Annotated in this window: 50 protein-coding genes (1 of these 50 running past the window's edge); 22 read left to right on the top strand and 28 right to left on the bottom strand. The window is 70.6% G+C overall.

Annotated elements, in window-relative coordinates; translation table 11 throughout:
* Both P1K89_RS29880 and P1K89_RS29875 read right to left on the bottom strand, forming a co-directional pair.
* Window positions 1-2,959, bottom strand: the 5' portion of a protein-coding gene (locus P1K89_RS29880; protein ID WP_284620201.1) for a PAS domain S-box protein. 680 nt of this gene lie to the left of the window's left edge; 2,959 of the gene's 3,639 nt are visible here — the first part of the coding sequence; its start codon is at window positions 2,957-2,959; its stop codon lies beyond the left edge, outside the window.
* A 155-nt stretch (window positions 2,960-3,114) separates the two neighbouring features.
* Window positions 3,115-4,185: a PEP-CTERM sorting domain-containing protein gene (locus P1K89_RS29875; protein ID WP_284620200.1), complete on the bottom strand. Its 1,071-nt coding sequence runs from the start codon at window positions 4,183-4,185 to the stop codon at window positions 3,115-3,117.
* Between the two features lie 173 nt (window positions 4,186-4,358).
* Between P1K89_RS29875 and P1K89_RS29870 the strand changes: the two genes are divergently transcribed.
* Window positions 4,359-4,808, top strand: a complete 450-nt coding sequence (locus tag P1K89_RS29870) for a CAP domain-containing protein (protein ID WP_284620199.1) — start codon at window positions 4,359-4,361, stop codon at window positions 4,806-4,808.
* 73 nt (window positions 4,809-4,881) lie between these two features.
* Here P1K89_RS29870 and P1K89_RS29865 read toward each other — a convergent pair whose 3' ends face one another.
* The 12 genes from P1K89_RS29865 to flgB all read right to left on the bottom strand — a co-directional run bounded on the left by P1K89_RS29865 (window position 4,882) and on the right by flgB (window position 16,563).
* Window positions 4,882-6,072 (bottom strand): EAL and HDOD domain-containing protein, encoded by a 1,191-nt coding sequence (locus tag P1K89_RS29865; protein ID WP_284620198.1) that lies wholly within the window; start codon window positions 6,070-6,072, stop codon window positions 4,882-4,884.
* Window positions 6,073-6,197: 125 nt separating this feature from the next.
* Window positions 6,198-7,415, bottom strand: coding sequence for a flagellar hook-associated protein FlgL (flgL, locus tag P1K89_RS29860; RefSeq protein ID WP_284620197.1), 1,218 nt, complete (start codon window positions 7,413-7,415; stop codon window positions 6,198-6,200).
* A gap of 24 nt (window positions 7,416-7,439) precedes the next feature.
* On the bottom strand, window positions 7,440-9,359 hold the full coding sequence (gene flgK, locus P1K89_RS29855; RefSeq protein ID WP_284620196.1) for a flagellar hook-associated protein FlgK: 1,920 nt from the start codon (window positions 9,357-9,359) through the stop codon (window positions 7,440-7,442).
* A gap of 12 nt (window positions 9,360-9,371) precedes the next feature.
* Window positions 9,372-10,241 carry a flagellar assembly peptidoglycan hydrolase FlgJ gene (gene flgJ / locus P1K89_RS29850; protein WP_284620195.1) on the bottom strand — a complete coding sequence of 290 codons (870 nt, stop codon included), beginning with the start codon at window positions 10,239-10,241 and terminating at the stop codon, window positions 9,372-9,374.
* A gap of 17 nt (window positions 10,242-10,258) precedes the next feature.
* A complete protein-coding gene (locus P1K89_RS29845; RefSeq protein ID WP_284620194.1) occupies window positions 10,259-11,389 on the bottom strand; it encodes a flagellar basal body P-ring protein FlgI in 1,131 nt (376 codons plus the stop codon).
* 7 nt (window positions 11,390-11,396) lie between these two features.
* Window positions 11,397-12,077, bottom strand: a complete 681-nt coding sequence (locus tag P1K89_RS29840) for a flagellar basal body L-ring protein FlgH (protein WP_284620193.1) — start codon at window positions 12,075-12,077, stop codon at window positions 11,397-11,399.
* A gap of 23 nt (window positions 12,078-12,100) precedes the next feature.
* Window positions 12,101-12,883 carry a flagellar basal-body rod protein FlgG gene (flgG, locus tag P1K89_RS29835; protein WP_284620192.1) on the bottom strand — a complete coding sequence of 261 codons (783 nt, stop codon included), beginning with the start codon at window positions 12,881-12,883 and terminating at the stop codon, window positions 12,101-12,103.
* A gap of 111 nt (window positions 12,884-12,994) precedes the next feature.
* Window positions 12,995-13,717, bottom strand: a complete 723-nt coding sequence (gene flgF / locus P1K89_RS29830; RefSeq protein ID WP_284620191.1) for a flagellar basal-body rod protein FlgF — start codon at window positions 13,715-13,717, stop codon at window positions 12,995-12,997.
* Window positions 13,718-13,749: 32 nt separating this feature from the next.
* On the bottom strand, window positions 13,750-14,991 hold the full coding sequence (gene flgE / locus P1K89_RS29825) for a flagellar hook protein FlgE (RefSeq protein WP_284620190.1): 1,242 nt from the start codon (window positions 14,989-14,991) through the stop codon (window positions 13,750-13,752).
* Window positions 14,992-15,043: 52 nt separating this feature from the next.
* Window positions 15,044-15,697: a flagellar hook assembly protein FlgD gene (locus tag P1K89_RS29820; RefSeq protein ID WP_284620189.1), complete on the bottom strand. Its 654-nt coding sequence runs from the start codon at window positions 15,695-15,697 to the stop codon at window positions 15,044-15,046.
* A 14-nt stretch (window positions 15,698-15,711) separates the two neighbouring features.
* On the bottom strand, window positions 15,712-16,137 hold the full coding sequence (flgC, locus tag P1K89_RS29815) for a flagellar basal body rod protein FlgC (protein ID WP_284620188.1): 426 nt from the start codon (window positions 16,135-16,137) through the stop codon (window positions 15,712-15,714).
* A 12-nt stretch (window positions 16,138-16,149) separates the two neighbouring features.
* Window positions 16,150-16,563, bottom strand: coding sequence for a flagellar basal body rod protein FlgB (gene flgB / locus P1K89_RS29810; RefSeq protein ID WP_284620187.1), 414 nt, complete (start codon window positions 16,561-16,563; stop codon window positions 16,150-16,152).
* Between the two features lie 126 nt (window positions 16,564-16,689).
* Here flgB and flgA point away from each other — a divergent pair, with 126 nt between their 5' ends.
* The 5 genes from flgA (at window position 16,690) to P1K89_RS29785 (ending at window position 21,316) form a co-directional block, all read left to right on the top strand.
* Window positions 16,690-17,415, top strand: a complete 726-nt coding sequence (gene flgA, locus P1K89_RS29805) for a flagellar basal body P-ring formation chaperone FlgA (RefSeq protein WP_284620186.1) — start codon at window positions 16,690-16,692, stop codon at window positions 17,413-17,415.
* Window positions 17,416-17,602: 187 nt separating this feature from the next.
* The gene (gene flgM / locus P1K89_RS29800; RefSeq protein ID WP_284620185.1) at window positions 17,603-17,890 is read left to right on the top strand and encodes a flagellar biosynthesis anti-sigma factor FlgM; all 288 of its coding nucleotides are present in this window, start codon (window positions 17,603-17,605) and stop codon (window positions 17,888-17,890) included.
* A 74-nt stretch (window positions 17,891-17,964) separates the two neighbouring features.
* Entirely contained in the window at window positions 17,965-18,375 is a 411-nt protein-coding gene (locus tag P1K89_RS29795) for a hypothetical protein (protein WP_284620184.1), read from the top strand.
* Window positions 18,376-18,605: 230 nt separating this feature from the next.
* Window positions 18,606-19,061 (top strand): hypothetical protein, encoded by a 456-nt coding sequence (locus P1K89_RS29790; protein ID WP_284620183.1) that lies wholly within the window; start codon window positions 18,606-18,608, stop codon window positions 19,059-19,061.
* A 206-nt stretch (window positions 19,062-19,267) separates the two neighbouring features.
* Window positions 19,268-21,316: a sensor histidine kinase gene (locus P1K89_RS29785; protein WP_284620182.1), complete on the top strand. Its 2,049-nt coding sequence runs from the start codon at window positions 19,268-19,270 to the stop codon at window positions 21,314-21,316.
* Here the strand turns inward: P1K89_RS29785 and P1K89_RS29780 are convergent.
* Complete coding sequence (locus P1K89_RS29780) at window positions 21,279-22,835, bottom strand: DUF4331 family protein (protein WP_284620181.1); 1,557 nt, start codon at window positions 22,833-22,835, stop codon at window positions 21,279-21,281. The two genes, P1K89_RS29785 and P1K89_RS29780, sit on opposite strands and share 38 nt — an antisense overlap.
* 299 nt (window positions 22,836-23,134) lie before the next feature.
* On the opposite strand from P1K89_RS29780, the gene P1K89_RS29775 reads away from it, so the two are divergent.
* Window positions 23,135-23,776, top strand: coding sequence for a DVUA0089 family protein (locus P1K89_RS29775; protein ID WP_284620180.1), 642 nt, complete (start codon window positions 23,135-23,137; stop codon window positions 23,774-23,776).
* A gap of 266 nt (window positions 23,777-24,042) precedes the next feature.
* Complete coding sequence (locus P1K89_RS29770) at window positions 24,043-25,212, top strand: PEP-CTERM sorting domain-containing protein (protein ID WP_284620179.1); 1,170 nt, start codon at window positions 24,043-24,045, stop codon at window positions 25,210-25,212.
* 32 nt (window positions 25,213-25,244) lie between these two features.
* On the opposite strand, the gene P1K89_RS29765 is transcribed toward P1K89_RS29770, so the two are convergent.
* From P1K89_RS29765 to P1K89_RS29740, 6 genes are all read right to left on the bottom strand, one after another.
* Window positions 25,245-25,958: an RNA polymerase sigma factor FliA gene (locus tag P1K89_RS29765; RefSeq protein ID WP_284620178.1), complete on the bottom strand. Its 714-nt coding sequence runs from the start codon at window positions 25,956-25,958 to the stop codon at window positions 25,245-25,247.
* Between the two features lie 19 nt (window positions 25,959-25,977).
* Window positions 25,978-26,796, bottom strand: a complete 819-nt coding sequence (locus P1K89_RS29760; RefSeq protein ID WP_284620177.1) for a P-loop NTPase family protein — start codon at window positions 26,794-26,796, stop codon at window positions 25,978-25,980.
* A gap of 50 nt (window positions 26,797-26,846) precedes the next feature.
* On the bottom strand, window positions 26,847-28,457 hold the full coding sequence (flhF, locus tag P1K89_RS29755; RefSeq protein WP_284620176.1) for a flagellar biosynthesis GTPase FlhF: 1,611 nt from the start codon (window positions 28,455-28,457) through the stop codon (window positions 26,847-26,849).
* Between the two features lie 113 nt (window positions 28,458-28,570).
* On the bottom strand, window positions 28,571-30,658 hold the full coding sequence (gene flhA / locus P1K89_RS29750; RefSeq protein ID WP_284620175.1) for a flagellar biosynthesis protein FlhA: 2,088 nt from the start codon (window positions 30,656-30,658) through the stop codon (window positions 28,571-28,573).
* Window positions 30,659-30,748: 90 nt separating this feature from the next.
* Window positions 30,749-32,170 (bottom strand): flagellar assembly protein A, encoded by a 1,422-nt coding sequence (locus tag P1K89_RS29745; protein WP_284620174.1) that lies wholly within the window; start codon window positions 32,168-32,170, stop codon window positions 30,749-30,751.
* Between the two features lies 1 nt (window position 32,171).
* Window positions 32,172-33,263 (bottom strand): EscU/YscU/HrcU family type III secretion system export apparatus switch protein, encoded by a 1,092-nt coding sequence (locus P1K89_RS29740; RefSeq protein WP_439898056.1) that lies wholly within the window; start codon window positions 33,261-33,263, stop codon window positions 32,172-32,174.
* 391 nt (window positions 33,264-33,654) lie between these two features.
* On the opposite strand from P1K89_RS29740, the gene P1K89_RS29735 reads away from it, so the two are divergent.
* The 5 genes from P1K89_RS29735 (at window position 33,655) to P1K89_RS29715 (ending at window position 45,345) form a co-directional block, all read left to right on the top strand.
* Complete coding sequence (locus P1K89_RS29735) at window positions 33,655-40,035, top strand: SPM autocatalytic domain-containing protein (protein ID WP_284620172.1); 6,381 nt, start codon at window positions 33,655-33,657, stop codon at window positions 40,033-40,035.
* 123 nt (window positions 40,036-40,158) lie between these two features.
* Window positions 40,159-40,998, top strand: coding sequence for a hypothetical protein (locus P1K89_RS29730; protein ID WP_284620171.1), 840 nt, complete (start codon window positions 40,159-40,161; stop codon window positions 40,996-40,998).
* A 330-nt stretch (window positions 40,999-41,328) separates the two neighbouring features.
* Window positions 41,329-43,128, top strand: coding sequence for a S8 family serine peptidase (locus P1K89_RS29725; protein ID WP_284620170.1), 1,800 nt, complete (start codon window positions 41,329-41,331; stop codon window positions 43,126-43,128).
* Between the two features lie 249 nt (window positions 43,129-43,377).
* On the top strand, window positions 43,378-44,130 hold the full coding sequence (locus tag P1K89_RS29720) for a PEP-CTERM sorting domain-containing protein (RefSeq protein ID WP_284620169.1): 753 nt from the start codon (window positions 43,378-43,380) through the stop codon (window positions 44,128-44,130).
* A 198-nt stretch (window positions 44,131-44,328) separates the two neighbouring features.
* Complete coding sequence (locus tag P1K89_RS29715) at window positions 44,329-45,345, top strand: methyltransferase family protein (RefSeq protein ID WP_284620168.1); 1,017 nt, start codon at window positions 44,329-44,331, stop codon at window positions 45,343-45,345.
* Between the two features lie 39 nt (window positions 45,346-45,384).
* Here P1K89_RS29715 and P1K89_RS29710 read toward each other — a convergent pair whose 3' ends face one another.
* From P1K89_RS29710 to P1K89_RS29700, 3 genes are all read right to left on the bottom strand, one after another.
* Window positions 45,385-46,515, bottom strand: coding sequence for a transglutaminase-like domain-containing protein (locus P1K89_RS29710; protein WP_284620167.1), 1,131 nt, complete (start codon window positions 46,513-46,515; stop codon window positions 45,385-45,387).
* A 31-nt stretch (window positions 46,516-46,546) separates the two neighbouring features.
* On the bottom strand, window positions 46,547-47,071 hold the full coding sequence (locus tag P1K89_RS29705; RefSeq protein ID WP_284620166.1) for a TlpA family protein disulfide reductase: 525 nt from the start codon (window positions 47,069-47,071) through the stop codon (window positions 46,547-46,549).
* 120 nt (window positions 47,072-47,191) lie between these two features.
* Window positions 47,192-47,830 (bottom strand): DsbA family oxidoreductase, encoded by a 639-nt coding sequence (locus tag P1K89_RS29700; protein ID WP_284620165.1) that lies wholly within the window; start codon window positions 47,828-47,830, stop codon window positions 47,192-47,194.
* Between the two features lie 134 nt (window positions 47,831-47,964).
* On the opposite strand from P1K89_RS29700, the gene P1K89_RS29695 reads away from it, so the two are divergent.
* Window positions 47,965-48,573, top strand: coding sequence for an energy transducer TonB (locus P1K89_RS29695; RefSeq protein WP_284620164.1), 609 nt, complete (start codon window positions 47,965-47,967; stop codon window positions 48,571-48,573).
* A gap of 21 nt (window positions 48,574-48,594) precedes the next feature.
* On the opposite strand, the gene P1K89_RS29690 is transcribed toward P1K89_RS29695, so the two are convergent.
* The gene (locus tag P1K89_RS29690; protein WP_284620163.1) at window positions 48,595-48,972 is read right to left on the bottom strand and encodes a VOC family protein; all 378 of its coding nucleotides are present in this window, start codon (window positions 48,970-48,972) and stop codon (window positions 48,595-48,597) included.
* A gap of 31 nt (window positions 48,973-49,003) precedes the next feature.
* Window positions 49,004-49,999 (bottom strand): threonine ammonia-lyase, encoded by a 996-nt coding sequence (locus P1K89_RS29685; protein ID WP_284620162.1) that lies wholly within the window; start codon window positions 49,997-49,999, stop codon window positions 49,004-49,006.
* A 118-nt stretch (window positions 50,000-50,117) separates the two neighbouring features.
* Between P1K89_RS29685 and P1K89_RS29680 the strand changes: the two genes are divergently transcribed.
* The 3 genes from P1K89_RS29680 to P1K89_RS33405 are packed head-to-tail and all read left to right on the top strand — an operon-like array spanning window position 50,118 to window position 51,323.
* Window positions 50,118-50,585, top strand: a complete 468-nt coding sequence (locus tag P1K89_RS29680; RefSeq protein WP_284620161.1) for an Lrp/AsnC family transcriptional regulator — start codon at window positions 50,118-50,120, stop codon at window positions 50,583-50,585.
* Between the two features lie 56 nt (window positions 50,586-50,641).
* Window positions 50,642-51,136, top strand: a complete 495-nt coding sequence (locus tag P1K89_RS29675; protein WP_284620160.1) for a hypothetical protein — start codon at window positions 50,642-50,644, stop codon at window positions 51,134-51,136.
* Between the two features lie 34 nt (window positions 51,137-51,170).
* Entirely contained in the window at window positions 51,171-51,323 is a 153-nt protein-coding gene (locus P1K89_RS33405; RefSeq protein ID WP_439898055.1) for a GFA family protein, read from the top strand.
* 319 nt (window positions 51,324-51,642) lie between these two features.
* Here the strand turns inward: P1K89_RS33405 and P1K89_RS29670 are convergent, their stop codons facing one another.
* Window positions 51,643-52,077, bottom strand: coding sequence for a DoxX family protein (locus P1K89_RS29670; protein WP_284620159.1), 435 nt, complete (start codon window positions 52,075-52,077; stop codon window positions 51,643-51,645).
* Window positions 52,074-52,367, bottom strand: a complete 294-nt coding sequence (locus P1K89_RS29665; protein ID WP_284620158.1) for a DUF4287 domain-containing protein — start codon at window positions 52,365-52,367, stop codon at window positions 52,074-52,076. The genes P1K89_RS29670 and P1K89_RS29665 overlap by 4 nt, the downstream gene beginning before the upstream one ends.
* A gap of 40 nt (window positions 52,368-52,407) precedes the next feature.
* On the opposite strand from P1K89_RS29665, the gene P1K89_RS29660 reads away from it, so the two are divergent.
* The 5 genes from P1K89_RS29660 to P1K89_RS29640 all read left to right on the top strand — a co-directional run bounded on the left by P1K89_RS29660 (window position 52,408) and on the right by P1K89_RS29640 (window position 56,463).
* A complete protein-coding gene (locus P1K89_RS29660; protein ID WP_284620157.1) occupies window positions 52,408-53,037 on the top strand; it encodes a TetR/AcrR family transcriptional regulator in 630 nt (209 codons plus the stop codon).
* A 62-nt stretch (window positions 53,038-53,099) separates the two neighbouring features.
* Window positions 53,100-53,774 carry a response regulator transcription factor gene (locus tag P1K89_RS29655; protein WP_284620156.1) on the top strand — a complete coding sequence of 225 codons (675 nt, stop codon included), beginning with the start codon at window positions 53,100-53,102 and terminating at the stop codon, window positions 53,772-53,774.
* On the top strand, window positions 53,761-55,170 hold the full coding sequence (locus P1K89_RS29650) for a sensor histidine kinase (protein WP_284620155.1): 1,410 nt from the start codon (window positions 53,761-53,763) through the stop codon (window positions 55,168-55,170). Before P1K89_RS29655 ends, P1K89_RS29650 begins: the two co-directional genes overlap by 14 nt.
* Window positions 55,171-55,319: 149 nt before the next feature.
* Window positions 55,320-56,024: a TerC family protein gene (locus P1K89_RS29645; protein WP_284620154.1), complete on the top strand. Its 705-nt coding sequence runs from the start codon at window positions 55,320-55,322 to the stop codon at window positions 56,022-56,024.
* 10 nt (window positions 56,025-56,034) lie between these two features.
* Window positions 56,035-56,463, top strand: coding sequence for a universal stress protein (locus P1K89_RS29640; protein ID WP_284620153.1), 429 nt, complete (start codon window positions 56,035-56,037; stop codon window positions 56,461-56,463).
* Window positions 56,464-56,467 lie beyond the last annotated feature (4 nt).

The following is a 56,467-nucleotide window of genomic DNA, read 5'->3' as shown; positions in this document are numbered from 1 at the left end:
TCTGCGGTTCGCCGGCCGATTCGAGCGACACGATGCGCACGTCCCAGATGCGGCGTTCGCCGGGCGCGCCGCCATCGCCGCCGAGGATGCGCGGCTGCTCGCGGCGCAGCCCTTCCGGCTGCGCGAAGGCCTGTGCGAGGTCCTCGCGCAGCGCGCGCGCTTCGTCCGCGCCGAACCAGTCCTCCGGCACGCGCCCGAGCACCGCCTCGACCGGCTGGCCGAAGAACATCGCCGCCATGTGGTTCAGGCGCAGCACGCGGCCGCTCGGGCCGTCGAACAGGGCGATCGCCAGCGGCGCGGTCTCGATGATCCGCTGCAGCGAGGCCTGCGCCTGCGCGATGCTGATCTCGGCCTGGCGGCGGCGCTCGATGTCCAGCAGCGCAAAGGTGATCTGGCTGCCGGTCTGCTCGCGGCCGGTGACCACCGCATTGCCGACGACCCAGAACTCGCGCCCGTCGCGCCCGCGCAGCCGGCATTCGAAGGTTTCGGCCTGGCCCTCTTCGAGCGATTTCAGGTAATGCGTCGCACGCAGCGGATGGTCGAGCTCCGCGGTCGCGACGATCGAGATCGGCTCGCCGACGAAATCGGCCAGCTCGCCGCCGAACATGCGCCGGGCCGACCGGTTCATCCATTCGATGCCGCTGTCGCCGACCGTGACGATGCCCACCAGCACCGAATCCAGGATCGCGCGCGTGCGCTCGGCCTGCAGCTGCACCACCTCGCGCGCACGGCGGCGCTCGTCGATGTCGACGAAGGAGCAGATCAGGCCCGCGTCCGGATCGTTGCCGGCGATGCAGCGCTGGCTGATCTGCACCCAGACGAGCCGGCCGTCGCGCCGGCGCAGGCGGTGCTCGCCGCGCCACAGGCCGGTGGCGAGCAGCGCGCCGCGTTGCTCGTCGAGCAGGCCGAGGTAGGCGGCCTCGGACTCGAACATCCGCGCCAGCGGCAGCTGCGACAGCGCCTCGGTGCTGTAGCCGGCCAGCCGGGCCATCGCCTCGTTGGCGCGCTCGATGCGGCCGTCGCGCAGCTGCACGATGCCGACGTCGGTCAGCGTGAACATCAGCTCGCGCTCGCGCGCCAGCGCCTCCAGCTCGGCCTGCTGCGCCTTCAGCCGGGTCACGTCGGTGAGCACCGCCACCGCCTCGGGCTCGGGGTCGGTGTCCGATTGCCCCAGCGTGCGCGACACCGAGATCGCGAACCATTCGCCGAGGTGCGCGAACTCGGTCTCGAAGCGCCCTTCCTCGGCCAGCGCGCGCTCGACCAGCGCCAGCACCGCGGGCTGCGCGGCGAAGACCTCGACCATGCCGGTGCCCGCCAGGCCCTCGGCGAGCCCCATCATCGCCTCGAAGCGGCGGTTGCAGCGCACCAGCCGGCCGCCGCGCAGGTAGGCGATGCCGGCGGACGTGCCATCGAGGATCGTCGACAGCTCGCGCAGCAGCTGCTCGTTGCGGCGGTGAGCCTCTTCCTGGTCGGTGATGTCCAGCGTGACGACCGACAGCGCGGTGCGGCCGCCGGCGAGCTCGCCCGGTTCGACGCGCGTCAGCAGCCAGCGCACGCCGAGCTCGGGCAGGCGCACCGCATAACGCACCTGCGCACGACGGCCTTCCCGCAGCGCGCGCTGCAGGCGCTCGAACTCCTCGCGCGAGCCGGGTTCGACCTGGTCGCGGCCGATCGACTGCAGGCCCGCCGGCAGGCCGGTGCCGCCTGGGCGTGCCGGCGCGCCGTCGACGGCGCCGCCACTGCGCGGCTGGCCGCGCGACTTCAGCCAGCCCTGCGAGGCCTCGTAGGTGGCGACGCCGATGCCGGCCGCATCCATCAGCGCACCGATCTCCAGTTGCGCGAGGTCGCGTTCATCCTCCAGCGTGCGGTCCTCGATCACGGCCATCACCCGGACCTGGCCGGAATCGGTGCGGTAGGCGCGCAGCCGCGACCGCAGGCGCAGCCGGCGGCCGTCCGGCAAGGCCAGCCCGCCGCGCACTTCCAGCGCCGGCTGATCCGGCCGCAGCGCCGGATTCGGGCGATCGTCCTCCCAGGCCAGCAGCTGCGCGAGCTCGCTCGGCGCTTCGCGCAGCACCATCGGCACGCTGCCGACCAGGGCCGCGAAGGCCGCGTTGCTGCGCACGATCAGGCCCGCCGGGTCGTAGACCAGCATGCCGACCGGGCTCAGATCGAACCAGTGCTCGAGCTCGTGCACGGAACGGTCGACCTGCGCCCGCGCCAGGTGCTCGAGCGTGACGTCGTGCAGGATGGCCAGCATCAGCGGCGCGCCGTTGTCGGCCGACACCCAGCGCGGCGCGAAGCGGAACCAGCGCTCGCGGCCCTGCGCATCGATCATGCGGCGCTCGATGCGCATGTCGGGCTGGCGGCCCGACTGCAGCGCCGCCAGCAGCAGCTCGCGGCCCTCGCGCATCGCGGTGCGATCGGCCTCGGGCACGAACTCCATCGCATCGTGGCCCAGCAGCTGCTGCGGGGTGCGGCCGATCGCCTCGCAGTAGGCGCGGTTGGCGGCGACGATGCGGAAGTCGGTGTCCTGAACGGTCAGCGGCTGCGGCGCGTCCCACATCAGGCGCACGATCTCGCTGGTGGCGCCCGGATCGGCCCGCGGCACCGCGGCCTGCTCGTCTTCGGGCTGCGCGCGCAGGCAGCGTCCGGCGCCGGGCGCCATCGACAGGGTCAGCCGCAGGTGGCGGCCGTCGAGCAGCTGGGCATGCCAGTGCCCTTCGCCGGCCACCGCCCCCAGCGCGGCGATCAGCTCGCTGCGTCCCGGCTCGACCAGCCGCGCCAGCGCCGGCTCGGCGTCCTGGCCCGGCTCGCAGCCGAGCGTGCGCATCGCCGCGTGGTTGCAGAAGCTGACGCGGCGGCGGTTGTCGAACAGCAGCAGCGCGTCGTCCGTGCCGTCCAGCAGCGCCGTCAGCTGGGAATGCGTGGGAAGCGCCTGGGGACGGGACAGGACCGACATCAGCGCCCGCCCGGCCGCCCCAAGGGCGCTGAGCCCCCACGGATCCCGCGAGGGATCCTTCGAATCCCCGGGGGAGCGAACGCAGTGAGCAGGGGGCGGACCATCCCTTCAGTTTACGGCCCGCCCTCGCGTGTGCCGCCGCGCCCGGACGCCGTTCAGCGCGACGTCCGGCCGCGCCGCCTGAACAGCGCGGCGGCGCCGAGCGCGCCCAGCACGCAGGCCAGCGTGGACGGCTCCGGCACGTGCCGAGCCGGCGTGGGATTCGCGGCCACCATCTGGTGCAGCAGCGGCGGCGCCGCGTGGTCGATGTCGGCCAGCACCGGCACCATCGCGACCTGCTCGGCGCCGCCCGGCTGCGCGCCGTGCACCGGCAGCGCCAGCACCTCGGCGCGGCGCTTGCGCTCCATGCGCGCGCCCAGCACCGACACGTTGCCGCAGACATCCGGCACCATCACCGCGTACAGGCGGCCGCGCTTGTCGGCGGCTTCGTACAGGCTGGCCTGCTCGACGTGGCCGGGCTTGAAGTTGACGCGGGTGTTGACGCACAAGGTCTTGCCGTAGGTCATCGCGACGTTGCCCGGCTCGAACTCGCGCTGGTCGCGCTGCGCGCGGATGCCCGCGTTGCCGATGATCAGCCGGTCGTCGATCGCACCGGCCTTGACCTTGTACGCGATGCGCTGGATGACCTCGGCCGGCAGCTTGGCGGTGACCAGCGCCTCCTCCACGGTGCCGCGGTACGGGTTGCGGCCGGGCAGCCCCCAGGCGCAGCCCTGGCGCAGCGCGAGGCGCTGCACGCCGGGGACGGCCGGCGTGTCGGCCTTCAGCAGCGGGTGCGCCGCGGCGATCTCGAGCCCGTCGTGGTACTCGCCGGGCAGCAGCGGCGCGGAGGCCACCGGACCGAGCGCCGGCGCCGAAGGGGGCCCTGCGCTGACCAACGCCAGCGCGCCGGTGGCCAGCAGCAGCGGCCAGCCGCCGCGCACCAGCTGTCGCACCCGCGGCGGCACAGCCACGCCCGCCCCCGTCACCAGCGCCCGGCTCGCCGCCGCGCGGCGCGGCTGGCGGGGCAGCAGCCCCTGCCAGGTGCAGCCGTCGGCGACACAGCCATAGCGCCGCAGGGCGCCGGCGTAGGCACCGGCGCGGTCCGTCTCGCTGCGCGGCAGGCGGCGGATCTCGCCGCCACAGGCGGGGCACGGACTGCGGGGACGGCCCTGCGGGTAGAGGTACATGGAATGTTCGCTAGGGATTGACATCGGCCATCTGAAACAAATGGCAACAAACGGATTCTCCCTGTGGTTTTCGGCCGCCCGGGGCCTGCCATTGAGGTTTTCCAAGGGCTGACGGCAGCTTCGTGAACTACGCACATCCCCGGTCGCGGGGGTGGCCTGCACACTGCGCCGCCATGACGCCGATCCGCCACCTCCACCGCGCCGCCATCGCCGGCGTGCTCATGCTGGCGGGCCTGGCCAGCAGCGGCGGCGCCGACGCGCTGGCGGCAGAGCCCCCGGACGAGTTCAGCGAGCGTGTTCTCGCCGCGTTGAACGGCTACCGGGCGAGCCGGGGCGTGCCGGCGCTGGCCCCCTCGCCGGCGCTGTCGAGCCTGGCGGCCGAGCACAGTGCGGCCATGGCCGCCCGCGCGCGGCCCAGCCACGACGGCTTCGCGCAGCGCTTCGAGCGCAGCGGCGCCGACCTCTGTGTCGAGAACGTCGCGCGCGGCTTCAAGGTGCCGGAGCAGGTGATCGTGGGCTGGCGCGGCGTGCCGACGCACCACGCCAACATGCTGGAGCCGAAAGTGCGCGTCGCCGGCGTCGCCCGCAGCGGCGCCTACGTCACCTTCTTCGCCTGCGGATGAGGTCCCCTACGGCCCTTCGGGCCGGTCGGGAGCAGTCCCCTTGGGGCGGCCCGGCGGGGACTGATCGAGCCGGTCAGTCGAGCTGGCGAGCCGCCGCGAGCGCACGCAGCACCGCGCGGTTGACTTCGGCCACCGCGAGCAGGATGTTGTCCGATGCGGCGCGGATGTCGTAGACCGATGCCGATTCGACCGCCCGCACCAGCTCCAGGTACGGGTAGTGCGGGCCGTCGTCGTCGACCAGCGCGGCGCGCACGGCCTCGGGCACGGGGATCGTGCGCAGCAGCTCGGAGAACGGCTGCTTCATCATGCGGTCGAGCAGCGAGAACACGCCGCAGATGAAGAGCTCGCCGCGGCGCTCCGGGTCGCCGGTCTCGCGCACCAGCTCTTCCATCAGCAGGCCGCGGCGCACCGCGGCGTAGATCACCGGACGCATGTTCGGGTCGCGGCTGGCCGACGCCAGCAACAACGCCAGCCAGCGCTTCAGGCGCTGGTAACCCAGCAGCATGATCGCGTGGCGGAAGGACGTGATCTCGACCGACAGCCCGAACGCCGGCGAGTTGATGTAGCGCATCAGCTTGAACGCCATCGTCGGGTCGTTCTTCATCACCGCCTCGAGCCGTTCCACCGGTTCCTGGCGGTCGACGCGGTTGATCAGCTCGACGATCGCCTGCAGGTCCGGCTGGGCCGACGACTTGCCGCTGGCGACGACGGCATCCTCGATCGGCCAGCCCAGCACGGCGATCGCGCCGCGGCTGAAGGCATCGGTCATCTGGCCGAGCGTGCGCACCTCGCCCTGCACGTGCGGGATGGTGCGCGACACACCGCCCGGCGCGGGCTGGCCGTCGCGGCGCTCATCGGACAGGTCAATGATCGAATAGGCGAAGCACGGCAGCACCTCGCGCGGCAGCGGCGCCAGCGGCCGGCCCTTGATCAGCAGCGTATTGCCGCGCGCATGCAGCGCCTGCAGCGCCTCGGTGTGGGCGATGTCGCCGGCCATGAAGGCCGGCACCTCGACCATCATGTTCAGCGGCAGCTCGGTCTGCAGCAGGTCCTGCAGCAGCGACTCGCCGACGATGTTCAGCGAGACGCGCCCGCCATCGGCCGGCCAGGTGCTGCCCAGCGCGGCCAGCAGGTCGCCCGCGCGCGGCGGCGCATCGGGCTTGTTGGGAAACACCGTGAGCCGCACGGCCGTGACCGCGCGGTGGCGGTCGATCATCGGCGAGTAGCCCAGCGCCACCTGGCCGAGCACGGGAAATTCGTTCATGTACGGACTTTACCCCCCTGGTCGTGATAGCCGTCTTCCCCAGCGGCCGCCGCGGAACCGGCTCTGCCGGGCCGCCAGCGGCCGCCCCCTCGAGGGGGAAGCGCCGAAGGCGCTCCGGGGGTGGGCTACTTCAAATAGTCGAACAGTGACATGCGCTGCACCATCGCGTAGCTCTGCAGCGCAGCCTGGTAGCTGGTCTGCTTGTTCTGGAAGTCCGACACCGCCTGCACCATGTCCAGGTCCTCGGCGTCCGACTGCACGGTCTTGGCCCACAGGTCGCGGTCCTGGTTGCGCTCGTGGATCTGGTCGAGGCGGCTCAGCGCGGCGCCCGCCGTCGAGCGGCCCGCGGAGAAATGGTTCATCACCGCGTCCATGTCGCGAAGGCCGTTGTTGACGGCCTGCTTGACCGTGCCGGCCGTGGCCGCCGGATTGCGCAGCACCGCGATCGCCTTGTCCAGCGCCTCGAACGGATCGAGGTCGTTGGTCGAGTCGGCGATCGTGAAGCTGTCGCCGTTCGCCGGCACGCCGCTGACGGTGAACTTCATGCCGTCGATGGCGATCGCCGTGCCGGGCGCATAGGCGTTGCCGGCGCTGACCGTGGCGCCGTTCATCAGCAGGTCGTAGGTCGTGCCGCCGGGGCCGACCGAGAAGACGACGTCGTAGGGCTGGCCGGTCAGCAGCGACGGGTCGGTGACCGAGCCCGGGTCGATGTAGGCGCTGCCGGTATTGCCGGCGGCCGCATCGGTGACGAACTGGCCGTTGCCGGTGCGCGCGCTCATCCAGACCTTCTCGCCGTCGGCGGACGTCGGCATCTGCTCGCTGTTCGACACCTGGCCTTCGCCCCCTGGCCCGACGTAGGCGACGGTGGGCAGGCCGGTGCCGGGATCGATCGCGTCGACGAAGGGCTCCGACGGTGCGCCCTGGCCGCCGAAGATGTAGCCGCCGGCGCCGTCGGTCTGGTTGGCCAGCGCCAGCAGCTGGCCGCGCAGCGCGACCAGATCGTTGGCCAGCGCGGCGCGCTCGGCGGCGCCATAGCTGCCGTTGCCGGCCGAGACGAGCCGCTCGCGGCCCGCCTGCAACTGTTCCATGGCCCGGCCGAGCGCCGACTCGGTCAGCGCCATCGCGTTGCGGCTGACGCCGACCGAACGCTGCGACGACTCGATGCGCTGCTGCGCGATGAACGCACGCTCCGCGCGGGCCGCGGCGGTGGGGTCGTCGCTGGGCTTGTTGACGCGCTTGCCGCTGGTCATCTGCATCTGCGCGTCGCTCATCTCGGCCTGGCGGCGCTGCAGCACCGCGAGCGCCGATTCGTAGCGGCTGGTATTCGAGACGCGGGCACTCATGGGGGTCGTCCTCTTCGGGTGTTATTAGCGCGCGCCGAGCGAGATCAGCGTGTCCATCACCTGCTGGGCGGTCTGCAGCATCTTCGCGGCGGCCTGGTAGGCCTGCTGGTACTGGATCAGGCGCGCCGCCTCCTCGTCGAGGTTGACGCCGACCTCGCTGGTCAGCGCCTCCTCGGTGCGCTGGGCGACCGCGGCGCTGGTGTCGGCCGCCCGGCTCGCCCCCTGCACGCGCACGCCGACCGACGACAGCGTCTCGGCATAGGCGTCGCCGACGGTCTGGTTGTCCAGCAGCAGGCGCGACGCGAAGCCGTCGAAGGCCAGCGCGTTGCCGTTGTCCGACTGCGGCGGGTTGGTGACCGCGATGGTCACGCTGTCGCCGGTCCTGGCCACGCCCTTCAGGCGCAACTCGAAACCGTCGTGCTGGATGAGGTTGCCGCCGGCGGCCAGGTTGCCGGTCGCCAGCAGCGCACCGCCGCTGCCGTAGAGCTCCCAGTCGCCGGCATCGGTGATGAAGTTCACGCTGTAGGGCGCGTCGTAGGGGCCCGCCGGCGCCGCGGCGATCTGGAACGACGCGACGCTGACCGTGCCCTGGTTGCCCACCGGCGTCGACGCGCGCAGCGGATTCGCCGCGGCGATGTCGCGGCCGTTGGCGATCTTGACCTCGGCCCGCGAGGCGGCAGCGCCGACCGGCTTGAGCAGGTAGGTGTCGCCCGGCTGCGGCCCGGGCACGCCGAAGGTCACCGAGAAGCCGTCGATGACCTCGCCGGCGCCGGTCAGCCCGACATGCTGGTAGCCGTCGGACAGCCGCGTGGCGATGTAGGTGCCGGGCGCGCCGGGGTCTTCCTCGAGCCGGTACTCGCTCGCCTTCAGCGCCGACGGATCGACGATTGCCAGCGCCACCGAGCCGATCGGCGAACCGGCGACCGCGGCGTTCCGGCTGTGCGGCAGCGCCACCGGCGCGCCGATGCCGAACAGCTCGATGCCCTGCTCGCCGTCGAGGTCGATGCCGTAGGACTGCTGCAGGTTCATCGCGGTGGCCAGGCCGGCAGTCAGCTGGCCGAGGCGGTTGCGCGCGTCGGTGAGGTCCTCGTTCTGGAAGCGCACCAGGCCGGCGATCGCGCCGCTGCCCAGCTGCTCGTCGGGCAGCCGCGTGACGAAGCCCGAGACCGAGATGCCGACGCTGGCGCGCGCGCGGTCGAACTCGTTCTGCATCGCGACCAGCGCGTTCGCGCGGCCGCCGAGCACCAGGTTCTGGCCGCCGCCGACGAACAGGCTGATGCTGCCGTCCGGGGCGTTGATGGTCTGGACGTCGATCTTCTCGGCGATCTGGCCGATGAGCCGGTCGCGCGCGTCCATCAGGTCGTTGGGCGTGTGGTTGGTGGCCAGCGCGCCGACGATCTTCGCGTTCAGCTCGGCCACTTGGCGCGCCATGCCGTTGACCGCATCGACCGAGTTGCGCACGTCGTTGACGACGTTGGCCTGCAGCATCTCGATCTGGTCGCTCGACGAGCGCGCGAGCGCGGCGAAATCCTCCGCGCGCGCCAGCACCGACTGGCGCGCCGACAGGTCGCCGGGCGCCGCCGCCAGGTCGGCGAAGGCATTGAACATGCGCGTGGCGGCCGAGCCGAGGCCCGCGTCGCCGAGGCCGAAGACCCGCTCGAGCTGCTGCAGCATGCCCGAGCGCGCCGCGTCGGCCGCGGCGATCGACCGCGTGTCGATCGACTGCGCGGTCAGGAACATGTTGGTCGCCCGCGTCACCGTCTGCACCGTGACGCCGCGCCCGAAGAAACCGGCGCCGGTGTACTGGCCCTCGGTGGTGCCCAGGATCACCTGCTGGCGCGAATAACCCGGCGTGCTCGCGTTGGCGATGTTCTGGCCGGTGGTCTGCAGTTGGGCGTACGCGGCGAACATCGCCCGCGTGCCGAGTTGCATCAAGCCTGACATCGCGGCGTCTCCTTAGGCCTGCTCGCGCTGCAGGCGCAGCGTCGTGTCGATCACGCGGGTCAGCTTCTGCGCGTACGCCGGATCGGTCGCGTAGCCGGCCTTCTGCAGCCCCTGCGCAAACCCCTTGGCGTCGGCGCCGGCGGCCACCACGTTCTGGTAGCGCGGGCTGTCCTTCATCAGCTTCGCGTAGTCGGCGAAGGACTCGGCGTGGCTGGCGTAGGCACGGAACTTCTGCACCACCTTCTGCGGCCGGCCGCCGATGTACTCGGTGGTGGTCACGTCGACCGTCGGGCCGGTCCAGTTCGCACCGGCCTTGATGCCGAACAGGTTGTGCGAGTTGGTGCCGTCGCGGCCGATGATCTCCTTCTTGCCCCAGCCGGTCTCGTGGGCCGACTGCGCGATCATGAACGCGGCGGGAATGCCGGTGGCCTTCTCGGCGGCTTCGGCGGCGCGGGTGTGCTGCTGCACGAAGCCGGCGGCGCTCTTCTCCGGGATCTTCGGCGTCGCGTCGGGTCGCGAGGGCACCAGCGGCAGGCTGTTGTTGGCGCGCTGCGTGCTCGGGATCGGGCCCGGCGTCAGGCCCATCTGGCGTTCGAGCTGCTTGGCGATCACGTCGGCCAGGCCGCCGGGCTGGCCGGACATCTTCGTGGCCAGCTGGCTGTCCAGCATCTGCGTGCCGAGCTTGGTGGCCTCGTTGTCCATCAGGCCGCTGTCGACGGTGGCCGCGCGCATGCTCTTGAGCAGCTCGTTCATGAACAGCGACTCGAACTGCTTGGCCGCCTCGCGCACGGCCGTCTTCGGGTCCTGCGCGGCGTTGCGGCGCAGGCCTTCCAGGCCGCGGGAATCGCTGGCCAGGGACGTGGTGCTGGGAATGGCGGCCATGACGCTTACCTTGACTGCTAGATGACTTCGAGCTCGGCCTTGAGCGCGCCGGCCGATTTCATCGCCTGCAGGATCGCGAGCAGGTCCTGCGGCGTCGCGCCGAGCGAGTTGAGCGCCTTGACGACGTCGGCCAGCTTCGCGCCCGCGGGCAGCTGCACCAGCGAGCCGCCCTGCTGCGTGATCGCGATGTCGGCCTTCTCGGTGACGACGGTCTGCCCTTGAGACAGCGGGCCCGGCTGGCTGATCACCGGCGTCGAGCTGATGGCCACCGACAGCGAGCCGTGCGCCACCGCGCATTCGCTCAGCGTGACCGCTTCGTTCATCACCACCGAGCCGGTGCGCGCATTGAGCACCACCTTGGCCGCGGGCTTGGCGAGCGTGACGTTCAGGTTCTCGATGTCGGCGATGAAGCCGACCATCTCGCCGGGCTCGGCCGGCAGCCGCACCTTGACGACGCGGCCGTCGAGCGCCTGCGCGGTGCCCGGGCCCTTGATCTCGTTGATCGACGCGGCCACGGCGCGGGCGGTGGTGAAGTCGTTGGCATTGAGGTCGAGCTGCATCACGCCACCCTGCCCCAGCGGCGTCGGCACCGCGCGCTCGACCGTCGCGCCCTCGGGAATGCGCCCGGCGGCCAGGTGGTTGATCTGCACCTTCGAGCCGCCGGCCGACGCACCGGCGCCGCCGACGATCAGGTTGCCCTGCGCCATCGCGTAGATCTGCCCGTCGGCGCCCTTCAGCGGCGTCGCGATCAGCGTGCCGCCACGCAGGCTCTTGGCATTGCCGACCGACGAGACATTGATGTCCAGCCGCTGCCCGGGCTGCGCGAAGGCCGGCAGCTCGGTGGTGATCATCACCGCGGCGACGTTGCGCGGCTGCATCGTGACGCCCGGCGGCAAGGTGACGCCCATCTGCTGCAGCATCGCGGCCAGGCTCTGCGGCGTGTACGGCGCCTGCGTCGACTGGTCGCCGGTGCCGTCGAGGCCGACGACGAGGCCGTAGCCCGTCAGCTGGTTGGCGCGCACGCCCTGCACGCTGGCGAGCTCCTTGATGCGCGCCGCCTGCGCCGGCCACCACACGGCGGCGCTGGCCAGGAACACGCTGACGGCGATGGCCGCCTTGACGATGCGTTCGGCGCGGTGGCTGTTCATCGCGGGCTCAGATCGGCAGGAGGGTGAGGAAGAAGCGCGCCAGCCAGGCCATCGACTGCGCTTCGGCCTGCTGGCCGCGGCCGCGCTGCTCGATGCGCACGTTGGCGATCTGCGTCGACTGCACCAGGTTGCCGGTGGTGATCGAGCGCGGGTCGACCGTGCCGGAGAAGCGCAGCACGTCGACATTGGCGTTGACGCCGATCTGCTTTTCGCCGGCAATCACCAGGTGGCCGTTCGGCAGCACGTTGACGACGGTGGCGGTGATGACGCCCGAGAAGTCGTTCGAGCTCTCGGTGACGCCCTTGCCGGCGAAGGTATTGCTGCTCTTGGTGCCCAGTGCCGCGCGGCCGCCGATGAAGGAGTTGGCCTTGACGCCGGGGAAGGCGCTGACCGACGCATCCATCTCGCCGCCCTTGTCGACCGAGCTGGTGGCCTTCTGCGTCGCCGAGATCTTCTCGGCGATCTGCACCGTCAGCGTGTCGCCGACGAGGCGGGCGCGGTGGTCCTCGACCAGCGGCCGGTAGCTCGCGGCCTGGAAGATCGAGCCGGTGACCGGCGCCTGCAGCGGGCGCGGCGCGGGCTGTGCGGTGGTCGGCTGCAGCACGTCGACGTCGGGCACGCGCTGCAGCGCGGTGCAGCCGCCGAACAGCGTGGCGAGGGTCAGCATCGAGAAGGCGCGGAAGCTCATGCGGATCACCGGTTCAAGGCGGTTCAGAGCTGCGCGAGGCGCTGCAGCATCTGGTCGGAGGTCTGGATGGCCTTCGAGTTGATCTCGTAGGCGCGCTGCGTCTGGATCATCGACACCAGCTCCTCGACGACGTTGACGTTGCTGGTCTCGACATGGTTCTGGGCCAGCGAGCCCAGCGCGCCCGACAGCGGCGCACCGGCCTGCGGGTTGCCGGAGGACGCGGTCTCGACGAACAGGTTCTCGCCGCGCGGCTCGAGGCCGGCCGGGTTGACGAAGGACGCCAGCTGGATCTGGCCCAGCGATTGCGGCGCGGTCTGGCCGGGCAGCGAGGCCTGCACGGTGCCGTCGGTGGTGATGGTGATGGCCTGCGCGGTCGCCGGCACGGTGATGCCGGGCTGCAGCACGTAGCCGTTGTTGGTGACGATCTGGCCCTGCGAATTGAGCTGGAACGAGCCGTCGCGGGTGTACGCGGTCGAGCCGTCGGGCATCTGGATCTGGAAGAAGCCGTGGCCCTTGATCGCCACGTCCAGCGAGTTGCCGGTGGCCTGCAGGTTGCCCTGCGTGAAGTTGCGGGCCATCGCCACCGCGCGCACGCCCAGGCCCATCTGCAGGCCGGCGGGCATCTGCGTCTGGTCGGCGCTGTTGGCGCCGGCCGGCCGCAGGTTCTGGTACATCAGGTCCTCGAACACGGCATGGCTGCGCTTGTAGCCATTGGTGCCGGTGTTGGCGAGGTTGTGCGAGATGGCGTCCAGCTGGGTCTGCTGGGCTTCCATCCCGGTCTTGGCGATGTACAGCGAACGCATCATGGCGACGCTCCTGCGGTCATTGGATGTCGCCATCTTCCGCGGAACTTGAGGGTCGCCATCCAGCGAAAAGCGCCGCGGATGCGGCGCTTTCTTCGGGCGGGGGAACCGGAATCAGGTGCTGCTGAGCAGCTTGCTCGCGGCCTGTTCCTTGTCCTGGGCCGACTGCAGCATCTTCATCTGCTGCTCGAACTGCCGCGCGGCGGCGATCATCGCCACCATGCTCTCGACGGCCGAGACGTTGCTGCCTTCGAGCGCCCCATCCTGCAGCCGCGCCGTCTGGTCGGCCGGCAGCTCTTCGGCGGCGCGGAACAGGCCGTCGGTGCCACGCGTCAGCGGCGCCTCGGGTGTCACCAGCTTCAGCCGGCCGACCACCTGCGGCCGCTGGTTGCCGGTCTTCGCCGAGATCGTGCCGTCGGCGCCGATCTTCAGCTCGCTGTTGGCGGGAATGGTGATCGGGCCGCCGTCGCCGAGCACGGTCAGGCCGCTGCTCGTGGTCAGCTGGCCTTCGGTGTTGACGTCGAGGTTGCCGGCGCGGGTGTAGGCCTCGGTGCCGTCCAGCGCCTGCACCGCGAGCCAGGCGTTGCCCTTCATCGCGACGTCGAGCGCACGGCCCGTGCTCTGCACCGGGCCCGGCGCGGCGTTGTAGCCGGGCGTCGACTCGAGCGCGAAGACGCGCGTGCTGGCGCCCTCGCCGACCACCGGCACGGCGCGGAAGGCCTGCAGCTCGGCTCGGAAGCCGGTCGTCGACGCGTTGGCCAGGTTGTGGGCGACGATGTCCTGGCGCTGCATCGTCGCTTTCGCGCCCGACATCGCCAGGTAGATCATGCGGTCCATCGTCGCTCTCCTGGTTCAGCGCTCGCTCAGGATCAGCGCAGGTTGACCAGCGTCTGCAGCACCTGGTCCTCGGTCTTGATCGACTGCGCGTTGGCCTGGTACGAACGCTGCGCGGTGATCATGCTGACCAGCTCGGCGGTCAGGTCGACGTTGGATTCTTCCAGCGCACCCGACTGCAGCAGGCCGGCATTGCCTTCGCCCGGCTTGGTGCGCAGCGGGTTGCCCGAGGCGTAGGTCTCGGCCCAGCCGTTGCCGCCCAGCGGTTGCAGGCCCTGCGGGTTGCGGAAGTTCGCCAGCAGCAGCTGGCCGGCTTCCTGCGACTCGCCGTTCGAGTAGGTGGCCTTGATGATGCCGTTCTTGTCGATGTTGACGCCGATCAGCGTGCCGTAGGCATAACCGTCCGGATTCAGGTTCGTAACGCCGAACGGCGAGCCGTACTGCGTCGCGCCGGTGAGGTCGAGGTCGATGTTGGCGATCGGCTCGGTGGAGTTGCCGTTGCCCAGCGGGATCGCGGGAATGGCGAAGCTGTTGAGCAACGCGCTGACGCCGGTGTCGATGCCGCTGCCGTCGCTGAGCATCGTCAGGTCGTCGACGATCGGCGCGCCGGCGTTGAAGTCGGTGCCGTTGGCCGTGGCGTAGACGTCCCAGACGTTCGGCGCCACGTTCACGTAGTACAGCGCCAGCGAGATCTCGCGGCCGTTCGAGTCGTAGACCGTCGTCGACGTGGCGTTGTTGTACGAGGTGGAATCGGTGAAGTCGAACGGCGTCGTCGCCGGCGGGCCGACGCGCGAATCGAGGTTCATCTCCATCTCGATGCTGGTCGTCTGCTGCGGCTGGATGCCGCCGGTGGGCAGGCGCACCGGCACCGGATCGGTACCGTTGGTATTGCCCTGCGCCAGGCCCAGCAGCTTCTGGCCCGCCGAGTTGACGATGAAGCCGGCCTCGTTGAGCTGCAGCTGGCCGTTGCGCGAGTAGACGCGGCTGCCGTTGCCGGCGTCGAGCATGAAGAAGCCGTTGCCGTTGATCGCGAGGTCCAGGCCGCTCTCGGTCGTGGTGATGTTGCCCTGCGTGAAGCGCTGGGTCACCGACGCCAGGTTCACGCCGATGCCGATCGGCGAGCCGCCGGCGCCGTTGATGGCGTTCGCGTACATGTCGGCGAACTCCGCCCGCGAGGCCTTCGCACCGTAGGTGTTCGCATTGGCGATGTTGTTGCCGATGATGCTCAGGTTCTTGCTGGTCGCGTTGAGGCCGGACAGGCCTTGCTGGAATGCCATGGAGGGCTCCTTCGGGGGTTCGGTGGGGACTGGCGGGATCGGGGCGGCGGCGTCAGGAAATTCCCTTGACGTCGCGGAACGGCATCACGCCGGCCCCCTGGAGTTCGACATTGAGCTGGCCGCCGTCGTTGTAGACGGCACGCACGGTATCGACGACGAGCGGCGTGGCGGTCACGGGGACGCCTGCGGCCTTCGCGTTGACGGTGAAGGTCAGGCCGCTGGCATTGGCCGGCGCCTTCCAGTTGAAGTTCAGCCGGCCGGCGTCCTGCGGGCCGAGCGAGATGGTGTCCAGCACCAGGCCGTTGGCGTTCTTGACCTGCACCGTCACCGCATCGGCGCCCTCGGCCAGCTCGAAGGCGCCGCGCGCGTTGCCCGAGGCATCGACGGCCAGCTTGTTGCCCGGCACCAGCACGTTCTTGCCGATCAGCGAGGCCGCCTGCAACTGCTGCGTCTGCATCAGCATCGCGCTCATCGAGACGATCGACTTGTTCAGCTCGTCGATGCCGCTGACGGTGGAGATCTGCGCCATCTGCGTGGTGATCTGCGCGTTGTCCATCGGATTCAGCGGATCCTGGTTCTGCATCTGCGTGACCAGCAGCTTCAGGAAACGGTCGCTCTGCTCGCTGGCCGACTGCGTCTTGCCGGTCGGGCTGGTGGCGGCGCCGAGCGCCGCGCTGGTGCTGTTGCTGGTGTCGACAGTGCTCATCGCTCAGGCCCGGTTCACGACTGGCCGAGCTGAAGCGTCTTCAGCAGCAGGCTCTTCGCGGTGTTCATCACTTCGATGTTGTTCTGGTACGAGCGCGAGGCCGAGATCATGTTGACCATCTCCTCGACTGGATTGACGTTGCTGTAGGTCACGTAGCCGTTGGCGTCGGCGCCTGGGTGCTTGGGATCGTGCACGCGGCGGCCGGGCGTCGCGTCCTCGATCACGTTGGCCACCCGCACGCCGGCCCCCTGCTGGCCCCCGAGCCCGTCCACCGCGCCCATCAGCGCGGTCTGGAACACGACCTGGCGCGCCTTGTAGGCCTGGCCGTCCGGGCCGGCGACGGTGTCGGCGTTGGCCAGGTTCGAGGCGACGGTGTTCAGGCGCTGCGACTGCGCGCTGACCGCGCTGCCGGAGACGTCGAAGATCTGGAACATGCTCATCGATCAGCTCCTTCAGCCACCGTTGTGGTTCTTCATCGCTTCGGTCAGCGTGCGCATGTGACCGTTGATGAAGCGCAGCGTCGCCTCGTACTTCACGGCGTTCTCGGCGAAGGCCGCGCGCTCGCGGTCGAGGTCGACGGTGTTGCGGTCCAGGCTGTCCTGCGGACCGGTGGCATAGAGCAGTTCGTTCTCGCTGCGCGCGCCGGCGGCGACGTCCATGTGGCCGGCGCTCGTCACGGCCATCTGGCCGGGCACCGATTGAGCGCCGCCCGTCGCTTCGCGCAGCGCCTTGGCGAAATCCATGTCGCGGGCGATGTAGCCCGGCGTGTCGGCGTTGGCGATGTTGCCGGCGATCAGGCGCTGACGCTCCGCCCGCAGCGTCAGCGCCTGGGCGTGGAAATCGAGCGTGGAGGTCAGGCGTTGCATGGCAAGGGGTCTTCCGATGCCACGGCATTGTGGGCAAGGCCCTGGTGAACATGAGCCCGATCAGCGGGCCCTTTCCCGTCCAATTCCAGCCACTGCGCGGCCCCCGGGTCGGCGAGCATCCGGCCGATGAAGAAGATCGCCCTCGCCCTGTCCGTCGCGTGCGTGCTCGCGGGCGCCGCCCCGCTGGCGCGGGCGGCGGCCAATGCTGGCGCACAGCTGGATCCGGCCTTCGCGCAGCAGCTGCAGCGCCTGGCCAGCGACTCCGCCAACGCCTCGCTCGCGGCCGGCACGCCGCCGGTGCGGGTGGAAGTGGAGCTCGGCCAGCTCGATCCGCGCCTGCAGCTCGCGCCGTGCGAACAGATCCAGCCCCACCTGCCCGCCGGCACCCGCCCGCTGGGCCGCACTCGCATCGGCCTGCGCTGCCTGCAGGGGGCGGTGAAATGGAACGTCTACCTGCCGATCACCGTGAAGCTGTTCGGCCAGGCGCTGGTCGCCACCGGCCCGCTGCCGGCCGGCGCGGCGATCGAGGCCCACCACTTCACGCTGGCCGAGGTCGACCTGGCCGAAAGTGCGTCGCCCGCCTACACGGCCACCGTGCCGCTCGGCCGCACGCTGGCGCGGCCGATGGCCGCCGGCGAGACGCTGCGACGCGGCGACCTGAAGGCGCGCCAGTATTTCCAGGCCGGCGACACCGTGCGCATCGTCGCGGTGGGCAGCGGCTACGCCGTCACGGCGGAAGCGCAGGCGCTGAACAACGGCATCGAGGGCCAGCCGGTGCGCGTGCGCACCGAATCCGGCCGCATCCTGACCGGGATTCCGACCGCCGACCGGCGTGTCGAGATGTCACTTTGAAGAAAATGATAGGACGTACGACAATCGCAGCGCAGGTCGCCCGGACAGTCGCACCGATCCCCATCCCCCGCGACTGGGGGATCGAACGAAAAGAATGTGCGAAAGCCCTAAAGTTCGGGCAATCGCGGGCCGATACCCCGAGCATGTCTCGGGGCCCAGTCAGGTGACCGCCCCGCAGGAGTCCACCATGAAAATCGGTTCCCTCGAAAACAAGGCGGCCCTCTCGCCGACCCTCACCGAACGCAAGAGCAACGGCGCGGCCGGCACGGCCTCGCCCGAGCCGAGCGCGAAGGTCGAGCTTTCGGCCGGCGCGCTGGTCGGCGCCGGCGGCAACGAAGCGGTCTTCGACGCCGAGAAGGTGCGCCGCATCGCCGAGGCGATCCGCGACGGCAAGTTCGAGGTCAATGCCGAGGCCATCGCCGACAAGCTGATCGCCAACGCGCACGAGTTGCTGACCCCGCGCACCGGCGGCTGATCCGGGAACTGGATGCCGGCGTCGTCGCCGCGTCAGCACCCTCGCCCCTGCAACACAACAGGTCCCCAAGCCGCATGATCACCACGACCGCCGAGCAGAACGCCCTCCAGCAGACCAGCGATCTGGAAGCTGCGGTCGCCCAGGTCGAGCTCGGACTGACGACGCTGGCCGATGCGCTGCGCGAGCGCGATGCACCGGCGGTCGAGTTGCGCGCCAATGAACTGCACCGCGCGCTGGCAGCGGCCGTGCAGCGCTTCACCCATGCCGCCCGCCACGGCGGCGTGCCCGAGCCGATGCGCCGCCGCCTGGTGCGCGTCAGCGGCCAGGTCGCTTCGCAGCGCGAGGCCCTCGCGCGCGCCACCGCGGCGCTCGATCGCGCGATCGACGTGCTGCTGCCCGAACATCCGCACCAGGCCGCCCCCGGCCTCTACGGCGCCCGCGGCTTCGCCGACGGCCTGCGCGGCGGCACCTCGATCGTCGCCTGACACCCCCCTTTCGATTTCCGACGACGCTGCCGGGCCGATGCCCGGCAGCGTCGTTTCCGGACCTCGTTTCGCGCCTCCGACCCCAGGTCGAGCGAGGCTCCGGCAGCATGTCGACACAAGGGTTGCGGACGTAGTCCGCGACTGACATGCGGCGCCGGCATCGACTGGCAGATGCGGGTGGGTGTTCGGTCGAACACTGTTCGCCCCAACACACCCATTCACGAGACACCATGAAGCTCACCAAGCTCTCGCTCCTGCTGGCCGCACTGGTCGCGATGTCGTCCACCTATGCGCAGACCTCGACGGCGACAACGCCTGCGCCGGCGACCGCCGCACCCGCGGCCAAGCTGACGAAGGACCAGGTCAAGGCCGAGAAGGACCGCATCGAGGAAGCCTACAAGGCCGACAAGAAGGCTTGCGACGGCATGAAGTCCAACGCCAAGGACGTCTGCCAGGCCGAGGCCAAGGCCAAGGAGAAGGTCGCGAAGGCGGACCTGAAGTACCGCGAGACCGGCGATGCGAAGGACGCCGCGAAGCTCGCCGAGGTCAAGGCCGAGACCGAGTACGACGTCGCCAAGGAAAAGTGCGAGGACCTGAAGGGCTCCGCGCAGAGCGACTGCAAGAAGCAGGCGAAGGACGTGGAGCGCGCCGCGGTCGACGCCGCGAAGAAGTCCGCCAGGAGCTGATCGAACGCCACGGCGCCGCGGGCCCGCACTGTCGTGCGGCCGCTGCGCCGGCCCTCGAAAGAGGATTTCAGCGCCCCTTCTGAGATTCCCCGGGTTGTGCCGCCGCGTCGTCGGCGGCACACTCGCGAGCGACCACGTACATTTCGTCACGCAGCGGCGGCCAATGAAGCAGCCGCGCGATCACAGGGTCGTTTGGGGATCACGCATTGAAGACACTCGGCCGGCAGGCCTTGCTGCCGGATCCGGACGGCGAGACGCTGCCCTGGTCCGACAGCATCACCCCGCTGCGCAACGGCGCGGCGGTGTCGTCGTCGTCGGCCTGGCGCCTGGGGGCCGTGGGCCTGAGCCTCGTAGCCGCAATGGCCGCGGCCTTTGCCGCATGGCAGTTGCTGCCGCTGCTGGCGAGCGGCCTTGCCGGCGGGCTGCAGCAGGGCCTGATCGCCGGGGCCTTCAGCGCCGCCCTGCTGGCGGGGCTGGCCGTCGTGCTGTGGCGGGCGCAGCGCATCGCGTCGCGCACGCTGCGCCAGAGCGTCAACGAACTGCGCCGCGGCCAGTGGGAATCGGCCGTCGCCGGGCTGCGCGAACCGAAGCGCGCGGTGCCCTCGGCTTTCGGCGACCTTGCCGAGCAGGTCGAAGGTGTGCTGAGCGAAAGCGAGCGCCGCTGGCGCGCCCGCGTCGAGATGTCGACCGACTGGTATTGGGAGATCGACCAGCGCTTCAAGCTGTCGAACCTGTCCGCCGATGCGCCGATCGCCAAGCCGGCCGGCCGGGCACTGGGCGACCTGCTGGGCCGGCGCCATGACGAACTGAAGTGCTTCGAACCGCCGGCGATGGGCTGGCCGGCCTTCCACGAACTGCTCGAGCGCCACGAGAAGTTCCGCGACCTGGAGATCGCCGTCACCGGCCTCGGCACGCGCGAGCACGGCTGGATCGCGATCTCCGGCCGGCCGCGCTTCCGCGCCGACGGCCAGTTCGCCGGCTACGAAGGCGTCGCGCGCGACATCAGCTCGAACAAGGAGGCCTTCCGGCGGCTGCAGGCCAGCGAGCAGCGCTATGCGGTGATGGCCGGGCTGTCGGCCGACTGGTACTGGATCACCGATGCGCAGCACCGCTTCCCGCAGCCCTCGGCCGACATGCAGCGCCGCTTCGGCAACCTGGTGCAGCGCAACGTCGGCAAGACGCGCTGGGAGGCCTACCCCGACGCGCTGAGCGCCGAAGCGTGGGAACTGCACCGCGCCGAGCTCGATGCGCGGCAGCCCTTCCGTGCGCTGGAGTTCCCGGTGCAGCGCGACGACGGCCGCACGATCTGGCTGTCGCTGGCCGGCGCGCCGCGCTTCGACGACAACGGCGAGTTCCTCGGCTACCACGGCGTCGGCCGGGACATCACGCTGCGCAAGGTCACCGAGCAGATGCTGCAGCGGCACAACCGCGAGCTGCAGCTGGCGGTGACCTCGCGCACCCGCGAGCTCGAGCTCGCCAACCGCGACCTCGATGCCTTCGCGCGCCACCTCGCGCACGAGCTGCGCACGCCGATCGGCCATGTGCAGAACCTGTCGGAGCTGCTGCGCCAGCGCCTGGGTCCCCGGCTGCAGCCGGCCGAAGGCGAGATGCTGGACCTGCAGGCGCGCGCCGCGCAGGAGATGCTCGCGACGCTGGAGGCGCTGCTGGAGCTGGCGCGTTCGTCGAGCGCGGCGATCGAGCGCCAGGCGGTGGACCTGAGCGCGCTGGCCCGGGAGGTCATCGCGCAGTTGCCGGTGCTGGAGCGCGAGGCCCCGATCGACTGGCAGGTGCAGGCCGGCCTGAGCGTCTGGGCCTCGCCGCAGCAGCTGCGCATCGTGCTGCAGAACCTGTTCGGCAATGCCGCGAAGTTCACGCGGCGGATCGCGCAGCCGCGCATTGCCTTCGGCGGCGAGCGCGATGCCGAGGGACAGCTGCTGCTGCGCGTCGAGGACAACGGCGCCGGATTCGAGCCGGCACAGGCGAGCCGGCTGTTCCAGCCCTTCCAGCGCCTGCACCGGGACGACGAGTTCCACGGCACCGGCATCGGGCTGACGATCGTGCAGCGCATCGTGCAGCGCCACGGCGGCACGATCGCCGCCAGCGGCGCACCGGGCCAGGGGGCGGTGTTCGAGTTCACGCTCGGGCAGCGCGAGGCTGCGCGGCCGGACCTGCCGCCGGCCGACCCGTCGCTCGAGCCCCCCGCCCGCGCGTCTGCGGTCAGGGCGTCGGAATGTCCGGCACCGTCGGCACGTTGATGCCGCCGTGGCCCTGCAGCAGGCCCTGGTGCGCCGGGGCCAGGAACGGGAAGCGGTCCAGGTAGTTCTTGTCGTTGACCTCCACGCCCTTGGCCAGCCCGGCGGCCGGGTTGCCGGCGACGATCAGGCTGATCAGCACGGAGTTCACGTTCACCTGGTTGCGGTTCGGTGCCGTGCCGCCGCCGAGGCGGCGGCCGTTCGGGAAGCTCGAATCGATCGCCGCGTCCAGCGTGATCACGTCCCCGGTGTAGCCGTCGGCCACCGGGATCGGCCGGCCGAGGTTGATCGCGTTGACGATGTCCAGCCGCGGTCCCTTCAGCGTGTTCACCGTCGCCTGCGGCACGCCCAGCGCGCGGTAGATGCCCAACGCGTCGGCATTGCGCACCAGCACCGGGTACAGCACGTCGTTGCCGAAGTTGGTGATGTCGCGCTCGGGGCTGGAGCGCAGGTACAGCGTGTGGCGCTGCGTGCCGACCAGGCCGGCATTGAACAGCGGCAGCCCGTTGCGGCCCACCTGCACCCAGTCGCCCGCGCCCTTCAGGCCGGTGATGACGTTGCCGGCGTCGACCGACTGCACACGCTGGCGGTTGATGCTGGAGTGCACGCGCAGCAGGCTGTCGGTGGAACCGGCGACCAGCGTGCCGTTGTGCGGGATGCCGCCGGGGAACAGGTCCGTGATCGGCACCTCGAGGGCGATCGAGAAGACGTTGAAGCCGGTGAAGACGTCCTTGCCCGGCGGCCGCCGCGCCCCGGGAATGCCGCCCAGGTCGTCCCGGTTCAGGTTCACGAGATCGAAGATGCCCTTCTCGTCGAGCTGGTAGGGATCGTCGAACTGCCCGGCGATGATCCGCCCGCCGTTGGCCAGCGGATGGATGAAGCGGTCGACGAAGGCCTGGTCGTACAGGCCCACTTCGCGGCTGGTGGCATCGCCCGAGTCGTAGCCCTGGAACGGGCCCAGGCCGTAGATCAGGCGGTCGGTCTGCGGGCCGTGGTTGTTGGGCAGCACCGGCAGCTTGTCGGCCAGCACCGTGGTGCGGGTGGGATCGTTCTCGTCGATCTGCATCGGGCGGCCGGAGCGCACGATGCGGGTGATCTTCATCGTCTCGGTGCCGCCGGTCAGCTGCCACAGCAGCTCGTTGCCGCCGCCCAGGCCATCGGCGGGGCTCGGAGCCGCTTCGGGCACCAGCGTGTTCTTGAACTCCACCCGGTAGACCACGCGGTCGGCCAGGATCGAGCCGATGCCGATGTGGAACTGGTAGCGGTAGCCGTTGCACGCGCGCAGGCCCTGGTTGCCCTGGCCCGGCTCGTGCAGCGGGTTGAAGTTCATGATCAGGTACAGCTTGTCGTGCGTGCCCGGCTTGACCCAGGCGTAGGTATCGGTGTTGTCGGCGCAGGGTTCGTTCAGCACGGCCAGCGCTTCGCGGTGGCTCGACGCCTGCGCGGCGATGCCGGTCGCCGCCAGCGCGAGCGCGGCGATGCGGCGAATCCAGCGTCGCGGGTTCTTGCGGATCGGAGTCATGGATTCAGTTCCTCGGGAAGGGTTGATGCCGCAGCCTCCTAACGCGGAAGCTGTGCGGGGCACAGCCCAGGCTCGATGAACCGAGGGCCGTGGTGGCTGCTGTACGCGGCGGCGTCGGCGGCGGATGCAGTGCGGCGCGACACGCGCTCCCCCACGTCCTTGGGGGGGACGCCCCCGGCACCGCATCCGGGGCGGCACCGGCCTGCGTATCACCTCCCGCCATCGGGCCGCACAGGGCTGTCGACTCGAGGCGCCTTCATCCACACATGCGGCCGGTCCTACCGGCCGACGGAGCAACCATGAAGCGAACTCTGAAAACCGTGCTGGCCGCCGCCACGGTGGCAGCGAGCAGCGTGTCGGCGTGGGCCGCGAACGTGTCCTTCACCGGCGCGCTGGCGGGCGACAACGACGTGCAGTACTTCAGCTTCACGCTGGCCGCCACCGCCGACGTGACGCTGCGCACCTGGTCGTACGCGGGCGGGGTCAACGCGGCGGGCGATGCCATCGCCGCGGGTGGCTTCGATCCGGTGATCAGCCTGTTCCTGGGCAGCGGCGGCGGCGCCGTGCTGCTAACGTCCGATGACGATGGCATCGGCGTGGCCACCGATCCGGCGACCGGCGCGGCGCGCGATGCGCTGCTGGCGCTCACCGGCCTGCCCGGCGGCATCTACACGGTGGCGCTGAGCCAGTTCGCCAACTTCGCGACCGGACCGAGCCTGGGCGACGGTTTCCTGGGCGCGGGTAACACGGGCTTCGACGGACGCAGCGCCGCGTGGGCGCTGGACATCCTGGGCGTGGACGCGGCGTCCAGCGTGCCGGAGCCGCGCTCGCTGGCGCTGGCGCTGCTGGCGCTGGCCGCGGCGGCTGCGGGTGCCGCTGCCGGCCGTCCGGCCGGTCGGACGAACGCGACGCCGCCGCCGCCGAAGCGCCTTCGCCCGTGATCCATCGCGCGCACGGCCGGCGTGACGCATTCAACGGGCTGGCCGCTTATGCAGGACGTCAGCCGGCGCGCGGCTTGAATCCACCCCCCGCACCGTCTTAACTGTGCTCATCCCCGCCTCGCGGCCGCGCGCCAGCGAGGAAGCGCCGCCCGGGTGAGCGACCCGCCCGATCGATACGCCATGAGGAGATGCCGGGCCGCATTCGCAGTCCGGCGTCCGGCGCATTCGTCGGCCACGCCCGGCCGCTGCATGACCCGGAGGTCGCCATGACCCGCTTGTGGCAGGTGCTGCTGCTGTGCGCCTTCTTCGTTCACGCCGGCCCGTCGCGGGCCGATCCGCCGATCACCGGCAGCGCCGAGATGAACGGCAAGGTCGCGGTGACCGGCGCCGGCGCGGAGCACGGCAAGGCCTACGAGGGCGCGAACAAGGTCACCGTGAAGTACACGATCGCCACCAAGGTCGTCGGCGGCAAGACGGTGTTCGATCCGGACAACAGCAAGGTCCAGTTCACCGACGAGAAGTACAACTGGACGACGCTCGAGATCCCGCTGAAGAAGATCGAAGGCGATGCGGCCAAGGGCACCGTCGACAGTTTCAGCTTCGAGACCGAGAAGTGGTACCCGGGTGCCAAGGACGACGGCATCAAGGACAACGGCATCAAGGGCTCGGTCACGCTGACCGGCGCCGGCAAGGCGGACGGCAACTTCACCGCCTCGTACGTGCACGACGACGACGCCAAGGTCGACTACAACTACCAATACACGACCGCGCCCCAGAAGCCCGCCGCTGCGGCGAGCGGCGTGATGGACACCAAGGTCGACCCGGGCAAGAGCCTGGACTTCGATCCGGCGACCGGCCTGCTGTCGATCCACGCCGACAGCGTGGTCGCGACGCCCTATGCCGGCGATCCGCTGATGGGCGCGCTGCTCGCCTTCCCGGACTTCCGCTTCGTCGGCCTCGACGCCGACCAGAGCTATGCCGCGTTCTGGGCCGTCGGCGACACCCCGATGACCGTGACGGGCGACGACGGCCTGCTGTGGCGCTCGCTGATCCCGGTGCTCTTCTACGACATCGACGACAACCTGTTCTACGCCCGGATGACGGACACCGCCTTCGCAGGCATGCCGACGGGCTCGTCGCTGCACGGCGAAGGACTGGCCGGCGTGTTGTCGCCCTTCCTGGCCGACCTGGCCGCGCTGCTCGATCCCGCGTCGCCGCAATTCCGGGCGGATGCCGGGTTGTTCATGACGCTGCGGCCGGACGTGGACTACTGGGCGCAGACCTCGGGCTTCACGGCCACCGGCCATGCCGGCGCGACCGACGCGCACTTCGTGTCGCGCGTACCCGAGCCGTCGACACCGGCGCTGGTCGCGCTCGCACTGCTCGCGGGCCTGGTCGTCCGGCGGCGGACGCGTCTTTCAGGCGTCAGCACCTGACGCGGACCCGCCGGCGATGCGGCGCGCCGGCATCACCACTCGCGCAGCTTGCTGCGCAGGCGCGCGATGCTCTGGCTGTGCAGCTGGCAGACGCGGCTCTCGGTGACGCCGAGCACGGCGGCGATTTCCTTGAGGTTCATGTCGTGCTCGTAGTACATGCTCATCACGTACTGCTCGCGTTCGGGCAGGTTCTTGATGGCCTCCACCAGCGCTTCGCGCATGCGGTGGTCGTTCAGCAGCGACAGCGGATTGGCGGTCTCGTCGGCGACATGGCGGTCGAGGTAGTCGTCGTCGCCGTCGTCGCCGCTCATGTCTTCCAGGTAGACCAGCTGCGTGCCGCGCACCTTGCCCAGCAGTTCCTGGTAGTCGGTGAGGCTGAGCCCCATTTCCTTGGCGATCTCGCCTTCGTTGGGGGCGCGACCGAGCTTCTGCTCCAGCTTGTGCACGGCGGCTTCGATCGAACGCTGGTGGCGGCGGTCGCCGCGGCTCATCCAGTCGCTGCCGCGCAGCTCGTCGAGCATCGCGCCGCGGATGCGCTGGGTGGCGAAGGTCTCGAACTGCACGCCCTGCCCCGCGTCGAAGCGCGTCAGCGCGTCGGACAGGCCGATCATGCCGACCTGGATCAGGTCATCGATCTCCACGTTCGCCGGCAGCTTGGCGATCATCTGGTGCGCCAGGCGCCGGACCAGCGGGCTGTACTGCTTGAGCATCGCGTTGGCGTCGAGGCGGCCTTTGGCGGTGTACATGTTGTTCAGGCTCCGGGAGTCAGTTCGCATGCGCCACGGCGGCCCGGCCGCGGGCGGCCGGTTGCGCGCGGGCAGCCAGCTCGGGTTGGTGGAAAGGCGTCGGCTCGGCAGCGCCGGCTTCGCCATGGAGCTGGCCCGCCGCGAGGCGGCTGAGCGCCGGCGGCACCGGCTCGTCGGGATCGCCCGTCGGGTCGGCGAGCGCCCAGTCGGCCAGCGCCGCGCCGAGGAAACGGTCGGCGCAGTCGGCCAGGCTGTCGGCGATGCGCGGCACGCGCGGCGAGGCGCCGTCGGCGGCGATCAGCAGGTCGAAGGCCAGCACCGACAGCCGCTGCGCGAGCAGCTTCATCGATGCGTAGGCATGGGTCAGGCTCTGCGGCGCGTCGGCGGCCTGCAGGATCGGCCGCGGCATGCGGCGCGAGAACATGCGTGCGATGTCCGAGGCGCCGGCATGCACCAGGATCACCTCGGCACGCGGCGCGGCATCGGCGATCGCGGCGAGGAAGCCGCCGGTGGTGCCGCGGGCATCGAGCCAACGCATCGGCAGGCCGCGCGCGGCGATGTAGGAGACGCTGCCCGAGAGCTTCTCGATGCAGGCCGAGAGATCAACCTGCGCCAGCTCGTGCGCGGCGCTCGCGCTGTCGGCCGCATCGACCACCAGCGTGTGCAGCCCGGCTTCGGCGAAGGCCGCGCACAGGCGCTCCATCGCCACGCCGCCGAAGGCCACGTGCGGGTTGTGCACCAGCGGCACGAAGCGCTGGCGCGACGCCGCGAACAGCTGTCGCAGGCCGTGGGCCTGGTCCAACGGTGCGTGGCGGTGGGAGGGGTTCAAGTCGCGCATCGGGACGGCTTGTTTTCGTGCAGGGGTTCGGACTCGGGGCAGACTGGACGTCAGGCGTGCATCGCGGCAGCGCTGCTGACCGCATGGCGGCCGGCGAAGATCAGGTTCACTTCGCCCGCGTCCAGGCGCCACGACGAACCGCCGCCGCCGCGCAGCGCACGCTGCACCAGGGCTTGCGCCGACAGGCGGTGCCAGTCTTCGGGAACCCGTTGACCATTGGCGACCCCGACGACCTTGGCCTTGTGACGGATGAGCGCGTCGAGCGCCGGACCAAGCTTTACTGCTTCGTCGAGCTTGCTGATGATCACGCCGCGGCAGCTGGAAGCGCCGTAGGCGGCCATCACGTCCTCGACCGTCTCGCCCTGCGCGGCCGCGTTGACGACCAGCAGCTTCTGGATCGAGCGGTGCTGCAGCATCTCCATCAGCTCGCGGGTGCGGGCGTCGCGCTGTGCCATGCCGGCGGTGTCGATCAGCACCAGCTTCTTGGCCGACAGCAGGTCCAGCAGGTCCTCGAGCGACGCGCGGTCGTGCGCGGTGTGCACCGGCACGCCGAGGATGCGGCCGTAGGTGCGCAGCTGCTCATGGGCGGCCACGCGGTAGGCGTCCAGCGTGATCAGGCCGAGGTTCGCGGCGCCGTGCTTGGTGGCAAAGGCGGCGGCGATCTTGGCGGTGGAGGTGGTCTTGCCGACGCCGGTCGAGCCGATCAGCGCGTACACGCCGCCCTGGTCCTCGATCGGCGGCTCGCCTTCGTCGGTGATGACGTTGCGCTCGAGCACGCTGGCGGCCCAGGCCATCTCGTCGGTGGTTTCGGCGGGCAGGCTGGCGACCAGCTTGCGGATCAGCGCCGGCGACAGGCCGCTGTCGAGCAGGCGCTGCGACAGCTCGGCCTGGCGCGGGTTGCGCTGCAGCTTCTCCATGAAGGCCAGCATGCCGAAGCGCTCTTCGATCAGGTGGCGCATCGAGCGCAGCTCGCCGAGCATCTCGGTGCGTTCGCGCTGCGAGGCGGCCTGGTGGCCGGCGTCGAAGCGGATCGGCTCGGGTTCGGCGAACTGCACCTCGTCGCGCAGCACGGGGATCTCGCGGCGCGGCGCGGCCGGCGCGGCAGCGCGGCGTTGCGGCGCGGGGGCGGCCACCGGCTCCTCGGCCAGCATCGGCGTGCCCTGGTCCATCTCGGCCTGGCGGCGCTTCAGCATGCGCTCGCGCACGTAGTCCTGGAAGGTCAGCGTGCTCATGCCCAGCGCCTCGACATCGTGCTCGACGCTCGGGTCGGCGGCGCCGAACTGCGGCTCGACGCGTTCACGCGCGGCGCGCTGCGCCAGCGGGGCCTTCTTCTGCGGCGCCACTTCCTGGCGCAGCACGGGGATCTGGTGTTCGACCTGGCGCGCATTGCGCAGGTCGACGGCGGCGCCGGCGGCACCGGCGACGGCATTCGGAACGCGCGGGGCGCGCGGCTCGGCGCCGGAACCACTCGACGCACGCATCGTCGGCGCGTTGGCATGGGCCTGCTCGATCTGCTGCAGGCCATCGGGCGCCATCGCCAGCACCTCGACGCCCTCGCCGCCCGGCCGGGTCGACAGCACGACCGCGTCGTCGCCCAGGGCCTTCTTGACGAGCGAAAGCGCGTCGCGGGAGGTCTTGGCGGTAAAGCGCTTCACGTTCATGCGGGACTCCAGAGGTCTCATCGAGTGCGTGTTGGCATTGTTCCGGGACCGTCGGAAAACCTAAGGCCGATAAGCGAGGCGAAAACCGGCCTTGTCCGCAGCGTTGAAGCGGGTCAAGCGGCCTGGCCGATGATCGAGCCGATGCGGATCGAGTGGGTCTCGGGAATCTCGCTGTGGCCCAGCACCTTCAGGCGCGGGGCGGCGCGCTTGAGCAGCCGGGCCATCGGCGCGCGGATCAGGTCGGGCACCAGCAGGCAGGCGGGGTGGCCGAGGTTCTCGGCGCGCTGCGCGGTATTGGCCGCTTCGCGCGTCAGCGTGTCGGCCACGCCCGGGTCCAGCGCCGCGCCGTGCGGCGAGGTCAGCGCCTGGGTGACCAGGCGCTCGAGCTCGGGGTCGAGCGCGATCACGTCGAGCTCGCGCGTCGGGCCGTAGATCTGCTGCACGATCACCGGCGCCAGGTGGATGCGGATGCGGCGGGCCAGCTCGCCGGGGTCGGTCACCGTGCTGGCGTGCTCGGCCAGGCACTCGACGATCGAGCGCATGTCGCGGATGTGCACGCCCTCTTCCAGCAGCAGCTGCAGCACCTTCTGCACCGCGGCGATGCCGACCATCTTCGGGATCACGTCCTCGATCAGCTTCGGCGCCAGCTTGGTCACGTGCTCCACAAGCGCCTGCGTCTCGACGCGGCCCAGCAGCTTGCCGGCGTTGACCTGCATCAGGTGCGACAGGTGGGTGGCGACGACGGTCGCGCAGTCGACCACCGTGAAGCCGCTCATCTGCGCCATCTCGCGCTGCTTGTCGTCGATCCACACCGCGGGCAGGCCGAAGGCGGGGTCGATGGTCGCGGTGCCGGGCAGCTTGATCGTCGCGCCACCGGGGTTGATCGCCAGGAACATGCCCGGGAAGGCCTCGCCCTCGCCGACCACCGCGCCGCGCAGCAGCACGCGGTAGACGCTGGGCTTGAGCTCCAGGTTGTCGCGGATGTGCACCGGCGGCGGCAGGAAGCCGACTTCCTGCGCGAACTTCTTGCGCACGCCCTTGATGCGGCTGAGCAGGTCGCCCGAGCGGGCCTTGTCGACCAGCGCGATCAGGCGGTAGCCGACTTCCAGGCCGAGGGTGTCCACCGGCTGCAGGTCGTCCCAGCTGGCTTCGGCGTTGGCCGGCGGTTCCGGGCGGGTCGACGGCGCGGGCGCCTCGGCCGCCTTCTTCGCCTGCCTGGCCATCCACCACGCGCCGTAGCCGATGCCGGCGGCGATCAGCAGGAAGATGATGTTCGGCATGCCGGGGATCAGCCCGAGCAGGCCGATGATGCCGGCGGTGATCGCCAGCGCCGTCGGGCTGGAGAAGACCTGCTTGCGGATCTGGCTGCCGATGTCGGTTTCCTTGCCGACGCGGGACACGACCATCGCCGCCGCCACCGAGATCAGCAGCGCCGGGATCTGCGCGACCAGCGCGTCGCCGACCGCCAGCAGGATGTAGCTCTCGGCGGCCTGGCCGGCCGACAGCGAGTGCTGCGCGACGCCGATGATGAAGCCGCCGATGATGTTGATGACCAGGATCAGGATGCCGGCGATCGCGTCGCCGCGTACGAACTTCGACGCACCGTCCATCGAGCCGAAGAACTCCGCCTCCTCGCCCACCTCGGCGCGGCGTCGCTTGGCTTCCTTCTCGTCGATGAGGCCGGCGTTGAGGTCGGCGTCGATCGCCATCTGCTTGCCGGGCATCGCATCCAGCGTGAAGCGCGCGCCGACCTCGGCGATGCGCTCGGCGCCCTTCGTGACGACGATGAAGTTGATGACCACCAGGATCGCGAAGACGATCAGGCCGACCGCGAAGTTGCCGCCGATCAGGAAGTGGCCGAAGGACTCGATCACCTTGCCGGCGGCACCGGTGCCGGTGTGGCCCTCGAGCAGCACGACCCGGCTCGACGCGACGTTCAGCGACAGCCGCAGCAGCGTGGTGATCAGCAGCACCGTCGGGAAGGCGGCGAAGTCCAGCGGCCGGATCATGTTGGCCGCCACCAGCATCACCATCAGCGCCATCGCGATGTTGAAGGTGAAGAACAGGTCCAGCGCGAACGGCGGCAGCGGCAGCACCATCATCGCGAGCACCATCACGATGAAGAGCGGCGCCATCAGGGCCTTGAGGACCCCGGCCTTCGGACCGACGAGCGACTGCAGCTGTGCCATGAACGCGTTCATGGCGGGGATTGTTCCGGGCGCGCCGGAAAACTTGAGCCGGATAAGCGGGGGGAAACCGCCGCTTAAGCGGCCCCACCTGAGACCAGGCGGCTAGTGCCCGGCGCAGGGCGCGGCCACGCCGTGGGCGTCGATGTGCACGATGGCGCCGTCCTGGTCCAGCGCAAACGTGACGGCACCCTGGGACTCGCGCGGCCGGCACAGGCGATGGCCGAGGCGAAGCTCGACATCGCCCTCCAGCGCGGCGCTCACGGACACCCGCGCCTGGTGCAGTGCGGCCAGTTGCTGCTCGACATCGCGCTTGTCGTGCTCGCTGGCGCGACAAGCGGATTGCGCTTGCTGCAACGCCGCCTGCACACGCGGCAACAGGCCTTTCGGATCGCCCTGGTGTTGCAGCGCTTGCGCCAGCTGTTCCAGCTTCGACAGCTGGTCGTGCGCCTGGCCCACCTGCTCCTGCAGCTCCGCCAGCCGTTGCTCCAGCACGGGATCGGCGCCCGCGCCCACGTGGGTGCAGCCGGCCGAGGCGCCGCCGAGGCGATGCACGCTGATGCGCTCGCGCGCCTGTGCCCGCCCACCGGCCAGGCACCCGCGCTGGCGCGCACTGGTGCCCACGATGATCTGCGTGCCGGCCTGCAACTCGCTGTGCAGTGCCGTGTCGTCGACCAGGATCGCCTGGCCCGCCTGGACCGCGGCGTTCTCCACGAAGCGCGCGGCCACCGTGCCGCGTGCATCGAGCCGTGCGCGCGCAATGGCCCCGCCGGCGATGCGGATGTCGCCGGCGGCCTCGAGCTCGGCGCCTTCCACGGTGCCGCCAACGACGATGTCGCCACCGGCGTGGACCTTCATGCCGGACAGCACGTCGCCGTCGACCTGCACCGTGCCGTCGAAGGTGATGTGGCCCGACAGCATGTCGACGCGTTTGACGCGGAAGACCTGCTCGACCATCACCGCGTTGCCGGTGCGCACCGGCTGGCCTTTCAGCGTCGCGCGCAGCAGGTCACGGTCCGCCGGGTCGAGCTCCGCGCCCTCGAACGGCGTCTTGAACGGCTCGTCGCGGCCGGCTTTCGCGGGCAGGAGTTCCCCTCGCACGGTGCAGCCGTCCACGCCGGCGGCGGGTGGAATGCGGCGCATCAGCGCCTGGCCAGGGGCCACCACCGGCACGTCGCCGAAGTCGCGCAGGTCGACCACGCCGCTCTCATGCTGCCGCGCGGCGCGATCCCGGCTGGCGCTGACCTGCAATACGAAGCACACGTCCGTGCCCGGCTGCGCCGGCCGGCCGCGCGCGGCGATGAATTCGGCGCAGCCGTGGCCCTGGCTGCCCTGCCGCACGGCCGCTTCGTCGATGCCGAAGACCACGCCGGCGGCGCGCATCGCGTCGAAGATCTCGTCCGAGGACGGCCGCGGGCGCTCGGCCTCCAGGTCCAGGACGACCCGCGCGACCATGCCCGCCTCGTCCACCGTGACGCGGATGCCCGAGGCAGCGGCGCGATCAGTGGTTGCGGGCTCGGCGTCCATGTCAGTCGCCAACCTCGCCGGCCGCGGGCTCGGCCGGCTTGTTGTGCGGGTCCAGGTCCGGCGGCACGGCCACCGGCGCCAGGTCCTTCGGCCACGGCGCCCGCCCGGCCAGCGCGGCGCGCAGCTGGTAGACATACGCCAGCACCTGGGCCACTGCCGCGAAGAGGCGCTGCGGCACTTCCTGCTCGACCTCGGTGTGCGCGTACAGCGCGCGCGCCAGCGCCGGGCTCTGCAGCACCGGCACCTTGTTCTCGCGCGCGATGTCGCGGATCTTCATCGCCAGCAGGTCGGCGCCCTTGGCGACCACGCGCGGCGCGCCCATCTTGCCGTCGTCGTACTTCAGCGCCACCGCGTAGTGGGTCGGGTTCATGACGACGAGGTCGGCGCTCGGCACGGCGGCCAGCATGCGCTTCTTCGCCATCTCGCGCATGCGCGCCTTCACCTTGGCCTTGACCTCGACGTTCCCCTCGGCGTCCTTGTATTCCTGCTTCATTTCCTGGTGGCTCATCTTCAGCCGCTTCAGCAGCATGAAGCGCTGCAGCGGCACGTCGATGGCCGCGAAGACCACCAGCGCGATGACCAGCAGGACCAGGCCGCCGAGCAGCGCCCGGGTGGTGTGCTGCAGCGCCTTGGGCAGCGGCAGCGCCAGCGCGTCGTGGAACTCCGCCAGGTGGCTCTTCAGATAGAAGGCGCCGATCACGCCCAGCAGCACCGCCAGCAGGCAGGCCTTGCCGACCTGCGACAGGTGGTCGCTCGAGAACATGCGGCCGATGCCGGTCAGCGGGTTGAGCTTGTCGAACTTCGGCGCCAGCGGCTTCATCGTGAAGTTCCAGCCGCCGGAGGCGATGCCCGATCCCAGCGCCAGCGCCACCCCCACCGCGCCGATCACCAGCAGCACCAGCAGGCCGCCCACCGCCAGCTCGGAGAGCCGGCTGGTCAGCAGGTCCGGCTGCATCAGCAGCTTGGCGTCGAAGCGCAGCCCCAGCGCCAGGATCTTCTGCATCCAGCCGGCCAGCGCCGGCGCGAAGGCCACCAGCACCGCGCCGCCGCCGCCGATGATCGCCAGGTGCGCCAGGTCGCGCGAACGCGCCACCTGCCCGTCTTCACGGGCCTTGCGGATCTTTCGTTCTGAGGCTGGGAGGTTGCGATCCTGGGCGTCGGCCATGGCAAGGGCTCACGCGGCCGCTTCGAGGCCGTCACCGGGGATGGTGCCCGCCGCGCGCCGGAACTTGAGCCGGAAAAGCGCCGCGATTCACCCCGACTTCCCGCCCCCGCCCGGCCCGCCCGCCGGGACCCCGCACGGATCGCCCGAAAAAGTTGGCATTCCGGCGGCTATTCCGTTGCGCGGCTCAAGTTACAGAAAGTCAGGCCCGATAACCGGACGAAGGTAGAGCTGAAAGGGCGCACCGCTTTGGGGCGTCGCGACGGTTCTCCAAGCAGACAAACCTGAACCGCCGACAGATTCGCGCCAAGAGGATTCCGAGATGGCCACCAACATTCCGAACCTGACCACCGCCCAGATCGCCGGCCTGTCGACGAGCACGCTCGCCGGGCTGACGACGGAAGACTGGGCCGCCTTCTCGACGGCGCAGATCGTGGCGCTGACGACCGGTCAGTTCGCGGCGATCCCGACCAGCGGCCTGGCAGCGCTGACGACCAGCAACCTGGTGGCGATCGAGACCGCCGACCTCGCGGCGCTGTCGACCGCCCAGGTCCGCGGCTTCACCAGCACCCAGCTCGACGCGCTGACCACCAGCGAGCTCGCGGCGCTGAGCACCAGCCAGTTCGCCGCGCTCACCACCACGCAGCTGCGCGGCCTGGCGACCAGCGACTTCACGACCCTGAGCACGACGACCCTGGCGGCCATGGGCAGTGGCCAGATCGCCGGGCTGACCACCGGCCAGCTCGGCGCGCTGTCGACTTCGCAGCTGGTGGCGCTGGAGACCGACCAGGTCGCCGCGCTGAGCACCGCGCAGCTGACGTCGCTGGGCACGTCGACGCTCGACGCGCTGACCACCGCGCAGTTCGCCGCCTTCCGCACCAGCCAGCTGGCGGGCCTGTCGACGACGCAGGTCGCCAACCTCGAGACGGCCGACCTCGCCGCGCTGTCCACCGCGCAGTTGCGCGGCTTCTCGACCGCCCAGCTCGACGCGCTGTCGACCGCCCAGCTGTCGGCCTTCTCGACCAGCCAGTTCGCGTCGCTGTCGACCTCGCAGGTGCGCGGCATCGCCACGGCCGACCTCGCCGCGCTGTCGACGACCATGGTCTCGGCGATGGGCACCGCGCAGATCGGCGCGCTGACCACCGCGCAGGTCGACGGCCTGTCGACCAACCAGCTCGTCGCGCTGACGACGGCCCAGCTCGGCGGCCTGTCGACCGCCCAGCTGTCCAGCCTGGCGACCGCTGACCTGAACAGCTTCGGCACGGCCCAGTTCGCCGCGCTGCGCAGCTCGCAGCTGGCCGGCCTGTCGACGACGCAGGTCGCCGGCCTGGAGACGGCCGACCTGGCCGCGCTGTCGACCTCGCAACTGCGCGGCTTCGGCACCGCCCAGCTCGACGCGCTGAGCACCGCGCAGATGGCCACCCTGTCGACCAGCCAGTTCGCCTCGCTGTCGACCAGCCAGGTGCGCGCCTTCGGCACCGCCGACCTGTCGACGCTGTCGACCACCACGCTGGCCGCGCTCGGCACGGCCCAGGTGGCCGCGCTGACGACGACGCAGGTCGACGGCCTGACGACGACCCAGCTGGTCGCGCTGGAGACCGACCAGGTCCGCGCGCTGACCACCGCCCAGCTGTCCAGCCTGGCGACCGCCGACCTCAACGCCTTCACGACCGCGCAGTTCACCGCGCTGTCGACCAGCCAGATCAACAAGCTGACGACCACGCAGGTCGGCGGCCTCGAGACCGCCGACCTCGCCGCGCTGTCGACGGCGCAGATGGCCGGCTTCACCAGCACGCAGATCGATGCGCTGACGACCGCGCAGCTGGCCGCGTTCAGCTCGGCCCAGCTCGCCGCACTGAGCACCGCGCAGACCGGCGGCATCGCGTCGTCGGACTTCGCGTCGCTGTCGACCAGCGCGCTGGCCGCGCTGTCGACCGCCCAGATCGCCGGCATGACGACCGCGCAGCTCGACTCGCTGTCGACGACGCAGCTGGTCGCGCTGGCGACCAACCAGATCGCCGCGCTGACCACCGTGCAGCTGGCGAGCATGGGCACGGCCGATCTGAATTCGTTCACCAGCGCCCAGTTCGGCGCGCTGCGCACCGGCCAGCTCGCCGGCCTGACGACGACGCAGGTGTCCAGCCTCGACACCGCCGACCTCGCCGTGCTGTCGACCGCGCAGCTGCGCGGCTTCAGCACCAGCCAGCTCGATGCGCTGAGCACCGCGCAGATGGCTTCGATGTCGACCAGCCAGTTCGCCTCGCTGTCGACCGCGCAGATCCGGGCTTTCGGCACCAGCGACCTGTCCACCCTGTCGACCACCACGCTCGCCGCGCTGGGCACCGCCCAGATCGGCGCGCTGACGACCACGCAGTTCGACGGCCTGACGACCACGCAGCTCGTGGCGCTCGAAACCGACCAGGTCCGCGCGCTGACGACCGCCCAGCTCTCGAGCATGGGCACGGCCGACCTCAATGCGCTGGTCACCTCGCAGTTCGCCGCGCTCGGCACCGGCCAGCTCGCCGGCCTGACGACCACGCAGGTCTCGAACCTCGAGACCGCCGACCTCGCCGCGCTCGGCACCGCGCAGCTGCGCGGCTTCACGACGACCCAGCTCGATGCGCTGAGCACCGCGCAGATGGCCTCGCTGTCGACCAGCCAGTTCGCCTCGCTGTCGACCAGCCAGGTGCGCGGCTTCGGCACGTCCGACCTGTCGACCCTGTCGACCACCACGCTGGCCGCGCTCGGCACCGCGCAGGTCGCCGCCTTCACGACGACGCAGATCGACGGCCTGTCGACGACGCAGCTCGTCGCGCTGGAGACCGACCAGGTCCGCGCGCTGACGACCGCCCAGCTGTCCAGCCTCGGCACCAGTGACCTGAACGCGCTGACCACCGCGCAGTTCGCGTCGATGGCCACCAGCCAGATCAACAAGCTGACGACCACGCAGATCACCAACCTGGAGACGGCCGACCTGGCCGCGCTGGGCACGGCGCAGATGGCCGGCTTCTCCAGCTCGCAGATCGATGCGCTGACGACCGCCCAGCTGGCCGCCTTCAGCTCGGCCCAGATGGCCGCGCTGACCACCGCGCAGACCGCCGGCATCGCAACGGCTGACTTCGCCTCGCTGTCGACCGCCGCCATCGCCGCGCTGTCGACCGGCCAGGTCGCCGGCATGACCACCGCGCAGCTCGACTCGCTGTCGACCACCCAGCTGGTCGCGCTGACCACCGTGCAGATGGGTGCGCTGGGCACCGCGCAGCTCGCCAGCATGGGCACGGCCGACCTGAACGCCTTCACCACCGCCCAGTTCGGCGCGCTGCGCACCAGCCAGCTGTCCGGCCTCGGCACCACGCAGGTCTCGAACCTGGAGACGGCCGACCTCGCGGCGCTGTCGACCTCGCAGCTGCGCGGCTTCACCACCACCCAGCTCGATGCGCTGAGCACCGCGCAGATGGCCTCGCTGTCGACCAGCCAGTTCGCCTCGCTGTCGACCGCGCAGATCCGCGGCTTCGGTACCAGCGACCTGTCGACGCTGTCGACCACCACGCTCGCCGCGCTCGGCACCGGCCAGATCGCCGCGCTGACGACGACGCAGCTCGACGGCCTGACGACGGCGCAGCTCGTCGCGCTGGAGACCGACCAGGTCCGTGCGCTCACGACCGCCCAGCTCTCGAGCATGGGCACGGCCGACCTCAATGCGCTGGTCACCTCGCAGTTCGCCGCGCTCGGCACCGGCCAGCTCGCCGGCCTGACGACCACGCAGGTCTCGAACCTCGAGACCGCCGACCTCGTCGCGCTGTCGACCGCCCAGCTGCGCGGCTTCACGACCACGCAGCTGGACGCGCTGACGACCAGCCAGATGGCTGCTATGTCGACCAGCCAGTTCGCCTCGCTGTCGACCAGCCAGGTGCGCGGCTTCGGCACGTCCGACCTGTCGACCCTGTCGACCACCACGCTGGCCGCGCTCGGCACCGCGCAGGTCGCCGCCTTCACGACGACGCAGATCGACGGCCTGTCGACGACGCAGCTCGTCGCGCTGGAGACCGACCAGGTCCGTGCGCTGACGACCGCGCAACTGTCCAGCCTGGCCACCGCCGACCTGAACGCGCTGACCACCGCGCAGTTCGCGTCGATGGCCACCAGCCAGATCAACAAGCTGACGACCACGCAGATCACCAACCTGGAGACGGCCGACCTGGCCGCGCTGGGCACGGCGCAGATGGCCGGCTTCTCCAGCTCGCAGATCGATGCGCTGACGACCGCCCAGCTGGCCGCCTTCAGCTCGGCCCAGATGGCTGCGCTGACCACCGCGCAGACCGCCGGCATCGCGACGGCTGACTTCGCCTCCCTGTCGACCGCCGCCATCGCCGCGCTGTCGACCGGCCAGGTCGCCGGCATGACCACCGCGCAGCTCGACTCGCTGTCGACCACGCAGCTGGTCGCGCTGACCACCGTGCAGATGGGCGCGCTGGGCACCGCGCAGCTCGCCAGCATGGGCACGGCCGACCTGAACGCCTTCACCACCGCCCAGTTCGGCGCGCTGCGCACCAGCCAGCTGTCCGGCCTCGGCACCACGCAGGTCTCGAACCTGGAGACGGCCGACCTCGCGGCGCTGTCGACCTCGCAGCTGCGCGGCTTCACCACCACCCAGCTCGATGCGCTGAGCACCGCGCAGATGGCGTCGCTGTCGACCAGCCAGTTCGCCTCGCTGTCGACCGCGCAGATCCGCGGCTTCGGCACCAGCGATCTGTCGACGCTGTCGACCACCACGCTCGCCGCGCTCGGCACCGGCCAGATCGCCGCGCTGACGACGACGCAGTTCGACGGCCTGACGACGACGCAGCTCGTCGCGCTGGAGACCGACCAGGTCCGCGCACTGACGACCGCCCAGCTGTCGAGCATGGGCACGGCCGACCTGAACGTGCTGAGCACCGCGCAGTTCGCCGCACTGACCACCGGCCAGCTCGCCGGCCTGACGACGACGCAGGTCGCGAACCTGGAGACGACCGACCTCGCGTCGCTGTCGACCGCCCAGCTGCGCGGCTTCACGACGACGCAACTCGACGCGATGAGCACGTCCGAGATGGCCGCGATGAGCACGGCGCAGTGGGCCTCGCTGTCCACCGCGCAGATCCGCGGCTTCGCCACCGCCGACCTCGCGACGCTGTCGACGACGACGCTGGCCGCGCTGGGCACCGCGCAGGTCGCGGCGCTCACGACGACGCAGCTCGACGGCCTGTCGACGACGCAGCTGGTGGCGCTGGAGACCGACCAGGTCCGTGCGCTGACGACCGCGCAGCTGTCCAGCCTCGGCACCAGCGACCTCAACGCGCTGACCACCGCGCAGTTCGCGTCGATGGCCTCGTCGCAGATCGCCGGCCTGACGACCACGCAGGTCGCCGGCCTGGAGACCACCGACCTGGCCGCGCTGGGCACCGCGCAGATCCGCGGCTTCACGACGGCGCAGATCGATGCGTTCACGACCAACGAGTTCGTCGCGCTGACCAGCGTGCAGCTCGGCGGCCTGACGACCGCGCAGATCGCCGCGTTCAACACCGGCCACATCGGCGCGATGGACTCGGCGGACTTCGCCGCGCTCAGCCCGACGCAGGTCGCCGCCTTCGGCACCGCGGAAGCCGCGGCGCTGACGACGACGCAGCTGGCCGCACTGACGACGGCGAGCATCGCCTCCTTCAGCGCGACGCAGCTCAACGCGATGGGTTCGTCGGACCTGAACGCACTGTCGACCTCGCAGTGGGGTGCGCTCACCAGCGCGCAGGTGGCCGGCATCTCCACCGCCAACTTCGCCGCGCTGACGACCAGCCAGATCGCCGCCTTCACGACGGCGCAGATCGACAACCTGACGACGGCCCAGATCGTCGCCTTCCAGACCGCGCAGATCGTCGGCCTGGAGACCGCCGACATCGCCGCGATGACGACGGCCCAGGTCAACGCGTTCGAGGCCGCCGACATCCAGGTGATGTCGAACGCGCAGATCGACGCGCTGATGAGCGCCACGCCGCTGGTGCTCGACCTCGACGGCCATGGCGTGCAGACGCGCGCCGCGGCGGACGGCGTGCTGTTCGACGTCGCCGGCACCGGCAAGGTGGACCGCTTCGGCTGGGTCGGCGGCAACGACGGCCTGCTGGTGCGCGATCGCAACGGCAACGGCGTCATCGACGACGGCCGCGAGCTCTACGGCACCGGCACGCAGCTGGCGGACGCCCACGGGGGCCACCGCGCGGGCAACGGCTTCGTGGCGCTGGCCGCCGAGGACAGCAACGGCGACGGCGTGATCAACGCCAGCGACGCGGCCTTCGGCGAGCTCAAGGTGTGGGTCGACGCGAACCACGATGGCAAGACCGACCTCGGCGAGCTGAAGGGCCTGGTCGAGCTGGGCATCACCGGCCTCAACCTGGATGCCGCGGTCGGCCACCACGTCGACAACGGCAACCGCGTCGGCCTGGTGTCCAGCTACACGACGGCCGACGGCGCGACGCACGAGCTGGCGGACGTCTGGTTCAACCGCGACCCGTCCGCCCACGCCGGGGCGCCGCAGATCGACGAGCTGCTGTCCGGCCCGAGCGGCGAGCTGCTCGGCGGCAGCGGCGGCGGCGACGCCGCACCGGCGGCCGCGGTGCTGCCGGCCCAGCGCTCGGCGCTCGACGACGACCTGCTGCGCGGCAACGTCCTGATCTGAGGCAAGCCGCATGCGGACGGCTTGGGGCTTCGGCCCCTTGCCGGCCCGCGACCCCGAACAGCGCCCCAACCCGGGCGCTGTTCGCGCTTTCGGATCCGGCGGGCGCGGCGAGACTGCCGTTCCATGGAAACGGCCGTCCACCTGTACCAGATCGCCTACTCGCAGGCGACGCTCGAGCAGCTCGAACCGGGTTATGCGCTGCTCGACAACCTGGCGAATGAACGCCCCGACTGGTACGAGTACTGGCCGATCCGCCGCTTCCTGCGCGAGGCCACGCTCGACGACGACGCCTTCTACGGCTTCTTCTCGCCGAAATTCGGCTTCAAGACCAGCCTGACGCACGAGCAGGTGCAGGCCTTCGTGCGCGAGGCCGCGCCGACCGCGGACGTCGTGCTGTTCTCGCCGCAGCCCGACATGGGCGCGTTCTTCCTCAACGTCTTCGAACAGGGCGAGACCTTCGATGCCGGCCTCATCGCGGCCTACGAAGCCTTCCTCTCGCACATCGGCCGCCCGGTGCCGTTGCGCAACCTGGTGATGGATTCGCGGCAGACGGTGTTCTCGAACTACTTCGTCGCGCGGCCGGCGTTCTGGCGCGCCTGGCTGGCGCTGAACGAGGCGATGTTCGCGATCTGCGAAGGGGCCGATGGCGAGCTGAAGGCCGCCTTGACCGCCGCCACCAGCTATCCGAGCTCGGGCGTGCTGGGCGCTCAACGCAAGGTTTTCCTGATGGAACGGGCCGCGTCGCTGCTGCTGGCGACCCAGCCCTGGCGCAGCGTCGCGCACAACCCGTTCGGCATGGGCTGGTCGGTATCGCGCTTCCGCGACCACCCGACCGAGGCCTACATCAGCGACGCCCTGAAGATCGCCTGGCGCGACCAGCGCTACCCGCAGTACCTGCAGGCCTTCGCGACGATTCGCGACCGCTTCCGCAGCGCCGTCGCCGGCATGCAGCCCGCCGCTTGAAAGCGGCCCGGCGCTGCCGCCGCAATGTGGCAATCATGTCTCAGTTGCTTACAAGATGGACGCGCCGTGGCGGGTCAACCAGCAATGTTTGTCATCCGACACCTTGCAAAATCGTCCCCCATCGTCTCGTTTGCCGCATCGCGGATTCCATGCCGGCTTTTTGCCGTGCTGAGTTTCACGAATCGCCGGCTCGCAAGACGATGTTGTTTCCGACCGTAAGACCGCGCCTGCACTGGCCTGCTTTCTGCACGAACCAGCTCGAAGGCAGCGGCCTTTGAAATTCCCCGGTGCGGCGGCCCTCCCGGCCACCGCACCTCCTGAAGCCCATGAGTGTCTGGGCGCCCGCCCCGGCAAGGAAGTAACTCTGTGCGCACGTTTCGCCGTCTCTCGCAAACCGCCCTCGTCCTCGCCACCCTGGCGGCGCTGTCGCACACAGGAATCGCCGCCGCGCAGGAATCCGGTGAATGGGCCAAGGGCCGCCTGCTGGTGATGACACGCGCCGGCCTCAGTGCCGCCGACCTCGACAAGGCGCTGAAGCCGCATGGCGGCAAGGCGCGCCGCATCGGCCAGAGCGACCTGCACGTCGTCGAGCTGTCGGGCAACGCGTCGGAAACCGCCGTGCTGGCGCAGCTGAAGCACAACCCGCACCTGAAGTTCGCCGAGCTCGACCGGCGCGTCGCGCCGGCCGCGGCTTCCAACGACCCTTATTTCGGCAGCGCCTGGCACCTCGGCAAGATCGGCGCGGCGACGGCCTGGGACACGAGCCAGGGCTCCAGCATCACCATCGCCGTGCTCGACACCGGGGTCAACGGCGCGCACCCGGACCTGGCTGCCAAGATGGTGCCGGGCTGGAACACGTTCAACAACAACGCCGACACGTCCGACTTCCAGGGCCACGGCACGCCGGTGGCCGGCGCGGCCGCCGCGATCACCAACAACGGCGTCGGCGTCGCCGGCGTCGCGGGCCAGGCGAAGATCATGCCGCTGGTCATCACCGACAGCACCGGCGCCTCGTTCTACAGCGTGATCTCCCAGGCGATCATCTGGGCCGCCGATCGGGGCGCGCGTGTCGCCAGCATCAGCTTCTCCGGCCTGCCCTTCAGCTCGGCCGTGCAGAACGCGGCCCAGTACATGAAGAACAAGGGCGGCCTGGTGGTTGTCGCCGCCGGCAACACCGGGGCCGTCGACAACGTCGCGCCCACGACGACGATGATCCCTGTCGGGTCCACCGAGTCGAACGACACGCGCACGTCCACCAGCACTTATGGCGCCTTCGTCGCCATGTCGGCCCCCGGGACGAACATCTATTCCACTGCGCGCAGCGGCGGGTACGGCATCTACAACGGCACCTCGCTCGCGACGCCGATCGTCTCGGGCACGATCGCGCTGATGATGGCGGCGAACCCCGCGCTGCCGGCCGCCGACATCGAGAAGCTGTTGTACCAGACCGCCGTCGACCTGGGCACGGCTGGCCGCGACCCCTACTACGGCTATGGCCGCGTGGACGCTGCGGCCGCCGTGAGAGCCGCCGCCACGGCCACGCCGACAACCACGGTCGACGCCACGCCCCCGCAGGTGGCCATCTCGGCCCCGCTGGGCAGCAGCACGGTGTCGGGGTTGGTGCCTGTCAATGTGACGGCGACGGACAACGTCGGCGTCGCGAAGGTCGAGCTGCGCGTGAACGGCACGCTGGTCGCCACCGACACCGCGAGCCCCTTCGCCTTCAGCTGGGATTCGACGAAGGTCAGCAACGGCATGGCCAACCTGGTGGCCACGGCCTACGACGCCGCCGGCAACGTCGCCTCGTCCACGACCGTGGCGGTGAACGTCGCCAATACGGTCGTCGCCGCCGACACCACGCCGCCGGTCGTGACGATCCTGAGCCCGACCCTGAGCTCGCTGACCGTCGCCAGCCTGACCGTCAGCGCCAGTGCCACCGACAACATGGGCAGCGCCGGCATCACGCAGTCGCTCTACATCAACGGCTCGCTGACGACCACCGCCACCGGCGGTTCGCTGTCGTACAAGTGGAACACCAAGAACCTGAGGGCCGGCACATACACGCTGAAGGTCGTAGCGCGAGACGCCGCCGGCAACAGCTCGAGCGCAACGAAGCAAGTCATCAAGTAAGCACGGCCCCTCCGCGAGCGGCCGTCCGGTGCCACGGTGCACCGGACGGCCGCTTGCATTGGTGCGGGCAGTCCGGCGGGTCCGCGAACCAACCTGTCGACAACCGCGTCCCGTCGGACTTCTTTACAGAGGTTCGCGGCTGAACGCTCGGTCAGAAACGTCATCTGCGTGAAATCAATCACTTGGGAGGAATGGCCTAGGACTTGCTAGTCCGTTCGTGACTGGTCGTAACATCCTAGGAGGACCGTCATGAAGCTCAAGCCAATCCTCGCGGCGACGGCCCTGGCTGCCGCTGCGGTCCTCGCACCGCTCTCGCAGGCAGCGGTCATGTTCAGCTCGACCTTCCAGGGCGCCACCTTCATCATCACGACGGTCGACAGCGACACCTTCACCTTCGAGATCCAGGGAGCTGACGCGCTGACGGGCGATTGGGCCGGCGCCAACTTCCTGGCGGCGTTCGATTTCAAGAACCTCGGCGTCGATTTCTCGCAGCTCGGCGTGTCGGCGACGGCCATCTACGACCCGACCTTGCCGGGCCAGAGCACACCCGGCGTACAGGCCCAACTGAACGGCAACCTGTGCAACACCAACGTCGGCGAAACCGGTTCGGTCTGCTTCGACACCGATCCGAACATCGGCGTCGCGGCGGTCATGATGTTCCAGATCGACATCACCGGCGCATCGCTCGGCGCCGGGTTCCTGGACGGTTCGGTCCTGCCCCACCTGCAGATCATGTGGAGCGAAGATGGCACGAAGACCGACTGCAAGAAGGACCCGAAGAACAAGGACGGTCCGGATATCTGCAACGACAAGAAGCTCGGTTCGTTGTACTCGCAGGACATCGGCCTGAGCAGCACGTCGTCGACGTCCTCGACCAGCACCTCGGGCCAGTCTTCGACGTCCGGCGAGATCCCGGAGCCCAGTTCGAGCGGCCTGGCCCTGTTCGGCCTGGGCCTCGTCGGCGCCGGCTTCGCGTTCCGCCGCAAGTCGCGTCAGGTCTGAAACGCCGAGGCGCTTTCCGCCCTGACCGAACAAACCCCGCCCAGCGGGGTTTTTTCATGGGCGCATCGCTGGCGACCCGGGATCAACGCCGGATACTCGTATTCAGACCGCTGACCCAAGTCGATGAGCGACCAACTTGTCCTGACTCGCGGATCGAGCCTCTCGCTGCGCTGGTTCAACATCGCAGCGGCGGCAGCGGTGGTCGTGCTGGCCTGCGCGGCCTACGCGCTGGCGCCGCACAACCGCAAGTTGATGCTGGCGACGCTGCGATTCGGTGGAGACCTGGTCCTGAAGGGCTGGGAGTTCCTGGCCTGGGCCGCAGCCGCCTATGCGCTGGGGCTGGTGGCCTACTACCTGATCGAAGAACGACCCAAACGGTCGAAGTCGCTGCGCTTCTTTGCGGTGATCCTGGTATTCCTGAGGTCACCCGCCGCCGCTTTCAAGAATCGGCTGAGCCGCGAAGATCGTGTCGCCGTGCTCACCACCTTGCTGAAGGCCTTCTTCGGGCCCTTCATGGTGATGGCGCTGGTTCAGCACGTGCTGGGCGCCATCGACAACGGCCTGGCCATCGTCGCCAGCGTCGAGCAACAGCCCGGTTGGCTCGAGCTGTTCAACCGGCACGGCTACTGGTTCGCGATGAAGGTCATCCTGTTCGCGGACGTGCTGGTCTTCACGGTCGGCTACCTGGTCGAATCGCCGCGCCTGAACAACGAGATCCGCTCGGTCGACCCGACCCTGCTCGGATGGACGGCGGCGCTCCTGTGCTATCCGCCTTTCAACCAGCTCACCGGCGCGATCCTCGGCTCCAGCGTCACCGACTTTCCCAAGTTCGAGGACCCGATGACGCACGTGGCGCTGAACGTGCTGCTGCTGGCGCTGATGGCGTTCTATGCCAGCGCCTCGGTGGCCTTGGGGCTCAAGGCCAGCAACCTGACACACCGCGGCATCATCAGCCGCGGCCCCTACGCATGGATTCGCCATCCGGCCTACACCGCCAAGAACATGGCCTGGTGGATCGGCTCCATCCCCTTCGTCGAGGTGGCGTTCAAGCAGTCCTTGGCAGCCGGGGTCACCGCCATGGCCACCGTCGCGGGGTGGACCCTGCTTTACGTGCTGCGCGCCATCACCGAGGAGGATCACCTGCGCGGTGTCGATGACGAGTACGCCAACTATGCGGCGCGCGTCCGGTACCGGTTCATCCCCGGCGTCGTCTGATTCGACGCAGAGACGAAGCTCTCCGCTGGCCAGCGCGCGTCACGCCTTCAGCTCCTGCGCGCTGATCGTGTACCTGAAGCTGTCCGGCGCCAGCTCGTCGAAGCGCCCCTGCGCGTTCTCGCCCTGCGGGTACATCAGGAAGGGCAGCGTGCCCTTGGCGCCCGGCAGGCGCACGTCGTGCGCGTCGTTGTAGCCGAGCCAGTTACCTTCCCAGCTGCCGAAAAGGCCCTTGGCCACCGGCGCGACCAGCGGATGCGCCGTGTCCTTGATCCACTCGGGCGTTTCCTGGCGCATCACCTTCAGCACGTCGGCCGGGTCCATCGCCACCCAGCCGTGGGCCTTCAGGAAGACCTCGGCGCGGCAGTGCTGGGCGCCCTTCAGGTTCGCCGGGTTGCCGGACAGCTCGCGGTAGCCGAAGGCCGAGGGCACCAGCCGCAGGCCGTAGACATCGCGCGCCGGCACGCCGACCGAGCGGCACAGGCCGACGAAGATCGCGTTCAGGTCGGCGCACTTGCCGCCCAGGTTGCCGGTTTCCAGCATCGTCTTGATGTCGCCGGTGCCGCAGCCGCGCACCTTGGGCTCGCGGTGCGCGTTGCTCACCACCCAGCGGTACAGCGCGCGCACCTTGTCGATGTCGGTGGATGCGCCGCGCGTGGCGTCGAGCGCGGTCTGGCGCACGATGCCGTCCAGCGGCATCAGCTCGGCCGGCTGCAGCGCCGCACGCAGCTCGGCCGGATCGGCCGCCACCTTCTGCGCGCGCGACCAGTCGACCGCACGGTTGCGCGTCTGCACCCGGTTGACCATCGTCAGCGTCGGCTGCTTCACGCTGGCCGGGAACTCCGCCACCAGCATGCGCACGCCGTGTGCCGCGTCGGACTCGAGCCGCGCGTTCGCGGCATTGCCGCTCCAGGCGTTGTCGATCGAGCGCTGCCAGTCGTTGTCGAGCGACGGCACCGGCAACCACAGGCGCGTCGTGCCCTGGGCCTCGGGCACGCTGACGGTGGTCGTGACCTCGAAGGTGCGCCAGCCGTCGACCTGCGGTTCGAAGCGGCGTGGCGCCGCGGCTGCGGCGGCGGCCTGTGCGACGGCGCGGCTGGCGGCCAGCGGCAGCAGCGTCGCGGTGGCGCCCTGCAGCAGCAGTGCTCGGCGGGTGGTGGAACGCAGGGTCATGAGGGTCCTCCGGGGTTCATGGAATTTGTAGCTACAGCCAGGTCGCGATCCAGCGCCGGGCCTGAGGCCCGGTCCAGTCGACCTCGCCGGTGACGGTGAAGACGGCTCGGCCGTCGCGGCCGATCAGCACCGTCGACGGGAAGATGCGCACGCCGAACGCGCGCGCGGCGGCCCCGTCGACATCGCGCACGATCGGCAACGTCAGCGCCGTCTGCTGCACGAAGCGGCGGATCGCCGCCTCGTTCTCGCGGAAGTTGATCGCGACCACCGCGAGCTTCTGCGCCAGGTGCCGCTCGGCCAGCAGTTCCAGCGACGGCATCTCGCTGCGGCAGGGCTCGCACCAGCTGGCCCAGAAGTTCAGCACCAGCAGCTGGCCGCGCGCGGACGCCAGGTCCCAGGGCGGGCCGTCGAGCGCCGGCAGCGCAAGCGGCGGCGTCGGGCGGTTCTTCGGCCAGGGCACCGGCTGCGGATCGGCCGCCTGCACCGGCCAGGGGGCCAGCCCGGCGGCCAGCGCGGCGGCGGCGGTGGCGAAGGTCTGGCGGCGTTCGGGGTTCATGCGGGACAAAGCGGCAGATCGCGCCGCGGCCTGTTCAGGGCGGCGGCGGGCCGCGCAATGTAGCAGCCGGCGCGCCGGCGGCAGTGGCCCGCTGCGAACTTTGTCGAGCGGCCGGCCCGCTCAGGCTGCCTGTGCCGCCAGCCGCCGCAGCGCGTCCTCGAACACCTCGGGCGGCTGGCCGCCCTGGATCAGATGGCGGTCGTTGATGATCACCGACGGCACCGCGCTGATGCCCAGCTGCTGCCAGTGGCGCTCGGCCGCGCGCACCTCGTCGGCATAGGCGCCGGAGGTGATCACCTCGCGCGCCTGCGCCGCATCGAGGCCGGCCTCGACGGCCGCCGCTTCCAGCACGTCCGGCGCGCCGGGATTGCGCGCGTCGCCGTGGTAGGCCTTCAGCAGCGCATGTTTCACCGCGCGCTGCGCGGCCGGGCTCTGCAGCCCGGCCCAGTGCAGCAGGCGATGGGCGTCGAAGGTGTTCCACACGCGCGGCCGCTCGCCGAACGCGAAGCCCACCGACGCGCCGCGCTGCCGCAGGCCCTCGCGGTTCTTCGCCAGCTGGTCCGGCGTCAACCCGTACTTGCGCGACAGGTGTTCGACCGTGTCCTCCCCCTCGGGCGGCATCTGCGGGTTCAGCTCGAAGGGCTGGAAGTGCAGCTCGACGGGGACATCGGGGCCGAGGCGTTCGAGCGCCCGCTCGAGCGCGTTGAGGCCGACGGCGCACCAAGGGCAGGCGACGTCGGAGACGAAATCGATCTTCATGCGGAGGCCGGGCGAAAGAGAGGGGGCGATGCTAGCCCGGCGAGAATCGCCCCGCCGGTCGCGGCCGTAGAAGGCTTGCGGGCGGACGGGGCGAATGCCGCTCCGCGTGCGCTGTCGCCATGTCTACCCATGCCATGCTCAAACCACTCTCAGGCGCCCTGTGCGCTCTGCTCGCCGCCACCGCCAATGCGCAGGACGACAAGGCGGCAGCCGTTCAGCGGTGCGCACTGATCCTCAACGGGGGCGAAACGCGGGAGCAGATTCCATCGCTGTCCTTGAAAGCGGTGCGTGAGCGGGCGTGCGCGTGCCTGGTAGCCGACCCCGGCGCGGTGGCGGGTGAAACCGCCGATCGATGCATCCAGGCTGCCGTGCTGGCCGAACCGATCCCGCCGCTGACGCCGCGCACGGTGAGCGCGCTGGCCAATGCGGCGGCGCCCGACGGCAAGCGATCCACGCGCACCGGGCCGATGGTCCGGATCAACGGCTGCAAACGCCCCGAATACCCGGCCGCTGCCGTGCGCGCCGAGGCGACCGGCACCACGCGCCTCGTCTTCCGGGTCGCCCCGGATGGCAAGGTCGCCGACGCGGAAATCACCAAGTCATCTGGGACGACCGTCGGCCACAAGCTGCTCGATGCATCCGCGCTCGTCGCCTTGATGCAGTGCCCGTTCACGCCGGGCACGGACGATGGCAAGCCCGTGGAGGGGACGACGATCGTCGAGTACGTCTGGAAGCTTGAATAGGTCCGAAAGACTCCCAGCCTCTCAGCCCGCGTTCGTCGTCACCTCGATCCGGTGCCCGTCCGGGTCGCTGAACATCGCGCCGAAGTAGGTCTCGCTGATGTCCGGCCGCTGCCGCGGCGTGAAGATGTCGAGGCCCGACTGCTGCAGCGCCGCCGCATGCGTGGCCTGCACCGCCGCGCGCGACGGTGCGGCGAACGCGACGTGGGTGCCGCGGCCGGCGACGACCGCCTCGTCCGCCGGCACCGGGTAGAGGAAGAAGCACCAGCGCTCCGGCGTGCCGAAAGCGGCCTCCTGGCCGGTGTCGCGCAGCAGCTGCAGGCCCAGCGGCGCGAGCACGCGCTGGTAGAAGGCGACGGACTCGACGTAGCGGCGCGTGCCGAGGGACAGGTGATCGATCATCGTTGTTCTCCGGGTGAGTCTGGAATCAGGGTCAAAGCGTGAGCCAGCGCGCCATCTGCGCTTCGGTGAGGTTGCTGCCGCACAGCACCGTGGCCAGGCGCCGGCCGCGCAGCGGCGCATGCTCGATCGCCGCGGCGATGCCGGCGACACCCGCCGGCTCCACCACCAGACCCGCCGTGGCGAAGACGAGCTTCATCGCCCGCTCGATCGACGCCTCGTTCACCAGCAGCACGTCGTCGACCGTGCCGGCCATGTCGGCGACCGCCTCGGGCACCGGGCGGCGCACGGCGATGCCGTCGGCGATCGTGCGGGCGCTGTCGCGGTCGATCACGCGGCCTTCGCGCCACGACACCGCCATCGCATCGGCCGCGGCGGCCGCGACGCCGATCACCTGCACGCCGGGCGCGTGGGCCTTGACCCAGCGGCCGACGCCGGTCAGCAGCGCGCCGTTGCCCAGCGGCACGAGCAGCACGTCGAAGGCCGGCGGGCCGCCGCCGGCGAGCAGCTCGACACCGATCGTGCCGGCGCCTTCGGCGATCGCGGCATCGCGGCCGTCCTCGACGAAGACGGCGCCCGACTCGTCGCAGAAGCGCCGCGCCGCGTCCTTCGAGGCATCGAAGTCGTCGCCGACCAGCCGCACCTCGGCGCCCATCGCGCGCATGCGCTCGAGCTTCAACGGGTTGGCGGTGGTCGCGCTGTAGACCACCAGCGGCCAGCCGCGGGCGCGGCACACCCACGCCATCGCCTGGCCCCAGTTGCCGGCGGTGGCGCAGACCAGCGTGCGGCCGGCGAGCGACGCGGCATTGCGGTGCATGAAGAAGTCGGCGCCGCGGCCCTTGAACGAGCGCAGCGGGTTCGCCGTCTCCAGCTTCAGCAGCAGCGATGCGGCGCCAACGGCGTGCGCGAGCGGCTCGCACTCGAACTGCGGGCTGTTGCGGAACAGCGGATGGATCAGCGTCGCCGCGGCGTCGATGGCCTCGAGCGACAGGCGATGGGGACGGGGTGGAGGGGTCTCGATAATCGGCATGCGCCGCAGTGTCGGCGGGCAGGTGCGGCGTCCGGCCGCGATCGCGCCCCCGCCGCTGCGGCCAAGCCGCGTTCGGCCCCCTGCCGATGCGGCGCAACCGCCGCCCTCGCCCACGCCCATGACCCTCGACGCGCTCGACCGCCGCATCCTCGACCTGTACCAGCGCGACACCCGCCTGCCCGCCGAGCAGATCGGCGCGACGGTCGGTCTGTCCGCCGCGGCGGTGCAACGCCGGCTCAAGCGCCTGCGCGAGACCCGCGTCATCACCGCCGAAACCGCGCAGCTCGATTGCGCGGCGCTCGGCCTCGGGCTGACCGCGATCGTGCATGTCGATCTGATCGACGAATCGGCCCGCGCGTCGCACGCCTTCCGCGACCGCCTGGTCGCGCGGCCCGAGGTGCAGCAGTGTTACGGCGTGGCCGGCAACGTGGACTACGTGCTGATCGTGGTGCTGGCCGACCTCGCCGCCTACGAAACCTTCTGCGCGCAGTGCCTGCTGCACGATGCCAATGTGCGCAGCTTCACGACGCAGGTTGTGCTCGAGGCCGCGAAGCGCGGCGGCGCGGTCGCGATTCCCGCGTCCTGAGGATGAGCGTGCCGCGGGCGCGATGAGAAGATCGCCAGCTCGCAAGGAGGAATGCCATGAGTTCCAGCGGCTCGACGAGCCCGGACGCCCTGGCGGTCGGCGTGCCGGTGCAACGTGCCGGCTACTTCACCAAGCGCCATTGCCTCGGCGACCTGGCCAATGCGGCGGAGCTCGAGCGCCGCATCGGCTTCGCGCCCGGACGGTTGACCGCGGGCTGGTACGTGCTGTTCATGGTCGACCGGCCGCCCACCGCCCGCGAATTCGAGCTCGGCGGCTACACCCACTTCTCGGGCAGCCGCCAGCGCGGTCACACCGCCAGCCCCGGCGAAAGCGCCGAAGAGTGGCTGCATGCCCACGCGATCGACATCCTGCGGCAGCGGGAAAAGGTGGCCGCGAATTTCACCGTCACGGGGCCGGAACGACTGACCAAGATCGTGCCGGTCACCCGGACGGGCGTCTACTGGCACCCGCAGCCCAACCCGATCCCGCAGTGGCGCCTGTTCGACGAATCACCGATGCGCTTCGTCGTGCACGCGTTTCACAAACCCTGAACGGCCCCGCGAACGGCGCATCCGAAAGACACCCATGCTGCGAGGATCCTGTCACTGCGGCGCCGTGCAATGGCGTTTCGATGGCGAGCCGGAATCGGCCACCGCCTGCAACTGCACCGTGTGCAGGCGCTGCGGCACGCTGCGGGCCCGGCTTCGACGACCTGCCGCAGACCGCCGCTGGTTCTAGCGCGAAACTGGAGCGGCCACCGCGCGGACCGCGCGGTGGACCCGGCCGATCAACGCTTCGCCGGGCGCTTGCGCGTGCCGGGGATCGATGCCTCGGTGGGCCAGCCGACGGAAGCGACCAGGACGGTCCTGAAGACGGGGATCGCCGGGCCGACCGGCTTCGACGCCGCGGCGGATGCTCGCTGGCGCTTCGGTGCGCCCTCTGCTTGGCCGAAGCGTGCCTTCGGCGCGACTGTCATGTCCAATCTGATCGTCCAGGTTCCCAATCGAGGGGCGAGATTCTATAGGCCCGCGCGCTGCGGCCGACCAGCAGCCCGGCGTCACGGACGCGGCGACTGCCCGGTCAGCACCTGCAGCAGGCGCGGCTGGCGCAGCACCAGCCCGCCCCACATCACCAGCGCCACGTAAACGCCGAACAGCACGTGGCTGAACAGGGGCGAGCCGATGCGGTAGTGCGTCGCGATCGCGCCACCGAGGAAGCCGGTGAGGTAGATCGCGCCCAGCACCGCCGTGCGCGGCACCGCATGCAGCACCGCGCCGATCAGCAGCAGCAGACCCAGCGGCACGACGGCGGTCGCCGGCCAGCCGATGTCGACCGTGCCCTGCATCACCGGCGCGAGGCGGAACAGCTTGCCCGCCGCGTCGAGCAGGAAGAACAGCGTGGCCAGCGCCGACAGGCCGATGCCGATGCGCCGGCGCAGCCGCGCCGGCGCGGCATCGATCGCCGCGGTGGCTGACAGGCCCCCCGCGCTCACCGGACCCTCCGCTGCGGCGCCTTGCTTGCGGCGGTGGGTGCCGGCCGGGATGTTGTCTTGCGTGCCGCCTTGGGTGCGGCCGCTGGCAGCCAGCCATTGCGCCGGAAGGCCTCCCAGACGGCCATCGCATGCCCATGGCCGAGTCCGCTGTGCTGCTTGAGCCAGTCGACGAAGACCATCGTGCGCGTGTCCGGCCCGAGCACGCCGGCGGCGACCGCCTCGTCGTGGAAGTCCTTCGGCGTCTTGCCGGTCTTCGCGTGGATGTTGCTGATGTAGGCTTCGAAGGTCATCGCGGCTCCCGCATATTGAATGTAGTTGACTGTATTGAATATGGCAAACACTGGCAAGCGGTCCTATGCATCGGCGCATCGCGACGCGGCGGCCGACCGCACCCGGGCGAAGGTGCTCGACGCCGGTCGCTTCCTGTTCTCGCGCAAGGGCATCGACGCGACGACGATCGCGCAGATCGCCGAGCGCGCGGGGGTGTCGGAGGCGACCGTCTACGCCACCGTCAAGTCGAAGTCCGGCCTGCTGAACGCGCTGATGCGCGGCGCGATGTTCGGCCCGCGCTTCCAGGCCGCGCAGCAGCGCCTGGCCGGCGTCGAGGACGCGGTCCAGCGCATCGCGCTGACCGCCGAGGTCGCGCGTGCGATCTACGAGGGCCAGAGCGCCGACCTGAGCCTGCTGATCAAGGCCTCCGCCTTCTCGCCCGAGTTGCGCAAGACGCAGCAGGCCTTCGAGGCCCTGCGGCGCGAGATGCAGCAGGCGCGCATCGACGCGCTGTTCCGCGCCGGGCGCGCGCGTCCCGGTCTCGACCCCGACACCGCAGCCACGCTGATGTGGCTGTACACCGCCCGCGAGATCTACACGAAGCTGGTGCACGAGTCCGGCTGGACGCCCGACCGCTACGAGACCTGGTTGCGGCAAACGCTGCTGGCGGCGCTGACCGACGGCGGCTGAAGCCGCGCGGCCCTCCGCTACGATCGGCGCCACGGCCGGCTGCGGCCGCGGACATCGAGACGATGCGCATCCTGCTGGTGGAAGACGACAAGGTGCTGGCCGACGCGCTGTCGCGCGCGCTGGTGCAGTCCGCCCATGCGGTGGACACCGTCGGCACCGGCGAGGAAGCCGACCGCGCGCTGGCGCTGGGCATCTACGACCTCGCGATCCTCGACATCGGCCTGCCCGAGCTGTCGGGGCTCGACGTGCTGCGCAACCTGCGCGCGCGCCGCTCTACGGTGCCGGTGCTGATGCTGACCGCCTTCGACACGCTGGAAGACCGGGTGCGCGGCCTCGACCTCGGCGCCGACGACTACCTCGCGAAGCCCTTCGACCTGCCCGAGCTGGAGGCCCGCGTGCGCGCGCTGCTGCGCCGCGGCAGCAACAGCACGCCCTTCCTCGAGCACGGGCTGCTGCGCTTCGACACCGTGGGCCGCCGCGTCTTCTGGGACAAGCGGCCGATCGAGCTGTCGCCGCGCGAGCTCGCGGTGCTGGAGCTGCTGCTGCTGCGGCGCGGCCGCGTCGTCAGCAAGGAGCAGATGGTCAACCACCTCTACGGCTGGGCCGACGAAGTCGGCGACAACGCGATCGAGGTTCACGTGTACCGGCTGCGCAAGAAGCTCGAGCCGCTGGGCTGCGAGATCCGCACCGTGCGCGGCATGGGCTACCTGCTGGACCATGCCGATGACGCGGCCTGAGCCGCGGCTGCAGCGCAAGCTGCTGGCCTGGCTGCTCGGGCCGCTGGTCGTGCTGCTGGTGCTGGACACCGCGGCGGCGTGGTGGAACTCGCAGCGCTTCTCGAACCTGGCCTACGACCGCGCGCTGCACGAGATCGGCCGCGAGATCGTGCTGCACGTCAAGGCCGACGGACCGCGGCTGACGCTGGAGCTGTCGGAGGCGGCGGCCAAGATCCTGCTGCTCGATCCGGAGGACCGGCTGCACTACCGCGTCAGCGCGCCCGACGGCCGCCTGCTCGGCGGCGATGCGCAGCTGCCGCCACCGCGCCAGGCCGCGCCGGCGAAGCCACGCTTCTACGCCGACGAGGTCGGCGGCGAGCCGGTGCGCATGATGGTCGCGCAGCTGCCGCTCGATGCCGGCGCGGGCGCGCCGCTGGTGCAGGTGCAGGTGGCCGAGACGCTCAACAAGCGCCGCCGGCTCGCCTGGGAGATGGTGGCCAACGTCGTGCTGCCGCAGCTGGCGCTGATCGTGGCCGCCACCGCGGTGGTGTGGTTCGGCGTCTCGCGCGGGCTGCAGCCGCTGCAGCGCCTGCGCCATGCGGTGTCCGACCGTTCGCACCTCGACCTGAGCCCCATCGCCACGCACGACGTGCCGGGCGAGGTGCGGCCGCTGGTCGACGAGGTGAACGACCTGATGGCGCGCCTGGGCCGCACCTTCGACTTCCAGAACCGCTTCGTCGCCGATGCCGCGCACCAGCTGAAGACGCCGGTCAGCGGCCTGAAGGCGCAGATCGAGATGGCGCTGCGCGAGACCGACCCCGAGCGCGTGCGCCATTCGCTGGCGCAGCTGTACATCAGCGCCGACCGCCTGTCGCGCCTGGTGCGGCAGCTGCTCTCGCTGGCGCGCAACGAGCCGGGTGCCCTGGCGTCGATGCAGCTGCGGCCGCTGGACCTCAACGCCTTCGCGCTCGAGGTCAGCATGGACTGGGTGCCCGAGGCGCTGAAGCATCGGATCGATCTCGGCTTCGAGGGTGCCGATGCACCGCTGCAGATCGACGCCGACCACGACCGGCTGCGCGAGCTGATCAACAACCTGATCGACAACGCGGTCCGCTACAGCCGTTCCGGCGGGCGGGTGACGGTGCGGGTCGAACGCAGCGCGGGCGGCGACAGCGCCGCGCCGCAAGGCCGGCTGGCGATCAGCGACGACGGCCCCAGCATCCCGGTCGAGGAGCGCGCGCGCATCTTCGAGCGCTTCCACCGGCTGCTCGGCACGCAGCAGGACGGCAGCGGGCTGGGCCTGGCCATCGTCAGCGAGATCGCCACCCTGCATGGCGCCCGCATCACGCTGGAAGAGGACACCGACGGCATCGGCAATACCTTCAGCGTGTTCTTCCCGCTGCGGTCGGCGGCCTGAGCGGGACCGGCCGGTCTGGCACTGTCAGCTGGCTGACAGCTTCGCGCCAACTGGCTGACAGCGCGGCGGCAGTAAGGCGACAGCGCGGCTCCTTAGCCTTCACGAGGTGGAACCCGAGGGGGGTTCCGTGGCCTTGCCGAGGAGTCGCCGTGTCCTTTCTGTCCAGTCCTGATTTCTGGGTCGCCCTGGCCCAGATCATCCTGATCAACATCGTGCTCAGCGGCGACAACGCCGTCGTCATCGCGCTCGCGTCGCGCTCGCTGCCGCCGCACCAGCAGAAGCAGGCCATCCTGTTCGGCAGCATCGGCGCGATCGTGCTGCGCATCGTGCTGACGTTCTTCGCCGTCTACCTGCTGACCCTGCCCTACCTGAAGCTGGTGGGCGCCGCGCTGCTCTTGTGGATCGGCATCGGCCTGCTCAAGGGCGACGACGGCGAGGAGCACCTCGAAGGCCACTCGAGCCTCGCCGCCGCGGTCAAGACCATCATCGTCGCCGACCTCGTGATGAGCCTGGACAACGTGATCGGCGTCGCCGCCGCGGCCAAGGGCAATGTGCCGCTGCTGGTCTTCGGCCTCGTCATCAGCATTCCGCTGATCATCTTCGGCAGCACGCTGATCCTGAAGCTGATGGGCCGCTTCCCGGTGATCATCACGCTCGGCGCCGGCCTGCTGGGCTGGGTGGCCGGCGAGATGGCGATGAGCGATCCGGCGATCGCCGGCTGGGCCGCGCAGCAGCACGCGCTGCACAACGTGGTGCCGGCGGCCGGCGCGGTGCTGGTGGTGGCGGTCGGCAAGTGGCTGCTGAGCCGCCAGCCGCAGCCCGACGACGCCGCGGGCCAGGCCGAGGCTGCCTGAGGACCATGGCATGAAACACATCCTGATGCCGATCGATCCGGCCCAGCCGGCGCGCACGCGCTCGGCGATCGACGAAGTGCTCGGCATGCGCCGCGACGAACCGGTGACCGTGCACCTGCTGCGCGTGCAGCCGCGTGTCACCAGCCACGTGGCGATGTGCTTCCGGCCCGGCGAGCTGCAGGCGATGCAGCAGCAGGCCGGGGCCGAGGACCTGCAGCTCGCGCAGGGCCTGCTGGCTGCGGCCGGGCTGCCGTTCACCAGCACCGTGCGCATCGGCCGCAGCGCGCCGACGATCGTCGAGACCGCGCGCGAGCTCGGCTGCGACCGCATCGTCTTCGGCCGCGACGAACCGGGCCTGACCGGCCGCCTGTTCGGCTCGCTCGCACAGCAGGTGCGCCAGCTGCTCGGCGGCGCCGGCGTGCAGGTCAGCGGTTCCTGAGGCC

Source organism: Aquabacterium humicola (assembly GCF_030167915.1).
Lineage (GTDB): Bacteria > Pseudomonadota > Gammaproteobacteria > Burkholderiales > Burkholderiaceae_C > Pseudaquabacterium > Pseudaquabacterium humicola.
This window is presented reverse-complemented; position numbering and strand designations above follow the sequence as displayed.

What these genes read in the sequence shown, in the direction of transcription:
- P1K89_RS29840 (WP_284620193.1), bottom strand. Translation starts at nt 12,077, where the DNA reads ATGAGCTTCCGCGCCTTCTCGATGCTGACCCTCGCCACGCTGTTCGGC.
- P1K89_RS29745 (WP_284620174.1), bottom strand. Translation starts at nt 32,170, where the DNA reads ATGGACGCCGAGCCCGCAACCACTGATCGCGCCGCTGCCTCGGGCATC.
- flgB (WP_284620187.1), bottom strand. Translation starts at nt 16,563, where the DNA reads ATGCAACGCCTGACCTCCACGCTCGATTTCCACGCCCAGGCGCTGACG.
- flgM (WP_284620185.1), top strand. Translation starts at nt 17,603, where the DNA reads ATGAAAATCGGTTCCCTCGAAAACAAGGCGGCCCTCTCGCCGACCCTC.
- P1K89_RS29875 (WP_284620200.1), bottom strand. Translation starts at nt 4,185, where the DNA reads ATGTACCTCTACCCGCAGGGCCGTCCCCGCAGTCCGTGCCCCGCCTGT.
- flgG (WP_284620192.1), bottom strand. Translation starts at nt 12,883, where the DNA reads ATGATGCGTTCGCTGTACATCGCCAAGACCGGGATGGAAGCCCAGCAG.
- P1K89_RS29665 (WP_284620158.1), bottom strand. Translation starts at nt 52,367, where the DNA reads ATGACCTTCGAAGCCTACATCAGCAACATCCACGCGAAGACCGGCAAG.
- P1K89_RS29735 (WP_284620172.1), top strand. Translation starts at nt 33,655, where the DNA reads ATGGCCACCAACATTCCGAACCTGACCACCGCCCAGATCGCCGGCCTG.
- flgA (WP_284620186.1), top strand. Translation starts at nt 16,690, where the DNA reads ATGAAGAAGATCGCCCTCGCCCTGTCCGTCGCGTGCGTGCTCGCGGGC.
- flgF (WP_284620191.1), bottom strand. Translation starts at nt 13,717, where the DNA reads ATGGACCGCATGATCTACCTGGCGATGTCGGGCGCGAAAGCGACGATG.
- P1K89_RS29705 (WP_284620166.1), bottom strand. Translation starts at nt 47,071, where the DNA reads ATGAACCCCGAACGCCGCCAGACCTTCGCCACCGCCGCCGCCGCGCTG.
- flgJ (WP_284620195.1), bottom strand. Translation starts at nt 10,241, where the DNA reads ATGGCCGCCATTCCCAGCACCACGTCCCTGGCCAGCGATTCCCGCGGC.
- P1K89_RS29690 (WP_284620163.1), bottom strand. Translation starts at nt 48,972, where the DNA reads ATGATCGATCACCTGTCCCTCGGCACGCGCCGCTACGTCGAGTCCGTC.
- P1K89_RS29790 (WP_284620183.1), top strand. Translation starts at nt 18,606, where the DNA reads ATGAAGCTCACCAAGCTCTCGCTCCTGCTGGCCGCACTGGTCGCGATG.
- P1K89_RS29870 (WP_284620199.1), top strand. Translation starts at nt 4,359, where the DNA reads ATGACGCCGATCCGCCACCTCCACCGCGCCGCCATCGCCGGCGTGCTC.
- flgC (WP_284620188.1), bottom strand. Translation starts at nt 16,137, where the DNA reads ATGAGCATGTTCCAGATCTTCGACGTCTCCGGCAGCGCGGTCAGCGCG.
- P1K89_RS29720 (WP_284620169.1), top strand. Translation starts at nt 43,378, where the DNA reads ATGAAGCTCAAGCCAATCCTCGCGGCGACGGCCCTGGCTGCCGCTGCG.
- P1K89_RS29710 (WP_284620167.1), bottom strand. Translation starts at nt 46,515, where the DNA reads ATGACCCTGCGTTCCACCACCCGCCGAGCACTGCTGCTGCAGGGCGCC.
- P1K89_RS33405 (WP_439898055.1), top strand. Translation starts at nt 51,171, where the DNA reads ATGCTGCGAGGATCCTGTCACTGCGGCGCCGTGCAATGGCGTTTCGAT.
- P1K89_RS29655 (WP_284620156.1), top strand. Translation starts at nt 53,100, where the DNA reads ATGCGCATCCTGCTGGTGGAAGACGACAAGGTGCTGGCCGACGCGCTG.
- flhF (WP_284620176.1), bottom strand. Translation starts at nt 28,457, where the DNA reads ATGAACGTGAAGCGCTTTACCGCCAAGACCTCCCGCGACGCGCTTTCG.
- P1K89_RS29765 (WP_284620178.1), bottom strand. Translation starts at nt 25,958, where the DNA reads ATGTACACCGCCAAAGGCCGCCTCGACGCCAACGCGATGCTCAAGCAG.
- P1K89_RS29865 (WP_284620198.1), bottom strand. Translation starts at nt 6,072, where the DNA reads ATGAACGAATTTCCCGTGCTCGGCCAGGTGGCGCTGGGCTACTCGCCG.
- flgL (WP_284620197.1), bottom strand. Translation starts at nt 7,415, where the DNA reads ATGAGTGCCCGCGTCTCGAATACCAGCCGCTACGAATCGGCGCTCGCG.
- flgK (WP_284620196.1), bottom strand. Translation starts at nt 9,359, where the DNA reads ATGTCAGGCTTGATGCAACTCGGCACGCGGGCGATGTTCGCCGCGTAC.
- P1K89_RS29845 (WP_284620194.1), bottom strand. Translation starts at nt 11,389, where the DNA reads ATGAACAGCCACCGCGCCGAACGCATCGTCAAGGCGGCCATCGCCGTC.
- P1K89_RS29675 (WP_284620160.1), top strand. Translation starts at nt 50,642, where the DNA reads ATGAGTTCCAGCGGCTCGACGAGCCCGGACGCCCTGGCGGTCGGCGTG.
- P1K89_RS29660 (WP_284620157.1), top strand. Translation starts at nt 52,408, where the DNA reads ATGGCAAACACTGGCAAGCGGTCCTATGCATCGGCGCATCGCGACGCG.
- flgE (WP_284620190.1), bottom strand. Translation starts at nt 14,991, where the DNA reads ATGGCATTCCAGCAAGGCCTGTCCGGCCTCAACGCGACCAGCAAGAAC.
- flhA (WP_284620175.1), bottom strand. Translation starts at nt 30,658, where the DNA reads ATGAACGCGTTCATGGCACAGCTGCAGTCGCTCGTCGGTCCGAAGGCC.
- P1K89_RS29695 (WP_284620164.1), top strand. Translation starts at nt 47,965, where the DNA reads ATGCTCAAACCACTCTCAGGCGCCCTGTGCGCTCTGCTCGCCGCCACC.
- P1K89_RS29820 (WP_284620189.1), bottom strand. Translation starts at nt 15,697, where the DNA reads ATGAGCACTGTCGACACCAGCAACAGCACCAGCGCGGCGCTCGGCGCC.
- P1K89_RS29775 (WP_284620180.1), top strand. Translation starts at nt 23,135, where the DNA reads ATGAAGCGAACTCTGAAAACCGTGCTGGCCGCCGCCACGGTGGCAGCG.
- P1K89_RS29760 (WP_284620177.1), bottom strand. Translation starts at nt 26,796, where the DNA reads ATGCGCGACTTGAACCCCTCCCACCGCCACGCACCGTTGGACCAGGCC.
- P1K89_RS29780 (WP_284620181.1), bottom strand. Translation starts at nt 22,835, where the DNA reads ATGACTCCGATCCGCAAGAACCCGCGACGCTGGATTCGCCGCATCGCC.
- P1K89_RS29640 (WP_284620153.1), top strand. Translation starts at nt 56,035, where the DNA reads ATGAAACACATCCTGATGCCGATCGATCCGGCCCAGCCGGCGCGCACG.
- P1K89_RS29680 (WP_284620161.1), top strand. Translation starts at nt 50,118, where the DNA reads ATGACCCTCGACGCGCTCGACCGCCGCATCCTCGACCTGTACCAGCGC.
- P1K89_RS29700 (WP_284620165.1), bottom strand. Translation starts at nt 47,830, where the DNA reads ATGAAGATCGATTTCGTCTCCGACGTCGCCTGCCCTTGGTGCGCCGTC.
- P1K89_RS29685 (WP_284620162.1), bottom strand. Translation starts at nt 49,999, where the DNA reads ATGCCGATTATCGAGACCCCTCCACCCCGTCCCCATCGCCTGTCGCTC.
- P1K89_RS29770 (WP_284620179.1), top strand. Translation starts at nt 24,043, where the DNA reads ATGACCCGCTTGTGGCAGGTGCTGCTGCTGTGCGCCTTCTTCGTTCAC.
- P1K89_RS29730 (WP_284620171.1), top strand. Translation starts at nt 40,159, where the DNA reads ATGGAAACGGCCGTCCACCTGTACCAGATCGCCTACTCGCAGGCGACG.
- P1K89_RS29650 (WP_284620155.1), top strand. Translation starts at nt 53,761, where the DNA reads ATGACGCGGCCTGAGCCGCGGCTGCAGCGCAAGCTGCTGGCCTGGCTG.
- P1K89_RS29795 (WP_284620184.1), top strand. Translation starts at nt 17,965, where the DNA reads ATGATCACCACGACCGCCGAGCAGAACGCCCTCCAGCAGACCAGCGAT.